We start from the raw sequence: 54545 nt of genomic DNA on the forward strand, positions 1-54545 counted from the left end.
CGAGGCCCGGGTTGCGCATCATTCGGAGCTGGTGGTGGTCACCACGTCGGCGATCGAAGCGATCACCCATCAGGGCCGGCTGTTGACATTGCTCAACCAGCGCGAGATCGGGGCCCGGCGCGGGCTGATCATCTCCGGCGGGGCAGCGACGGGGAAAACTACGGCGATCAAGCAACTGGGTCGGTTTCACGAATTGCGCACCCGTGCACGGTTTCCCGGCGATGAGAGCCGGATTCCGGTGGTGTATGTGACGGCCCCGCCGAAAGGGTCGCCCCGCAAGTTGGCGATGGAGTTCGCACGGTTTCTGGGGCTTCCCACGCTCAATCAGCGGATGAACGTGACCGATATTTCCGATGCCGTGTGCCAGGTGCTCATCGATGCCCGTACCGACATCGTGGTGGTCGATGAAATCCACAACCTCAACCTCGACACCCGCGCCGGCGAAGAACTGTCCGACCACCTCAAATACTTCACCGAGCATCTGCCTGCGACATTCGTTTACGCCGGGATCGAAGTGGAACGCTCGGGGCTGTTCACCGGCACGCGGGGACGGCAGTTGGCCGGCCGTTGCGGGGTGATCCACACCAGCGCATTCCCCGACGCCAAGGAGTGGCGACAACTCGTCGCCGCCATGGAAGGTACCTTGCGTCTGCATCGACACGAACCGGGAAGCCTTGTCGCCCAGGCCCGTTACCTGCACCGCCGCACCGGCGGGATGATCGGCAGCCTGGCCCACTTGATCCGGGCTTCAGCAATCCAAGCGATGCTCGACGGCACCGAGCACATCACCCGCGAGGCCATGGACGATATTTTGATCGACTACGCCGCCCACACGGCCGCGGCCCGCACGGCCAGCTGACGTGGCAACTGTCAGGCCGTGGCCGCGCGGACCACGCCAGCGGCTCCCGCGAACGATCGCACCGTTCCGTTGGGAAGCCGTATCGTCCTACATCGACAGGCTGGCCCGCGCCAACCATATCGGCGTCTCCACACTGCGCGGCCATGTCGCCGAATCATGCGCAGCCCGGCCGCGACCGGACTGGTTGGCCGTCGTCAGCGGCCAACCTGAGCAGGTAATCCGGTCCCGTCTCTGCGGGCTTGCTGGCGACCCCACCGCGCTCAAGCAATATCTCCGCCGCCCTTTGTGTCAAAGATGTATGGCACGCAAGGGAATACACGAACCCGTCTACTGCTACCTGCCTGCACATGTCTCCGTATGCCACCGTCACCGACGCTGGATCGGTTCACCAACGCGCGTTCTTGACGACCAGGTGGATCTTCGTGACCGGCCCACGGTGCTCAGTGCCGGGCGCACGCATCGGCGCTTGGCCCGTCAGTATTCAGAGGTCGACCTTCATGACGCCTTGGGCGACGCCCGCCACATCCTGGTCTTCTGGGCTCACGCAGAGCGTCACGTGGCGGCGGGGATTCTGCAGAATGGCCTAGAAGCGCACGTGGTGGCCTACCCCGATGTGATCGCCGTAGCCGCAACATTGCTCACAGCTCGCCCTCGGGTTGAACAGCCCAGGACGCCAACGGAACCCGCCTGGCCGACGCTACTGCTCGACCGCATCAACGAACGCACCGGCGCCCACCATGCCGACGCCACCCCCGTCGAGCAATGGGCGCAGTACCGACGCCTATTCGCCACTGCCGTATTGACGACACGCTCAGACGGCGCAGAACTGGCGTGTCGCGCTTAGGGGTCGGCAGTCTTGAATGTGCCTTATCAGTAAGGCACTTGTGGTGTGCATCTGACTGTGTCCGACGGTTGTATCTATCGGCTTTCTAATCGTTAGGGACAGTGGTATCTGGCTGGGTGTATCGGCCGGTGAATCATCACCGGCGGCGCTGCTTGCCGGTGATTGGCCGGCGGTGGTGGTCCAGTACGCGGCCACCGCGCTGACCACCACAGCGAAGGCGGCAATGACGCTGGCCGGGAGGGCGTGGTCCTGCAGCCATCCGGTCGCGGTGGCCGACCAGCCGGTGAGCAGGTTGCCGCCGCTGGCGGTGTGCCCGGTGGCCGCGGGCAGCCAGTACCACGCGAGGTAGGCGCCGGTGGCGATGAGGACAACGGCGGTGACGCGGGTCCCGTGGCGGGCGAGGATACCCAGATGCCGGGTCAGGGCCGTGCCGGCGATGGCGGTGCCGACGCTGACCAGCATCAAGATGGTGGCGGCACCGGCTGTGTATGCGGTGAACACTGCCAGCAGACCGCCCCATCCGCTGGTGGCCTGGGCCTGGGCGATCACCGCGAGCAGTACCCCGAAGGTGCAGGACAGTGACGCCAGGGCGTAGCCGATTCCGGCCGCGAGCACACCACCGGCTGTTGGGGAGTCCGGCCGATGACGCGTCCGGGCAGGCATACGCAGACCGATGGTGCGGCCGGTGAGCATGAAGCCGCCCAAGATGGCCAGGGTGAGCCCGATCGTGATCCCGAGCCAGGGAGCAGCCGTCACCAGGGTCCGGGCACCGGCACTGATCGCGATACCGGCGAGGGTGAGGGTGCCGGTGAACCCGATGGTCAGGACGGCCCCGGTGCGCAGTGCCCGGGCCAGCCGCACGAGCACCGCATCGGTGCCGCCGGTGGCGATGGTGCCGGTGATCCACGCCGGTAGCAGCGCGAACCCGCAGGGGTTGACCGGGGCGAGCATGCCAGCGGTAAACGCGAGCGCGAGCAGGTTCACCGTGCGGCGCTGCTGCCGAGGGCGGCCAGGATCTGATCCTGGGACGGGGCGTGGCCGCGGTAGCTGATCTGCCCGGACGGGTCGATGACGAGGGCGGTGGTCGGCGCGGTCACCTGGTAGCGGCTGGTCAGGGCCCCGTTAGTATCGACGACCGCGGGCAGGCTGGTGCCGCCGATCTGGTCCAGGAAGTGGCGAACATCGGCGGGTTTCTCGGTGGGGACGATGTCGACGGCTAGGAACTTGGCGCTGCCTCCGGCTTTCTCCACGGCCGCCCGAGCAGCGGCCAGGGATTTACCGCCGCCGACGCATTCGCCGCACCCGTAGGAGAAGAACAGGATCGCGGTCGGGGCGGCAGCGGGCAGTTCGACGGTTTTGCCGTCCACCGTGGTCAGTGTCGCCGCCGTCGCCTGGGTTGTGGCGTTGGCGTGTGGCGGTGAGGTCGGATTGCTGGTTGTGGCCGATTGGCCGCACGCGGTCAGCGCGCCCGCTGCCAGCATCACAGCCGTAACGCCCGCCCACCTGTGGGGTGTAAACGAACGCGTTTCAGACATTGTCGATGCTTCCTTTCGTCAGGTCGTCGAGCGTGTGCGTCGCGGGTGAATGGCTGTCGGCGGGACAGCAGTGATCGCCGCGTTGACCGCGGCGGGCGAAGGCGACCACAGCCGCCAGCAGCAGCGCGACGGCTGCCCCGATGACCCATGGATTCTCGAGCAGTCCACACACGGCGGCGAGCGCGCCGCCGGCGATCAGGACTGGCGCGGCGCAACACAGGGCCGTCACCAGCACCGCTGCCGCACCCAGCAGCACGGGATTTCTTCGTGGACGTTGATTCATTGATTTCTCCTCATCAGGTTGGGTGCGGCTGGTCAGCTGCAGCAGCCGGGGTGGGCAGTTGGCGGGGTATGGAGCTGGGTAAGGATTTGTGTGGTCAGGGCTGCGCCGAGTTGGTGGGCCTCAGCGACGCTGACGATCTGACCTTCGGGGTGCTCGGCGAGCCACGGCGCGGCGTCCTGCGCGCAGGTGAAGTAGTGCACCTGGTTGCAGAATGAGGACCGGATCGAGGTGAGGTCGTCGGGGTTGACCAGCGAGACCACCGCGGTCTCGGGCTGCACGCTGGTGACACCGTTTTCGCCGACCGAGACCCTGATCGGGTGCCCGCTGACGGGTGATTCGGATTCGATGCTGGCGGGCCGGTCCAGGATGGTGGGAAAGATGAGGGTGTCCAGGGCGCACCAGGTGTAGAGCTCTTGGCCGGCCACGGTGAATCGGTGGCGGGTCGGGCGCAGGGTCAGGCCCTGGCCGACGATGCGGCCCTGCTCGTCGTATTCGGTGTCGGGTACCGCGGCCAGACGCCGGGTCACCTCGTCAACCGGGAGGCCGACGGCCGCGGCGAGCGCCTCCACGGTGACCGGCTCGCCGGCGGCGAGCAGCCGCAGCAACGGCACCAGCATCGTCGGGTCGAGCCCGGACTCTTCCGGAATGGTCAGGCGGTCAAGGAAATTGGGCATCAGGAACCTTTCGAGTGAGCCATGCGTCAGGATGCGCAGCAGGACAGTCGGGACATATCGGCGCTGAAGGACTGGGCGGCGATTTTGATGCCTTCGGCCATGGTCAGATACGGGGCCCAGGACCCGGCGACCTGGTCGACGGTCATCGCGGCGTCGAGGATGTAGACCGCGGCGGCGGCGATCTCGCCAGCATCCTTGGCGACGGCGGTGATGCCGTGGATGCGGCCGGTGCCGGCGTCGGCGACGAGTTTGATGAAACCGCGGGTGTCTCGGTTGACCACCGCACGCGGCACATGTTTTAGCGGCAGCACCCGGCAGTCGCACCGTGTCCCGGCGGCGAGGAGCTCGGCCTCGGTCGTCCCGGCCGCACCGACCGCGGGGCTGGTGAACGTCACGCGGGGCAGATGGCGGTAGTCGACCCTGCGGCCGGCGTCGGTGAAGATGTTGTCGGCGACCATCGCGCCGTGATGGGCGGCGACGTAGACGAACTCGCGGTGCCCGGTCACGTCGCCGGCCGCCCAGATCCGTGGGTTCGACGACTGCAGCCCGTCGCTCACCACGACCTCGTTGTTCTCGCCGGTTTTGACCTGCACCGCTTCGAGATTCAGGCCGTCGGTGTTCGGACGGCGGCCGGTGGCGACGAGGACTTTCGCGGCACGGAACTGCTGCGTTCCGCCGGTGATGGTCGCGGTGACCGTGACCTGATCGTCGGCCTGCTCGACCTCGCTCACCGTGGCGCGGCGCACCACCCGGATGCCGTCGTCGGCGAACACCTCCAGCAGCGCCATGCCGACTTCCGGCTCTTCCTTCGATGCCAGCGTGGAGCGGACCAGCACCGTCACCGTTGACCCGAGCCGGGCGAACAGTTGCGCCTGCTCCAACGCGACGTAGCCGCCGCCGATCACCAGCAGCGACTCCGGGACCTCGGTGACTTCCATCGCGGTGGTCGAGGTCAGGTAGGCGACGCCCTCGAATGCGGGCGGGATGACTGGGTTCGCGCCGGTGGCGATCAGGTAGTGCTCGGCCTCGATGGTGGCATCGCCGACCTCGATGACGGGCGCGTCCGGGGTTCCGGCGAACCGCGCTTGGCCCTGAATGCGCTGCCAGCCATACGATTCGGCCACGTTGAGGTACTTCTCTGAGCGCAGCGACTCCACCAGATCGTGCGTGCCGGCGATCAGGGCCGCCATGTCCACCGGGCCGGCCGTGGTGGCGATCCCCGGGAACCGGGCAGTGTCGGCTGCGGTATGCCGGGCCTCGGCCGCTGCGATCAGGGCCTTTGACGGCACGCAGCCGGTGTTGACACACGTGCCACCGAAGATGCCGCGCTCGATCATGACGACGGACTTGCCGAGCGCGGTAGCGCGGATCGCCGCGGCCATCGCCGCGCCGCCGGAACCGATGACCGCGAGGTCCAATCCCTGACTCATGCACCCATCCTTGACCTTCAAGTAGGCTTGAAGGTCAAGTGTTCTGAGGAGACATCGTGAGAATCGGGAAGCTCGCCGAGGCGACCGGGGCCACCACCGCGACGCTGCGCTACTACGAAGACGAAGGCCTGCTCCCGCCCGCCGAACGTTCCCCGGCGGGGTATCGCGACTATGCCGCCGACACGATCGCCCGGGTCGGCTTCATCCGACGGGGACAGGCCGCCGGGTTCAGCCTCGCCCAGATTCGGCAGATCCTCGACATCCGTGACAGCGGCCACGCGCCGTGCACGCACGTGCGCGACCTGCTCGACATCCGACTGACCGACCTCGACGAGCAGATCAGCGCACTGGTGGCACTGCGCGAGACCATCGCCCGGCTGCGGCAGGGCGCCGAAAGCGTCGACCCGGAATCATGCAGCGCCGATGACGTATGTCGATACCTCTAGGAGCCACCTCCGTGGCACCGGAGGCATGTATTTCGTCAAGTCCGTTGACCCCGGCAGTCGTCATGAATTTCCGCCCCACTGGAGGTCGTTGGTGCGCGGGAGCGCGGGGCCTGCTGAGCAGTAGGCTCACCCGATGCGGTGGGATTTCACTCGAAGCTGGTCGCATTGGCCGTGCTGAGCCCAGCCACACTCGTTCAGGCGATCGCCACCTTCGCCATCACCAATATCGACGACATCGTGGTCCTCGCGGTGATGTTCGGCCAGGCGCCCGGTCATCGTGGCGCAGCCATCCGAGTGACCGCCGGTCAGTACCTCGGCTTCACCGCCATCTTGGCAGTTTCGGTCGGCGGCGCACTCCTGGGTGCCACGCTGCTTCCTCCAGCCGCACTGCCGTACTTCGGGCTGCTGCCCATCGTGTTGGGGCTGCGGGCGGCATGGCTGGCCTGGCGGGATCGCCGCACCCAACCGGCGCCGACCGATGATCCCGCAACACTGTTGACGCCTGGCACCTGGCAGGTCGCAGTCATCACCTTCGCCAACGGCGGCGACAACATCGGCGTGTACGTTCCGATCTTCGCCGTCTCAACGATCGCCACCATCGGTGTTTACATCATCGTGTTCCTCATCGGTGTGGCCATCTGGTGCGCGGCCGGCCGATATTTCGCCTCCCACCCGATCATCGCCAAAGCACTCTCACGCTGGGGCCACATCGTTCTGCCCGTTGCACTGATCACAATCGGGGCCCTCATCCTCATCAAAGGCGGAGCGTTCGCCCTCTAGCTCGGAGCAACTTCACCACTCAGGGCCAGGAGGCGCTCCTGCATCGGCATGTGTTGGCGTTCAACCACTTTGGTGATGTCCCGGCCCGTATCCGCTATGACAATCTAAAACGGGCGGTGGCCAAGGTGCTCAAAGGCCGCAGCCGGCACCCGAACTACCAACACGAGCGAGCGCACCACAGAATCATGATCGTGTGTCACGAGAGACACGATCACAGTAGTTATACCGAAGACGTACCCGAGCCAACGGAATCGACAGGAGACCATTCCGGCTACCCTGCTGCGCTCGCAGCCGGGCGCGGAAGCAGGGTTGCCCCAGATTCAATGAGAAACGTCGCGATCGAAATTCTCATCCAATCTGGGGCAATGCAGGTCAGACTAGTAAATGTGCCCCAGATTCAATGAGAACGGACACCCAGCGTGGCCCGATCGCCGCAACCCGGCGACTGCCGCGAGTACCGGCGCGAGCGACCCAGCCGACGATGGACGGACACGGGATCCTTGGCAGGCCGGCCTGCGCCGCGACGCTTATGTGGTTTGCACATCGCGCAGCCGCGCCGTGAGCGCGACGGGTGATGATTGGACACCGGATGCTCCTGGTGGTGACTCCGCCGTACGGGCGAAGATTGCGACGTTACAACGGATGACCAACGACCGCCGGGTCGGATATATTGCCGATAACGGACATTATGTCAACTAAAGTACGCCGTTTTCTGCTGTCAGCCAAAGGGTTTCGCTACCGCTCAACTACCCGCTCGCCAGCTGAGCGTCACAGATCAAGGACGAATCGCAGTGCTTGATCAATGACCCGCATCTGGTCTGGTCCGATCATTCCCTGCCGGGATGACACTCGTTCGACCGAGACAACCCGCAGTTGGTCGCAGCGAGCGTACGAGGTGTGGTCCAGCCCGCTCGCCTCAGACTCCAGTTCGACATGGCTTCGCAGTCCGTAACCGGTGGTCGTGATCGGGACGACGACCACTAGACCGCCAGGTCCGTTGTTGAGAATGTCGACCGACACGACGACCGCCGGGCGACGAAAGGCCGGTTCGTGACCTACCGGCTGGCCGAGATCGACGTAGTAGACCTCTCCTCGCCAGATCAAACCAGGGCATCCCACTCGTTACGCTCTGCCAGGTACCGCTCCCACAGTTCGGGGTCGGTCCGCAGGCGCTGGTAATCCCCGTTGAGACCCCGCAGGAACTCTTGCCGCTCCAAGGCGTCAATCGCTGCGTGCACGACGTCGACGACGGCGGTTTGACGAGCCTTGGCTAGGGATTGCAACCGCTCGGAATCCGGCCGCCGAACCCGGACGGTGGTGGTTTCTGCTGCCATGCACTCAGTGTAGACGAAATGTAGACATAACGCTGTGGACTGCGGGGCCGGACTCCCCGGCCCGCCGCTCCGGACAGGAATACGACGGAATCGAATATGGCGGGTTACCAGTAAAGTACACCGTATCGCCCTGTGCCCAACTACATTGAGAAGAATGATCGACGACACTGTCCGTTCTCGTTTAAGTTGGCCATTTTCGCAATAAACCTGGCCGTCTACGGAGATTTGGGACAGTCGTCGGTTTACGCGTATGGCCGTGCCGGCGTGCTCAGGTCTGACGGGTTCGTAGGCCGTCGCTGACGGTGGCGATGTAGGGGAAGCTACTGCGGCCGGGTTGTCGGACGCAGGACTCGCCACACATCCGCCCGAGTTGCCGCCGACGGGTTGACGGAATACGGCGGAATCGAATACGGCGGGTTTCCGGTAAGATTCGCCGTATTGCACCTCGCCCCAACGGTTTCCATCCGATGCGGCAGCGCAGCGCTCAGAGATCTAGCACGATCCGCAGCGCTGCATCGACGCGACGCATCTCGTCGAAACCGAGGAACCCGACGCTCTTACCGAGGCGGCCCGGATCGACTGCTGCAGCCTGCTCGGCAAGCACACGGGTGCTTGCGCCGCCGATGGCAACCTCGGGACGGAAGCTGGCAGGACGAGCCGATGTGGAGGTCGGCGCAACCACCCATGTGGACAGCGGCAGTTGATCCGACTGGACAACTACCGCGTAGCGAGAGCCAGACTGCTCATGGCCACGACTCCCCCGCGGGGCACGCAGCTGAAAGACCTCACCACGCACGCAGCATCTCCATGTCGCGCAGCACCTGTACCGCCTCAGCACGATCAGCCGCGTCCTCAGCAAGACTTTCCGCTTCGGCGCGGATCGCCGCGCGGGCCTTCCGTCGCGCGGCATCGATAAGGGCAGATCGAACGACTGCCGAGACAGCCGCGCCGTCCCTGGTCAAAATTTCCAACGCCTTCGATGTGTCTTCGTCTGGCCGGAAGGTAATCGTGTCAGCCATTCCACCAGTGTATGACGGTTTGTAAGACGACGCATCCACAAGCGGCTCAGTGCCGTGACCGTCGGTGAAGGGATTCACAACGTCATCGCCGGTCCTCGTCCACGGCGTCATCGCGGTGTGCGGCCTCGATCACCTCAGGCGGTACGGGCCTCTGCAACCACACCCGCATCCGTAGCAACCCGCCGGTGATCGTCCCGACGGCAAGGAGGACAACGATGATCCACAGCGCCATCGACATGCAGCAATTCTCCCCTTGCCCCAGGCGCCATGAGGCGATATTCCCAGCTCTAATTTCTCGTGCTGAGGTGTTTGCGCGCCCACTCCTCGGTGGTCGTGGTTGGGATTCCGCGGGTGGCATTGAACGTACCGGCCTTCGGCCACGCCACGCCCCTACCCTGACCGAACACCGCACGGTACTTCTGTAGGCCATCATCGGAGTTTCGGTCGAGGTCGTGCAGTAGAGACGCGACGGTCCATTCATTACGGATGACCTGGCCGCCCCTGGTCCGTTCGACGATCTCGGCGAGTTCGCGGTAGGTGATCGTGTCGCCGGCGACGTAGACGACCTGGTTCGCAATACGCGGGCGGGTCTGGACGATCTCCGCGGTGAGTACGCCGATGTCCTCCGGAGTGGTGAGCGTGACTTCGGTGTCCCAACTGCCCAGCGCGTTAACGGTATTGGTGGTGAGGTCGACGACGCCGAAGTCGGGTTCGAAGAGGAAGCTGGTGAACATCCCGGTCGACACGATCACCCATTCGGTGACGCTCTGGGCGCGCAGCATGTCGCGCACGTCGAGTTGTTCGTCGAAGAGCTCGTGAGGACTGCCGCGTCCGATGGCGTCGTAGTCGACGCCGAACTGCCACGGGAAGTATCGCGAAACCCGCGCCGCCAACGCCGCCTTGGTGATCTTGCGTTGGGTTCCCGCCCCAGCCGCGAATCCGATGCAGCTCACCACCGTGTGGAACCGCCTGAGCACTGTCGACAGCTCAGCCGCCGACACCGTCGTAACGTCGGCCTCGACGATTCCGACGCCGCGGGCCGCGAACTCGTCGCGTAGCCGGGCATGCCGGGGTGTGTCCGACGGCCGCAGCAGCACCGTCAACGGCGGTGCGTCATCCCGACGAGTCAGCGCGGCGATAACGTTGCCGCCGAGTTCACCGGCGCCGATGACGAGGATCTCTCCCCCATGTGATGACTGCCGTGACGTCATAATCCCTCCGCGGCACTGATCGGTTGGCGAATGCGAACGGTCGCGACAACATCCCGCTGCGGCGCAGCATTCCCAACCCTCGAAGCATCAGACTTTAACTGGCCTTCCGAGGCCCGGGCGGTGATCCTGTCGACCTGACCGGTGGCGAGACCCCCCGTAAGCTCACCGCATGCACAAAGCGACACTGGCCAGCACCGGGGAAGCGGTGATGCTGACAGTGGGACTGTCGGTCTATGCGGCGTTGACCCTCGCCAGCATCGCGGTGGCGATCGACAGCGCCCGCCGACGCCGGCGACGCCGCGCGATCTGTGCCTCGGTGATGGTCGGGGTGCTGACCCTGGGCGGGCTCGTTGCGGCGATTTACAGCAGCGTCGCGTGAACCCTCACAAAGCGGGAGGGTCACCACAGGATGATTGGCGACGTCGGCTCAGCGCCTCTCCCCTGGCGGGATCGAATACGGCGAGTTACCAGTAAAGGTTTGAGGCGGTCCACCCACAGCAACAGTCAGCAACACCGATCAGAAGCGGGCGGTTGCTAGCCTCGCTTTATGACCGACAGCGACACCCAGCAGCAGCGGATCATCGAGGATCTGGAGGTCGTCGCCGACTTCGACGCCGCCCGCGAGACCGAGCGCCGCATCCGGTTCCTCGCGGAGTACATCCACCACACCGGCACCCAGGGCCTGGTGCTCGGCATCTCCGGCGGCGTCGACTCCACGGTGGCCGGGCGCCTGTGCCAGCTGGCGTGCGAGCAGGTGCGGGCCGAGGGCGGCGATGCCACGTTCGTGGCGATCCGGCTGCCGTACGGCGTCCAGAAGGACGAGGCGGACGCCAACCGAGCCGTGGCGGCGAGCGGGGCCGACGAGGTGTACACGGTCAACATCAAGGACGCGGTCGACGGCATGTGGGAGGCCTGCCTGGCGGCCGGCATCTCGATCGCCGACGAGCGGCACGACTTCGTCAAGGGCAACGTCAAGGCGCGTCAGCGGATGATCGCCCAGTACACCGTCGCCGGGGCCCGCAACATGCTCGTCGTCGGCACCGACCAGGCGGCAGAGGCGGTCGTCGGATTCTTCACCAAGTACGGCGACGGCGCCGCCGACCTCACGCCGCTGTACGGCCTCCCGAAGCGCCGCGTCCGCGAGATCGGCCGGCACCTTGGCCTCCCGGAGAACCTCATCGAGAAGGTGCCCACCGCCGACCTGGAGGAGGACAAGCCGCTCATCCCCGACGAGGTGGCCCTCGGCGTTCGCTACGCCGTCGTCGACGACTTCCTCGAGGGCGGCGACGTCGACGCTGCCGACGAGGCGACGATCCTCGGCTGGTACCGGCGCACCGGACACAAGCGCGCACTGCCCGTCACCCCGGCCGGCTGGGATGCCTCGCGAGGCGCCTGATTCGACGTCGCTGCGCCTGAGCGCATAGCACGATTGCCCACTCCAGGTCTCGCTAGCTGCAGAGATATTGCCTATTGAGCATGCAATTCAGCGGCGGCGAGTACGGCCCGGTCAGCACCCCTCGGAAACCACCTCTGACCGAATCGCCGGGAGCAATGATGCGATTCCAATTCACCGGGGCCACAACATAGTGCGTGCCAGATCGCGTAACGGTGCTACTCCACGCATGCGAGATGGATTGGCCCGCCGGCATGTCGAATTCAAGTTTCCAGTCGGTGAGCGGCATCGTGCTGCGATTGCTGACGGTGAAGCGGGCGATGAATCCGGTCTGCCATGTCGAGGTCACCGACAATGTCGCCGTCGCCGCGGCCGCATGGGCGACGGGGGTAGCCGCGAATCCCAGGATGACCACCATCACGACCGACAGGGCGACGCGAACCGTTCGGCGCCCGCGTAGTACGTAACTGCCCAGTCCGGCCATAGCAGCGAACCCTAGAACCAGACAGGCGGTGGCGCCCCTCGCCATGCCTGCACGCTGCAGGACCTTTGCTCAACTGAAACCGTCACGAAATTTCTTACCTCGGCCGTCGCGAGCCACGACCGCTAGACCACCGCTATTGGTAAGTGTAGACTTACGGTTCGTGGTCACCTACGCATCAGTGGATCCGTGGGGCGCCCTCGCGGACGGAACGCGGCGGGCCATTTTCAAACGACTCGCTGCGGGACCGATGGCGGTGGGCGAGCTGGCCCGTGATCTGCCGGTCAGCCGGCCGGCGGTCTCCCAGCACCTGAAAGTCCTGCGCAGCGCCGGGCTGGTGAGCGACCGAGCCGCGGGAACCCGCAGGCTCTACCACGCCGAGCCAGCCGGGATCGCTGCCCTGCGCGCGGAGCTGGACGTCTTCTGGGATCAAGCCCTCGCGGCCTACGAAAACATCGTCGAGCAGGAGGAGCAGGCGAAGTGAAACCGGCAGCGGTAGAACCCATCCGCAAGAGCGTGGTGGTCAACAGCCCGATCGAGCGAGCGTTTGCCTTGTTCGTCGAGCGATTCGACGCGATCAAGCCACGCGAGCACAATCTGCTCCGAGCCCCGATCGCCCAGACCGTCTTCGAGCCGCGCGTCGGCGGCCACATCTATGACGTCGCAACCGACGGTAGCCGCTGTGAGTGGTCGCGGGTGCTCGCCTACGAGCCGCCGACCCGCATCGTCTTCTCCTGGGACATCGGACCGACGTGGCAGCTCGAAACAGATCCGGCCCGCAGCAGTGAAGTCGAAGTTCGGTTCGTCGCCGAGGACACCGACCGGACTCGGGTCGAGCTGGAGCACCGCCACCTCGAACGGCACGGTGACGGCTGGCCCTCCGTCGCAAGCGGGGTGGGCGGCGACGCCGGATGGCCCCGGTATCTGGAGCGCTACCTCGACATCGTCACGCGGGAGGTGACGCGATGAGCGCCCCGGACGCCTCGCTGATGGACCTGGCCTACGAGGAGCGATCCGACCTGGCCGCATTCCTGTCCACGCTGTCGGATCAGGATTGGCACACCGAGTCGCTCTGTGCCGGGTGGACGGTCAAAGACGTTGTCGCACATGTCATCAGCTATGAGGAGCTCACCGTGGGTGGGCTGATCAAACGCTTCGCCAAAGGACGGGTGGTACGCGCAAACGAGGTGGGTGTGGCCGAGTACTCCTCGTTGTCACCACACGAACTGCTCGAGTTCCTCAACCGCCACCTGCGACCGCACGGACTGACAGCGGGTTTCGGCGGCATGATCGGCCTCGTCGACGCCACCCTTCATCACCAAGACATCCGCCGCGCCCTCAACCGGCCACGCATCGTGCCGCCACATCGACTGCTACGGATCCTGCCGCTGGTCCCGAGCAACCCCAGGCTTGGCGCAGGCCGGCGAATCAAGGGTCTGCGACTGCGCGCCGACGACATCGCCTGGGAACACGGCGACGGCCCTGAAGTTGCCGGCACCGGCGAAGCACTCCTGCTGGCGATGACGGGCCGCCGCCAAGCCGCCGAAGAGCTCACCGGTCCGGGCGCCGCCACCCTTCTGAGCCGGCTCTGAGCAGGGGAAAATCCCACTGGTCTGACCACTTGACCTCTGTCCAATCATCCGGCATCGTGAGCGTATGGCTCTGCGACAGGTCACGCGCCGATCGATACCCGAACACGTCTTCGAGCAGATCATGTCCGACGTACTCAGCGGCGAGATGGCACCCGGCGAGCTGCTGCCCAACGAGCGCAAGCTCGCCGAAGTGCTCGGCGTATCCCGGCCGGCGGTGCGAGAAGCACTCACACGTCTGAACGCAGCCGGCCTGATCGAAGTCCGGCACGGTGACGCCACGACGGTGCGCGACTATCGCCGTCACGCCGGCCTGGACCTGCTGCCCCGCCTCGTGCTCCGGGGCGACGAGCTGGACCTGGCGGTGGTGCGCAGCATTTTGGAGGCCCGGCTGCACAATGGGCCCAAGGTCGCCGAACTGGCTGCCGAACGCAGCGGCCCGCAGGCAGCCGCGGTGCTCGACGGCGCCGCGGATGCGCTGGCCGCCGAAGAGGATCCGGTGCAGCGGCAGCGTGCGGCACTGACGTTCTGGGACCACGTCGTCGACGCCGCTGACTCCATCGTCTTCCGGCTGATGTTCAACACGCTGCGCGCAACCTACGAACCTGCCCTCGAAGCTCTTGCCACCGTGATGGCCGCCGAGGTCAGTCGCCCCGAGCTGTACCGGCGGGTGACGCAGGCGATCGCCGCCGGCGACTCGGCGAGCGCCGGACGCGCCGCGACCGAGCTCCTGGAACCGGCCACCCGCGGCCTGCTCAGCGCCCTGTCCGGTTTGGACGAGCAGCGATGACGACACCGACCCGTGGCGGTGTCACCCTGTCCGATGCGGGCCCGGAGTTTTGGCGCCACCCCTCCCCCTGGTGCCTCGCCCTCACGCTGCTTGGGGCACTGACCGCCCGGATCGTCGTCGGCGACTGGCAGCTCACCGACGTCATGCTCCCAGCGTTTATGCTCGTCGCTTTTCCGGTTTTCGAGTGGGTCATCCACGTCGCCATCCTGCATTGGCGACCACGCTCGGCCGGCCGCCTTACCCTGGACCCGTTGCTCGCCCGCAAACACCGTGAGCATCACCGTGAACCGCGACGAATCGAGCTCATCTTCATCCCGCGGCAGACTTTGTTCTGGTTGATCCCGTCCGCGGTCGCTGTGCCGTTGCTGGTCTTCAGCCGACTCGGTCTCGGGCTAACGGCCGTGGTTTTCTTGGCCGGCCTCGGATTGGTCTACGAGTGGACGCATTACCTCATCCACACCGACTACAAGCCGAAATCCAATGTCTACCGGGCCATTTGGCGCAACCACCGGCGACACCACTTCAAGAACGAGAACTACTGGTTCACCGTCACCAGCACCGGAACCGCCGATCGACTACTCGGTACCTACCCGAATCAGTCGACGGTACCGACGTCTCCGACCGCCAAGGACCTGCACGGCGTGACACGCTGACGCCGCGTCGGCGAACTGGCCCTTCGATGGCTCGAAGAAGCTCATGATTATCCGATGTACCGCCACAACCGGATGCCCGGATCATGAGCGCACCCGATTCTCCGCGTGCCACCCGGGTCTCGCGGTTTCAGCTGGTCGCTTCGCTCGGGGTAATCGCGATCCCGGCACTGGGCTGGTTCACCCAGCGGTGGTCCGGCGCGACGACCCTGGTGGTGTACTGGTTCGAGAACGTCGCCATGTGCCTGCTGGTGATGGCTCGCGTCGCCGTGCACCGGCGCTGGAACCCGAGATACGGCCACTTCCACTATCGCGCACCGCAATCCGGCGGCCCGGCGAACCAATCGTTCCTGGCCGGCTTCGCCCTTGTGAGCCTGGCCTTCTGCGCTGCTCACGGGATCTTCCTCGGGGCCATTCTCGCTCTGCTGGCTCACAACCGGGCGCCTGCACTTGAGCTGATCGATCTCGACTGGCGCGCTGCCGGGTGGGGCTGCCTAAGCGTACTGCTGTTCCTGACGCTGAATTTCCTGCTCGATCTGGTCGATTTGCGCCGATGGTCCTTCCGAGATGTCGAGCGCACCGCCGACGTCGGACTGGGCCGAGTCATGGTCGTGCATCTGACGTTGTTGCTCGGATTCGCCGGGATCGCCGCCACGGATGCTCCCAGCACGTTGTTCGGGGTGTTCGTCGTGCTCAAGTCGCTGGCCGCACTCAGCGCCGTGGTCCCCCAATGGCAGCCGGATCGCCCTCCGCGCTGGCTCAGCAACCTGATGAACCGGATGCCGAACGTGCACCCGGGCGAACGCTTCGAGGATTTCTGGGTCCAGGATCAAGCGCGCGAGCGAGAGCGGCGGCGGCGCAACGAGCAGCCCTGGGAGACGACGCCGTAGGACTACCGGCTGGAAATGCCGCGCGCGACCTCGCCATAGCGCTCGAAGCGCTCGCGGTCACCGAGGGCGTTGTACAAGACCAGCCGAGTCGCCACTCCCCCGTACTTGCCGACCAAGCTGTCGGCCAACGCATCCCACGTCGACTCGGTGGCAAACACGGCCAGGTGTTCGTCGGTGATCTGCGCCGCCATCCCCGCGAAGTCACCGGCCTTCTGCTTCTCCCGGATCCGGGCGGTGGTGCCCTCGAATCCGGCCTCATCCCAGATGAAGGCATAGTTCGGCGTGCTTCCGTAAAAACTCATGCTGGCGCGCACCAGTTCGCGTTCCTTGTGACGCTCTTCGTCGCTGTCGCCGACGATCGTCATCGCGGGCACGATAACGGCGATGTCCGACGGTGAGCGGCCCGCCCTGGCCGCCCCTTCGGCGACCTTCGGCACGACGTGGCGGGCCAGATAGCCGGGCTCGCCGAGCGGATGCACGTGCACCCCGTCAGCCACTTCGCCTGCCATGCGCAGCATCCACGGATTCACCGCCGCGACATCGACTTTCGGGTCGGGCGCCTCGATCACCCCGGGGCTCCATTGCGGAGTGATGAAGTCGAGGTCGTAGAAGGGTCCGTGATGATCCAGTGTCCCCGTGCGGAACGCGGCAAAGCATGCCTTCACGGCGAGCACGTAGTCGCGCAGGCGCGGACCGGGATGGTCGAACGCCGCACCGTAGCGCCGCACGACATGGGTACGGACCTGCGTGCCGAGACCGAGCCGGAATTTCCCGGCCGTCGCCTCCTGCAGCTCCCATGCCGTCGCGGCCGTGACGAACGGGCTACGCGGAAAGGCAACCGCGACGCCGGTCGAAAGCTCCAGATCGGGAGCGGCCTGAGATGCCATGGCAGCGTTGAGATACGCGGTACGACCGGCTTCGGTGAACAGCAGACCGGAGAAACCCGCAGCCTGGGTGTGCCGGGCCAATTCGCCGACCTTTCCCAGGTGCTGCGGAAGGGTCATGACGTCGACTCGCACGGCCAAAGCCTACGCGCTTGGTTCCCTTGCGCTGGGTGGCCGCAAGCCGGGCGCGTCGGAATCAGCTGCCGATGGCGACCACCACGGCGGCGGCCAGGTACACGATCTCCTCGGCGGCGCGCAGCGGCAGTCGCGTCGTCATCGACCTGGGCGGATCGGGCATCCGTGCGGCATAGACGTTGGCGGGGAACATCGCCAGCATCAACAGCAGCAGGCAGACGGCGGCGACGGTTCGGGTTCCCGGGATCAGCAGGGCCGCCGCGCCGACGAGTTCGAGCAGCCCGGTGATGCTGACCAGCAGTCCCGGCGCGGGCAGCGCCGGTGGAACGATCGCGATCAGATCGGCCCGCAGCGGCGGCGCGAAGTGCGCCACCCCGGTCACCAAGAACATCGCCGCCAGGCCGACGGCGATCGCGCCGGCCCAACTATTCACGTAGTCGGCGCCGGCCCAGCCGATAACCCGGGCGATGATGCTGCCCGCCACCAGCGTGATCAATGGGGCCATCAGCACTCCCCCGCTATCTAGACGGTGACAAGTTGATAGCGGCGACGGTAGCCCCCTAATCCAGACACTGTCAAGATTGCCCGCTATGCTGGCGGTCATGGCCCGCCCGACGTATCACCACGGCGATCTCCGCGCCGCGATCCTGGCCGAGGCCGCGCGCATGGTGGCCGACCACGGCGCCGACCGGGTGTCACTGCGGGAGCTGGCGCGAGCGGCCGGCGTGTCCCATGCGGCGCCCGCGCATCACTTCACCGACCGGCGCGGACTGTTCACCGCCCTGGCCACCGAGGGGTTTGAGCTGCTGTGCGCCGCGCTGACCGCGGCCCGGCCCCGCTTCGCCGACGCCGCCCTGGCCTACGTGCGGTTCGCCCTCGAGCATTCGGGCCACTACGAGGTGATGTTCGACAAGTCGCTGCTGGACACCTCTGATCCCGAGCTGATCGCGGCCGAAGCCGCAGCCGCGGCCGAATTGTCCCGAGGGGTAGCCACTTTGACGGACCCACACGCTCGCGACGACCCGGCCGGCGCCGAGTTGGCGGCATGGTCACTGGTGCACGGCTTTTCGACGTTGTGGCTCAACGGCGCAGTCAGCCCAGCGGTGAAAGCCGGCGACCCCATGAAGACGGCCGAGCGGATCGCCCGCATGCTGTTCGACGGCTGAGGCCTGTAGCGTGACGCAGGTGAACTCCACTCGGATGCATTCCCTGGTCGGGCTCGTCGCCTGTGTCGCAGCCATCGCCGTCCCCCTGGCCGGAGCCGGCACGGCAACGGCGGCCTCCTCCTGCCCCACCGCCGCGCCGGCGACCGGCGGCACACCGGAGTGGACGCTGAACGGGGCCACCGGCAGCGTCGCGGTCACCGGGTCGACCGAGACGGCCGCGCCGCGGGTGGAGGTGTCGGCACCGTTCAGCGTCGCCCAGACCCAGGTGCACACGTTGCGGGCCGGCGATGGCCCGGTGGTTCCGGCAACGGCCACGGTGAGCGTCTGCTACATGGGTGTCAACGGACGCGACGGCACCGTATTCGACAGCAGCTATCAGCGGGGCGCCCCAGTCGACTTCCCGCTCAACGGAGTCGTGCCGGGATTCCAGAAAGCGATCGCGGGACAACACGTGGGGTCCACGGTCGCGGTCGCCATGACGTCGGCGGACGGCTACCCCGACGGCCAGCCCCGCGCGGGAATCCGGCCGGGCGACACCCTCGTCTTCGCGATCAAGATCCTCAGCGCCTGAACCTGCCGCGCCATCGCGGCGCATTCGGCCACCCCGTGAGCAGCCGGGTTGGAGACTGTTGGTCATGACGATCACCGCCGACGTCGTGGCCGAACGAGCGGCACCGTCGGCACCGCCGACGACCGCCTTCGCACCTCTGTCGGCCCCAGCACGGCTCCCGAAGTCGTCGTCCGTGGCACCCCGGCGAACCTGGTGCGCTGGCTCGCGGGGCGCCGGGCGTCAGCCGCGGTCACCATGGCCGGTCCGGCTGCCCCGGTGCAGGTACTTCGGGCATTTCAAGGTCACGTGTGAAACCGCAGCTCATCGGCGTTTCGGTCGCGGCGCACGGCGGTCGGCCCTGAGCCGGAAAGAAAACCCTCGCAACAGCGTTTGAGCGGGCATTCACCGGGGAAAACAGCGCGGCAGTTGACGCGTTTGGGGGACGGCGAGTGCGTTCGGGAGACCAACACAGCAGCGGGACGCTCGGGTGCACTCCCGCGTCATCGGCTCGGCCCGCGCCGCACCGCAGCTCGGTTGTCGGCGATTCCGCCGAGCTAGCCTCGTCGGCCCTTGTACAGCGGTCATCCGCGGCGGATTCCCGGTGGCCCACACGCTCGGAGGCCGGCTAAAGAAGCTACGGCGAACTACCAATCGGGAGAATCTCATGACTGACACCGAACTCAAGCCGGACATCGCGCACATCCAGTCGCATTATGACCGGTCCAACGAATTCTTCCGGCTGTGGTTGGACCCGACGATGACCTACAGCTGCGCGTATTTCGAGCGCGACGACATGACACTCGAAGAGGCGCAGATGGCGAAAGTGGATCTGGCGCTGGGCAAACTGGGACTGAAACCCGGGATGACGCTGCTCGACATCGGCTCCGGTTGGGGTTCGACCATGCGGCGCGCGGTGGAAAAGTACGATGTCAACGTCATCGGCCTGACGTTGAGCGAAAACCAAGTGGCCCATTGCGAGCGCAAGTTCGCCGAGATGGACAGCCCGCGAACCAAACAGGTGCGGTTGCAGGGCTGGGAGCAGTTCGACGAACCGGTGGACCGCATCGTCTCATTGGGCGCCTTCGAGCACTTCGCCGACGGCGTGGGCACCTACGAGCGCTACGACGACTTCTTCAAAATGTGCTATCACGTGCTGCCCGACGACGGGGTGATGCTGCTGCACTCGATCGTGGTGCCCTCCCTCGAGGAGTCCCAGCAAATGGGGCTCAAGCGCACGATGTCGCTGCTGCGGTTCATCAACTTCATCCGCAAGGAGATCTACCCCGGCGGCCGACTGCCGCTGGCATCGATCGTCGACGAGCACGCGACCCGGTGCGGTTTCGAGATCACCCGCCATCACCGGATCGGTTCGAACTATGTGCGCACGCTTGACACCTGGGCCAAAGCTCTGGAGGCGCACAAGGCCGAGGCGATCGAGCTCAAGGGCGAAGAGATGTACGAGACGTTCCTGAAGTACCTGACCGGCTGCCGCGAATTGTTCCGCGACGGCTATACCGACGTCTGCCAATTCACGATGGAAAAGCCGGCGGTGTAACGAGAGGACAAAGGTGGCATGTCATGACAACGCAGCTGAGACCGTACTACGAAGAGTCGCAAGCGGCCTATGACATCTCGGATGAGTTCTTCTCGTTGTTCCTCGACCCGAGCATGGCCTACACCTGTGCGTACTTCGAACGTGACGATATGAGCCTGCAGGAAGCGCAGAACGCCAAATATGATCTCGCGCTGCGCAAACTGCACCTGGAGCCGGGCATGACGGTGCTCGATGTCGGCTGCGGCTGGGGCGCGGGTCTGGTGCGGGCGGTGACTCAGTTCGATGTGAACGTCATCGGTATCACGCTGAGCCGCAACCATTGTGCCTACAGCGCGGCTTCCCTGGCGGCGGTCGACACCCGCCGTCACGCCGAGGCGCGCCTGCAGGGCTGGGAGGAGTTCGACGAGAAGGTCGATCGTATCTTCAGCGTGGAGGCGTTCGACGCGTTCAAGAAGACGCGGTACGCGGCGTTTTTCGATCGTGCCTACGAACTGATGCCCGACGACGGCCGAATGTTGTTGCACAGCATCTTCACCTACCCGCAGACCTATTGGCGCGAGCACGGCATCCCGATCACCATCAACGACCTGAAGTTCGTCAGGTTTCTGGGCAAGGAGATCTTCCCCGGCGGACAGATGGCCGGCCGTGACGACATCTACGACTACTCCCAGAGCGCCGGATTCACCATCGAGGAGGTCGAGGTCTTCCCGGAGCACTACGTGCGCACCTTGGACACGTGGGCGGAAAACCTTCGGGCCAACCGCGACCGCGCCATCGCCATCCAGTCCGAAGAGGTCTACGAGCGCTATATGCGTTATCTGACCGGCTGCGCGGGCCTGTTCCGCAAGGGCATCAGCAACGTCGGCCAATTCACCCTCACCAAGTAGCGGTCCGGGAAACGAGGCGAGGAAATGGCGAAGTTCTCGACGGGACACGGCTTTTCCGACGTGGTCGTCACCGGAGTCGCGATGACGACGGCGCTGGCCGCCAATGCGGACGACACCTGGAAGAAGTTGCTGGACGGGCAGAGCGGAATCCGCAGGCTCGATGACGAATGGGTCGAGGAGTACGACATGCCGGTACGCATCGGCGGTCATCTGCGTGAAGACTTCGACCACGGGTTGACCCGCATCGAGCAGCGCCGACTGTCATACCTCGGCAGTATGGCGACGATTATCGGCCGGCGAGTCTGGGAGAGCACCGGATCGCCTGAAGTCGACACCCGGCGGCTGATGGTGTCCATCGGCACCGGCCTGGGCTCACCCGAGCAGCTGGTCTGGGGCTATCAGGGCATGGTCGAACGCGGGATGAAGGGGGTGTCGCCGCTCGGGGTGCAGATGTACATGCCCAACGCATCCGCGGCCGCTGTCGGACTCGAGCGCGGCGCCAAGGCCGGCGTCATCACCCCGGTGTCGGCGTGCGCCTCTGGGGCCGAAGCCATTGCGCAGGCGTGGCGCGACATTGTCTACGACGAAGCCGACATCGCGATCTGCGGCGGGGTGGAGAACAAGATCGAGGCGGTTCCGATCGCCGGCTTCGCCGCCATGCGCGTCGTGTTGTCGACCAGCAACGACGACCCGGAAGGCGCGTGTCGCCCCTTCGACAAGGACCGCAACGGGTTCGTCTTCGGTGAGGCCGGCGCGCTGATGGTCATCGAGACCGAGGAGCACGCCAAAGCCCGCGGTGCGCCCATCCTCGCCCGCCTGATGGGCGCCGGCCTCACCTCCGACGGCTACCACATCGTGGCGCCCGACCCCAACGGTGAACGGGCCGGCTACGCGATGACCCGTGCGATCGAGCTCGCCGGGCTGGCTCCCGGCGACATCGACCACGTCAATGCGCACGCCACCGGAACCAAGATCGGCGATGTCGCCGAAGCCCACGCCATCCGCAATGCGTTGGGCGCCCATCAACCGGCGGTGTACGCACCGAAAGCGGCGCTCGGCCATTCGGTCGGTGCGGTCGGTGCGGTGGAGGCGATCCTGACCGTGTTGGCGCTGCGAGACCGGGTCGTGCCGCCGACGCTGAATCTGCACAACCTCGACCCGGAGATCGACCTGGATGTCGTCGCCGGGGATCCGCGGCCGGGCGACTACCGCTACGCCATCAGCAACTCGTTCGGCTTCGGCGGCCACAACGTGGCGCTGGCCTTCGGCGCCTATTAGGAAGCAGCGGAACATATGCCCAAAGATCTCCAACCTCATTTCGATGACGTACAGGCCCATTACGACCTGTCCGACGAGTTCTTCCGGCTGTTTCTCGATCCGTCCCAGACCTACAGCTGCGCCTACTTCGAACGCGACGACATGACCCTGGAGCAGGCTCAGCTCGCGAAAATCGATCTGTCCCTGGGCAAGTTGGGATTGCAGCCGGGGATGACGCTGCTTGACATCGGTTGCGGCTGGGGCGCCACGATGCGCCGAGCCATCGAGAAATACGACGTCAATGTCATCGGCCTTACCCTGAGCAAGAACCAGGCGGTCCACGCCCAGGCGACCTTCGACGCGATGGACACCTCCCGCCGCAGGCAGGTGCTGATGGAGGGCTGGGAGTGCTTCGACGAGCCCGTCGACCGGATCGTATCCATCGGCGCCTTCGAGCATTTCGGCCACGAGCGCTACGACGACTTCTTCGCCATGGCCTATCACGTCCTGCCCCCGTCCGGCGTGATGCTGCTACACACGATCTCCGGCTTGACGTTTCCCCAGATGGCGGAGCGCGGTCTGCCGTTGACGTTCGCGGTGGCCCGCTTCGTCAAGTTCATCGTCACCGAGATCTTCCCCGGCGGGCGGTTGCCCACCATCGAAATGGTGCACGACCACTCCGCGGGCGCGGGATTCACGCTGACCCGCCGCCAGTCCCTGCAACCGCACTACATACGAACACTCGACTGCTGGGCGAGCGCATTGGAAGCCCACCGCCAAGAGGCCATCGCGATTCAGTCCCAAGAGGTCTACGACCGCTACATGCATTACCTGACCGGCTGTGCCGACGGGTTCCGAAAGGGCTACATCGACGTCAACCAGTTCACGCTGGAGAAACGAGGCTCGCCGTGACCGAGGCACCCAACGTCTCCGACGGGATGCGACCGCATTTCGAAGACATCCAGGCGCACTACGACTTATCCGACGACTTCTTCGGCTTGTTCCAAGACCCGACCCGCACCTACAGTTGCGCCTACTTCGCAGAACCGGGTCTGTCGCTGGAAGATGCCCAGATAGCCAAAATCGACCTCAATCTCGACAAGCTGAACCTGCTTCCCGGCATGACGCTGCTCGACATCGGCTGCGGCTGGGGGGCCACCATGAAACGCGCTCTCGAGAAATACGACGTCAATGTCATCGGCCTGACCCTGTCGAAAAACCAGCGCGCCTACGCGCAGCAACTGATCGACTCCGTGGATTCCGATCGCAACCGCGAGGTCTTGTTGCACGGCTGGGAAGAATTCAGTCTTCCGGTCGACCGGATCGTGTCCATCGAGGCATTCGAACACTTCGGGCACGAGCGGTATAACGAGTTCTTCGCCCGGTGTTTCGACATCCTGCCCGACGACGGCCGGATGTCGATTCAGAGCAGCGTCAGCTTCCACCCCTACGACCTGAACGCCCGCGGCAAGAAGCTCACCTTCGAAACCGCGCGGTTCATCAAATTCATGGTCACCGAGATCTTCCCGGGCGGCCGGCTGCCCACCACCGACATGATGGTCGAACACGGCGAAAGAGCCGGATTCCTTGTTCCGGAAGCTCTTTCCTTGCGCCCGCATTACATCAAGACCCTGCAAATCTGGGGTGACGCGCTGGAAGCCCGCAAGGATGTCGCCATCGCGCTCCAGTCCGAAGAGGTCTACGAGCGCTACATGAAGTACCTGCGCGGCTGCCAGCACTACTTCGCCGACGAGATGCTCGACGTCAGCCTGGTCAGCTACCTCAAACCCAGGCCGGTTACCGGCTAAGAACGCCGGGTATGACCCGCGGCACGGCCACCACCAGGGCGACCGCATACGCACCGGCGAAGAGGTGTCGCGACGGCTTTCGGACTGTCACCGCCAGAGATCAGGAATCACCGGACGGCCGCGTCGGAGCCGATCAGCTCAGCGCTGCCACGGCCGCGTCGTAGTTCGGCTCACTGGCGATCTCCGGTACCAGCTCGGTGTAGGCGACCTTGCCGCCTGCATCGATGACCACCACGGCGCGCGCGAGCAGCCCGGCCATCGGACCATCCGTGATGGTCACCCCGTAGTCCCCGCCGAAGCTCGAGCGGAAGGCCGAGGCCGTGGTCACGTTCTCGATGCCCTCGGCACCGCAGAAGCGGTTCTGGGCGAACGGCAGATCGTTGGACACGCACACCACGGTCAGGCCGCTGGCGGCCGCGCGTTCGTTGAACGTCCGCACACTGGTGGCGCACACCGGGGTGTCGATGGACGGAAAAATGTTCAACAGCAAAGGCTTGCCGCCGAACTGAGCACTCTCGACCGCACCGAGGTCGGTGCCGGTCAGAGAGAACGCGGGCGCCGCATCCCCCACCGCGGGCAGTTCGCCGGCCGTCGTCACTGGGTTTCCGCGCAAGGTTATCTGTGCCATGCCGACAGTCTGCCAGGTGAACTCCGCATTACGCTCGACCCCCATCCGGTAGCGTGCGCTCATGGCCGACCGAAACCGCCGCTTCCTGCTCCGCGAACGCCCGACCGGCCGTATCGGCCCGAACACCTTCGAACTCAGCGAGCAGGCGGTGCCGTCCATCGGGGATGGCGAGGCGCTGGTGCGCGTCGACTGGATCTCGCTGGACCCGACCAACCGCATGTGGATCAACGACACTCCGTCGTACCTGCCGCCGGTCGGGATCGGAGAGGTCATGCGCGCGGGCGGACTCGGTGAGGTCGTCGCGTCGAATAATCCGAACTATCCGGTCGGCCAAATCGTGCAGGGCCTGACCGGCTGGCAGGAGTACGCCGTCGTCTCGGACGCGATGCCGTTGTTCCCGGTCGACGTGGCCGAAGGGGTCTCGCCGAGCGCGTATTTGGGCGCCCTGGGCATGACCGGACTCACCGCGTGGATCGGGATCCGCGACATCGGCAAACCCAAGCCCGGCGAGACCGTCGTTGTCTCGGCCGCAGCCGGCGCGGTCGGTTCGGTTGCGGGTCAGCTCGCCAAGGCCGATGGCGCGCGCGTCGTCGGGATCGCCGGCGGCCCGGAGAAGTGCGCGCTGTTGACCGACCAGCTCGGCTTCGACGCCGCCGTGGATTACCGGGCCGACGACTGGGCGGGCCAGCTCGCCGCCGCGACCCCCGACGGCATCGACGTCGATTTCGAAAACGTCGGCGGCGACATCATGGATGCGGTCTTCGCCCGCGTCAACGTCGGTGCCCGGATCGCGCTCTGCGGGCTGATCTCGGGCTACAACGCGACCAACCCGCCACCCGGACCGCGCGCGTTCGGAAACCTGCTCATCCAGCGCGCGACCCTGCAGGGCTTCATCGTGCTCGATCACTTCGATCGCGCGCAGGAGGCGAACAGCGAGATCACCGAGCTGATCTCCGCGGGAAGGCTCACGCCGCTCGAGACCGTCGTCGAGGGCTTCGAGCAGCTGCCGACCGCCATCAACATGCTGTTCGACGGCAAGAACGTTGGCAAGCTGGTGGTGAAGACGCACCACTAGGTGCGGCGCCGCCAGCGGTTGACAAGCGCCTCGGGCGCCCAGGCCGGCCAAGCCAGCTCCCCGATTTCGGCACCGCCCGCGAACTGCGCCACCACCCGCGGACCGACAGCACGCGAATTGTCGTAAACCGTTGCGACGTCGGCTATTCCGATCGCCTCGGCAACCAACGGCCACAGTCGGTGGTAGCGGTCTCGGATCTTCTCCTCGGGAACCGCATGCCCGCCGGCGGCCACCCGATACCGCACCCGCTGCACGGCCAGCGCCTCGGGGATCAGGACCGCATGCAGCACCACCGTGTAGTCATGGGCAAGGGCCGTAGCGATCAGGTCGAGCTTCGACTCGTGCGAGAACACCGTCTCGGCGATGAACGAACGTCCTTGTTCGATGAGCGCCATCCGGGTCTGTGCGGCCACCCGCGCGGCGTCGTACGCGCGCGCGGCGACCTCATCGGGCCAGCGACTCTTGGCGATCTCGTCGGCGTTGACAAACGGTGCCCCCGGCAGCAGTGGCGCCAGCGTGAGAGCAACGAAGGTCGACTTCCCCGCCCCGTTCGGGCCGACGATGAGGTCAAGGCGCCTCAGTGGGACGTCTCCACGATCACCGAGGTGCCGTCGGGCCGGTACTCGACGATGCGGCCGTCGTCATCGAGGGCAACCGTGGTGATGCCGCGGTCGGCAAGGATGTCGCCATAGTTGGTGTGGGCCAGGTTCTCCTCGATCGCCGCGGAGATCTCGGCGTTGAACACCACGCCTTCTTCCCGATTCAAGGCACCGGTGTCCAGATGGCCGGCCAGGGCCGACTCGACCCGCCGCCGCGCCGCGGTCTGCTGCGCCGACACCGCTCGGCCGACCCTTGCCCAGTGGTCGAGTTGCTGTTTGGCTGACCTGCTTTGCCGAGCACCCTCGGCGGCGGCACTGTCCACCAAATCCGCGGCAAACCTGGTGACCCGATCGGCGACCTCAGGCATGACCCACCTCCCGACTCCGTAGCATCCTGTAACGGATTATAGCAAAATGCTACACGCCGAGGCGCGCTGTAGCGTGGCGCAGGTGACTTCCTTTCGCGCCCCCTCTTTCGTCGCGTTCGCTGCCGGTGCCCTCTGCCTGGGAATGACGCTGACCGCGTGCGGCAGCTCTGAGGACAACACCTCCTCGGAGCGCACCTCCTCGGTCACGGATCTGTTCGTACCCCCCACCAACCAGACGCCGTCGGCCTGTCCGTCGACACCGCCCGCCGACGGCGGCGCAGCCGATTGGACACTGCCCGGCTCCAGCGGCAGCGTCGCGGTGACCGGCTCGACCGAGACCGCGGCCCCGCGCGTCGCCGTGGAGGCGCCGTTCACGGTGACTCAGACGCAGGTGCAGACGCTCAAGGCCGGCGACGGACCGATCGTCGCCGATAACGCGCGCGTGTCGGTCTGCTACATGGGCGTCAACGGCCGCGACGGGTCGGTGTTCGAGAGCAGCTACGAGCGGGGCGAGCCGGTGGAGTTCGGACTCGACCGCGTCGTGCCGGGCTTCCAGAAGGCCATCGCCGGCCAGAAAGTCGGCTCGACCGTGGCGGTCGCGATGATTCCCGCCGACGGTTACCCCGAGGGTCAACCGGCCGCCGGCATCCTGCCGGGCGACACCCTGGTCTTCGCGATCAAGATCCTCAAGGCCCGCTGAGCCGCAGTGCCATGGAATCGGCCCGGGTGGATCGCTGGCTGTGGGCGGTGCGAGTGACCAAGACCCGGCCGGACGCCGCTGCGGCCTGCCGCGGCGGGCATGTTCGGGTCAATAACCGGCCGGCCAAGCCCGCGACGCCGGTTTCTCCAGGTGACGTGGTGAGCGCCCGGGTGGGTGACCGCACCAGGACCGTCGAGGTCGTGCGGGTGATTCAGAAGCGGGTCGGTGCGGCCGATGCGGTGACCTGCTACCTGGATCGCACTCCGCCGCCCCCACCGGCTGCTCCTGCCCCGGTGGCCGCACGGGATCGCGGCGCCGGGCGGCCCACCAAACGCGACCGCCGGGCGCTGGACAAGTGGCGGGCCCAGCAGGGTTGACGCGTTACTGCGGGTGCGCGGCCAGGTACTGCTCGACCGGGATCCGCGTCGTCGAGACGTACCCGATCGGCAGTAACAGATCCCCGGCCGTCGTGCGGTAGTAGGTATCCCAGCGGTAGTAACTCGCGAATCCGGCCGGATCGCCACCGATGACCTCGGCATAGTCGTTGACCGCGCGCACATAGTGATCGGAATGGTTGTAGTTCCAGATGGCTTTGTCGCGGTTGGTGGCAAAACCGTTGGCGGCCAATAGTCTTCCGGCCGCCATGATGGCATCGCGCGGTGAGTGGATGTCGCCGCCGTTGCCGTACGCGGCAAACGTCGAGGGCAGGAACTGCATCGGGCCCTGCGCGGCGTCGTCGCTGACTCCGTTGATGCGGCCGAAGCCGGTCTCGACGAAGTTGATCGCCGCCAGGTAGTTCCACGGCACACCGGAGGCTGCCTCGGACGCGCGGTAGGCGGCCATCAGCTCGTTGGCCGGTACCGGTGGCACCACGCGCCACGGCGGCAGGGTGGATTTGGGCTCGGTGAGCGCCATGAGCTGGCGGCGGGCGTCGATGTTGCGGTCGTAGACCTCCAGCAGTGCGGCTGGGATCTGTGGGCGGGCGATCGCGTCCCACTCGGGATGCGCGCCCAGGGTGCGGTAGGCGACCTGCTGGCGACGGGCCGCGGCCGCAAGTACCTGCTCGGGCGCGGACGGGTTACGCAGCGCCTGGTCGGCGGCGGCCAGATCGGCGGCCACCGCGGCGGGATCCGATCCCGGCGCCGCACCGGCGGGCGCCGGCGCGGCGGCGAGAACGAAGACCAGAGCGGCGAGGGTGCGCAGTAACCGGACAGCCATGGGGTTCATCTTCGCCTGTCATCCGTGGCAAACCCGGCAAGACCGGGGCTCGGAGCGTTCCAAGCCAACTAGAACGTGTTCTGCTTACGACCCGACTGCGGATCATCATCGCTGGTCACTTCTGCTGATGGCCGACTACCGACTGTTACATTGGGGACCGACCAGCTCATGTCGTGGAGGAGATTGCGCGTGATCACCAGCCTGACAACCGACGTCGTCGTGGTCGGCTTCGGTGCGGCCGGCACCTGCGCGGCGATCACCGCCGCCGAACTCGGCGCTGAGGTCATAGCGCTCGATCGCGCCAACGGCGGCGGTGCCACCGCGATCTCCGGCGGCATCATCTACGCCGGGGCCGGCACGGCGGTCCAGCGCGAAGCCGGGGTGCACGACACCGCCGAGCAGATGCTGGACTACCTGCGCCTGGAGGTCGGCGACGCGGTCAGCCCGCAAACCTTGCAACGCTTCGTGGACACCAGCCCGGAGATGATCGACTGGTTGAGCAAACACGGGGTGCCGTTCAACGCCGCCTTGTGCCCCTACAAGACGTCGTTTCCGAACAACCGCTACTACCTGTACCACTCCGGCAGCGAGAACGCCGGCGTCTCCCGCGCGCAGACCCCGCCGGTGCAGCGCGGTCACCGCGCCTACGGCAAGGGCACCTCGGGCAAGAAGATCTATGCGCCACTGGCCGACTCGGCGCGCAAGCTCGGGGTGGATTTCCGGGCGCACACCAGGGTCACCGCACTGCTGCAGGACCCGTCGGGCCGGGTGACCGGGGTGCGCGCCCTGACCATGGGCGAGGCGCCGCGGCGCATCCAACGGCGCTACGCGAGGCTGGCCGCGATCTCCTCCAAGCCGGGCGTCTATTACCCGCCGCTGCGCGCCGCGATGGACCTTCGCCTGGCGAAGCTGGAGGACCGCTACGCCCGGCCGATCGAGATCACCGCGCGCCGCGGGGTGATCATCTGCGCCGGCGGCTTCATCGCCAACACCGAGTGGCGCAAGCGCTACGCCCCGGAATTCAACGGCGGCCTGCCGTTGGGCACCAGCGGGGACGACGGCAGCGGCATCGCGTTGGCGCAGAGAGTCGGTGGGGTGCCCGACCGGATGGACAACGTCTCGGCATGGCGGTTCATCACTCCGCCGAGCGCCTTCATCTCCGCGATCGTCGTCGACGAGAAGGGCACCCGGGTGATCGACGAGACCCGCTACGGTGCGGCGCTGGGCCAAGCGTTGGTGAAAAACCATGGCAGCAAAGGCTGGATCCTGGCCGACGCCGCACTCATGTCGGAGGCCCGCCGGCAGCTGCTCGCCCAGACGCTGTGGTTCCAGCGCGCCCAGGCCGCCGCGCTGCTGTTCACCGGCGCGGCGCGCGGGAGGACGCTGGCCGAGGCCGCCCGGGCCGCCGGCATCGACCCGGAAGGCCTGCAGGCCGCCGTCGCGGCGCACAACGACGCGATCGACTCCGGTACCGAGGACCCGGCCGGAAAGCCGGCCGAGTTCTGCCGTCGGATCGACAAGGCCCCGTTCACCCTGCTGGATATCTCGGTGCGGCCCAACGTCTTGCTGCCCACCCCGATGCTGACGCTGGGCGGGGTTCGGGTCGCCGAGGACACCGGCGCGGTCATCACCGCCGATGGCACACCGATCCCCGGACTCTACAGCGCCGGCCGCACCGCCATCGGCATCGCATCACGGTCCTACGTCAGCGGGCTCTCGATCGCCGACTGCGTGTTCGCCGGCCGCCGGGCCGGGGCGGCCGCGGCCGGGCGCCCGCCGGCCTGAGCCTTACGGCCCCTCGATCAGCTCCCGAAACCCCCTGGCGGGGTAGGTGTTTGCGCCGGCTTCCCGGACCCGCTCCAGCAAGTTGGTATCGGATGTCACCACGGTGACGTCGGGTGGCTCCTCAGCGCTTCGCACCAGCCGGACGATCTCGTCGTCAGCGGAATCTGCGCCGGCCCGCGGCGCCGCGGCGATCTCGATGAGCTGCGAGCTGATCGGCGGGGACGGCGGCTTTTCGAACACCACCGTGACGTGCCGGTCGCCGGCGGCCACCCAGCGTTCCAGCTGCAGCGTCAACCGGACCATGGCCGCGTGGCGGTCCTTCCACCAGCCGTCGGGCCGAGAACCGATCACGTTCATCGCGTCGACGATCCATCGCACGACTCCGACGGTACGGTGGCGCCATGTCTCTGGTCACCTATGCGTTGGACGACCACGTCGCCACCATCACCCTGAACCGTCCCGAAGCCCGCAACGCCATCAACGGGGCCATGCGCCAGGATCTCAACGCCGCCTGGGACCGGTTCCGGGCCGAGGAGGACTCCTGGGTCGGGATTCTCACCGCCGAGGGCGACGCGTTCTGCGCCGGGGCCGATCTCAAGGATTCGGTCGGCGCGGTCGGCACGTTTCCCGGCACGTTCTGGGAGAAGCCCACCATCAACTCGTTCGAAAGTGGCATGGAGCTTTTCAAGCCGACCATCGCCGCGGTGCACGGCCCGTGCATCGGCTACGGGCTGACGGGACTGTTGTTCTGCGACTTCGTGATCGCCAGCACTGAGGCAGTGTTCCGTTTCCCGGAGGTGTCGATCGGGGTGCCCACCATCGTCGGCGCGATCCGACTGCCGCAGCGGGTGGGCTGGGCCAACGCGATGGAGCTGCTGCTGACCGGCGAACCGATCACCGCGCAGCGGGCCAAGGAGATCGGGCTGGTGTGGAAGCTGGTCGAGCCGTCCGAGCTGCAAGAGACCGCCCGAGACTGGGCGCGCACCCTGACCATGGCCGCTCCCCTGGCCCAGCGAGCCACCAAGGAGGTGGCGTGGCGCAGCGCGGACATGAGCTGGATCGACGCGGTCCGCTTCGGTGAGACCATGCGCAAGGTCGCCGGGGCCACCGAGGACGTCGCCGAGGGCTTGCGGGCCTGGCAGGAGAAGCGCCCACCACGCTGGCAAGGCCGCTGAATCACACCGCGACGGGAGCGTGCTCGGCCCGCTCGGCGGTGTCCGGCAGGATCGGCGGGACGGTGGCCGCGGCGGCGACGCTCAGGTAAGCCACCACGAAGCATCCGATGGTGTACCAGAGACTGCCGATCGGGTCACCGTTGGCGGTCACCCCGTCCACCGCGCCGAGGTAGGCCGGCAGGGCGGTCAGCCACAGCACCGTCATGACCGCCAGGTACACCGCCGCGTAGCGGACGATCAGCGGATTGTCGTGGCGGCCCGCGGTGGCCGGGTTCAGCCTCAGCCGCCGCCACTGCACGATGAGCACCGGCAGGGCTACCGCCACGATGACCAGAAGCTCTGCGGCATAAGCGATCCCCAGCAACCTGCCGTCGGTGGCGGCACCGAGAAGGGTCGCCGGCAGCGGCAGGATGCCGGTCCCCAGCGACGCCACGAGGCCGATGACGATGGTGCGCCACACCACTTGCGGCCCGCTGAATCGCCTGCCCTGATCGACCTGGCGGCCGACGAACAGCTGGACGCAGAACGCCAGCGACGCCGGCCATAGTGCCGCGAACACCACCACGCTGCCCATCGGCACCGAGGCGAACATGGGCTGATTCAGCGGGTTGTCCACCGACCACTCCCACCAGCGCAGCTGCGGGCCGAGGTGGTCGAAAATCTCGTAGAAAACGTGGTGGACAAACCCCACGCAGATCGCACCGACGACGACGCCGTAGCGGCGGAACACCCCCAGAATGCGGACGATCTCGAAGGCGACGGTCGCCATCATCGGATAGATCGCGACGATGTACAGCGGCAGCCGGCCCCACAGGAAATCAACGGTGAACACGTTGTGCGCGAACATCGTATCGACATGCTCGCTGATGCCGAACGCCGCCGGAAAGTACAGCGGCGGCTCGATGATCAGCAGGTAGGCGATCGCACCGAACCACAGCGCCAGGTTGGTGGCATCCCCGTGGCGCCGGAACCGGTTGATCGCGTAGACCAGTGCCAGCACCGCCCCGATGATCACGGTGAGCTCCAGAACCGGCAACGTCCAGTTCTCCAGCTGCAACGGGTTGCGGAACTCCACCAGACCGCCGGCCTCCGAGCAGGAGAACCCCAGCGATTGGGCGAGCTGCTCGAAAGTCGGTGCACACAAGTCGGACATCAGGCGCTCTTCTCCTCGGCGGTGTACCACTTCGTCACGTCGTAGCCCTGGTCGTAGCGGGCGAACCACTCCTCGGCCAGCACCGGGATCTTCTCGTGCGCCGGTTGGTGATTGGGCAGCTGACTACGCACGATACCGTTCACGGCGGTGAGCACCTCGCCTTTGGGCAGATGTTTGAAGGCGTCGACGACCGGCCCTTGATCGGCCGGCCAGCCGAACGGCATCCGCCGCCGCCAGGCCTGTTTGCCGCGGTAGGTGCTGAACAGCGACAGCGCATCGACCTTGCGCTCGGCCAGCGGGATGTGCTTGTTGAATCCCAGGCACGCCACCTTGATCACGCTCATCACGTGTTTGAAGATCGACGGCGCCATCCGCATCCGGTACCACGGGTCGCCGACGACGGCGTCGTAGATGATCAGCGCGGAGCTGCGGTGCTCGACCTCTTCGACGAAGTGCCACAAGAACAGTGACGCGACCCGGTCATCGCCCGGCGCGAACAGCGTGTCGTCGTGATCGAGCATCAGCTTGAACACCGGTGTGAAGGTCGCCTCGAGATCGGCGGTGTAGGCCAGCCGGTAGCGCAGCGGTGTCTCCGCGACCAGTCTGTCGAACATCGCGTTGCACTCGTCAAGGGTCTCTTTGAGCCCCGGGTAGGCCTTGATCAGCGCCCGTGCGTGTCCGCGGTGGGCCATCGAGTGCTGGCCTTCCTGACGGACGAAGGCATCGGCCTCCTCGGCGATCTCCGGGTCGGTGATCGTCGGCGTGACGTCGGCCATGGTCGAGACGATCATCTTCTCGAACCCGATAGCCAGTAATGACACCGCGTTGGCCATTGACGAGAACGCCGGGTTGGCTTCGTTCCACACAAACGGCACGGGATGATCGGCGAATGCGAACCGCAACTTGCGCACGATCAGATCGGTCATGGCCACCTCAGCAATCAACATACAAATGAACGTCTTCGCGTATGATTGTTCGATGCGTGACGGTTGTCAAGGGATCCGCTGATGGCACGCCGACGCGGCTGGGGCGGTAACCCGCCCCGCGACGACGAAGAAGCCGGCCGGCGAATCATCGCCGCCGCCGTCGATCTGGTGGCCGAGACGGGCTCGGCGGTGTCGTTGGCCGACGTCGCCGCCGCGCTGGGCGTCATCCGGCAGACGGTGTACCGCTACTTCCCCACCGCCGACGCCTTGATGCGCGCCGTGGCCATCGCCTCGGTCGACGACTTCCTTGATCGGCTGACCGAACACGTCCAGGGCATTCACGATCCGGCCGACGCACTCACCGAAGGAACCCTCTACACCCTGGACGCGGTGACCCGCTCCCCGCAGCTGGGCGCGATGCTGTCCTCCACCTCCCCGCTCAACCGGGAGATGACGTCGCAGGAGTCCCTGGCATTGGGGATGCGGATGATCGATCGGTTCGACGTCGACTGGAAACAGCACGGCTACGACGAGCCCAGCTTGCGCGAACTCGTCGAGTTCACCCTGCGGATCATGTTGTCGTTCATCGTGGCGCCCAACGATTCCGATCGCTCCGCCGACGGGCTTCGCCGCTTCCTGCGGCGCTGGCTCGGCGAAGCGGTCGCCGCGCAGCGAAACCGCCCCGCGCCTTAACACAGATCACAGGTCTCCAGGGGCACCATCAGGCCCACATATATACCCTACGGGGTTTATAGTATCCCCCATCGTTTGGATCAGAGCTGAGTTACGGAGGAGCCACCGTTGTTGACAGTCGCTAAACGGACCTGGGTGCCGGTGGTCGTCGCCCTGGCGGCTATCGCCGGAACCGTTGCGGTGCTCAACCTTCGCGGCGCGTTCGGGTCCGACGAGATCTTCCGCTGGGATGGCAGTGGATCAGCGCCGATCGCGTCCATCAACGAGAAGCGGATCGTCTACGAGATCTTCGGGCCCGGCGGAGCCACCGGCAAAGTCAGCTACCTCGGCGAGCAGACCCAGGTGGTGCAGTCGACGTTCACCACCCTGCCCTGGTCGCACACCATGACCACGACGAGCCCGGCGGTGATCGCCAACCTGGTGGCCCAGGGTGACGGTGACGCAATCGGCTGCCGGATCACGGTCAACGGCGACATCAAAGACGAACAGCACGCCACCGGGCACCACGCCCAGGTCTTCTGTCTGGTCAAAGCCGCATGAGTGCGCTCGACAACCCCCGCCCGGCATACATGCGCCTGATCCGCCGGCTCGCGTGGCCGCTGATCATCTTCTGGCTGCTGCTGACCGTCGGCCTCAACGTGCTGGTGCCGCCGATCGAATCGGTCGCGCGCGAGCACGCCGTGACGATGTCCCCACAGGATGCGCCGTCGCTGATCGCCGCCAAGCACATCGGCGCGAAGTTCGACGAATTCGACTCCGACAGCATGGTCATGCTGGTGCTGGAAGGCCGGACCGAACTCGGAGCCGACGCCCACCGCTACTACGACACCCTGATCGAGAAGCTGTCCGCCGATCACCACCACGTGCAGCACATCTCTGACCTATGGGGTGATCCGATCACCGCCGCCGGCGTGCAGAGCACCGACGGCAAGGCCGCTTACGCGCAGATCAACACCGCCGGCGACCAGGGCAGCACCCTGGGCAACGAGTCGGTCGACGCAGTGCGCAAGATCGTCGCGTCGGTCCCGGCGCCCGATGGGGTGAGCGCGTATGTGACCGGCCAGGCCGCGCTGACCACCGACATGACCGAAGCCGCCGACAAATCCATGCTCAAGATGATGGCCGTCACCGGCCTGGTCATCATCATCATGCTGGCGATCGTCTACCGCTCGGCTGCCACGGTGGCGCTGGCTCTGGTGATGGTCGGCTTCGAGATGGGCACCGCCCGCGGCCTGGTTGCGCTGCTGGGAGACCGCGGCCTGCTGGGGTTCTCGACATTCGTGGTCGCGATGCTGTCGTCGCTGGCGATCGCGGCCGGCACCGACTATGCGATCTTCTTGATCGGCCGCTACCACGAGGCCCGCAACGCCGGCGAGGACCGCGAAACCGCGTGGTACTCAATGTTTCGCGGCACCTGGCATGTCATCTTGGGCTCCGGGCTGACCATCGCCGGGGCCTCGTTGTGTCTGCACTTCGCCCGGCTGTCCTATTTCAAAGCGCTCGGTATCCCGTCGGCGTTGGGCCTGCTGGTGGTGATCGCCGGCGCGCTGACCGTCGCGCCGGCCGTCGTCGCGGTGGCCGCGCCGTTGCTAGACCCCAAACGAGTCGAGGGACGCGGCTGGCGGCGCATCGGCACCGCGAACGTCCGCTGGCCCGGTGCGGTGTTCGTGAGCGCATTGCTGGTCACCCTGGCCGGAATGCTCGTCGTGCCGGGCATGAAGATCAGCTACAACGACCGCTATTACATCCCGTCCGACCTGCCGGCGAATGTCGGCTACGACGCCGCCGAACGGCACTTCAGCGCGGCCCGGATGAACCCCGATGTGTTGATGGTCGAGGCCGACCACGATCTGCGCAATTCGGCCGACATGATCATCTTGGACCGGATCGCCAAGAACATCTTCCGCACCCGCGGAGTGGAGCGGGTGCAGAGCATCACCCGGCCGTTGGGCAGCCCGATCGACCACACCTCCATCCCGTTCCAGGTCAGCATGGGGGCGGTGCCCATCCAGCAGAATCTGCAGTTCATGGACGACCGGCTGGCGGACATGCTCCAGATGAGCGACGACCTGGGTGCCACCGTCGAGTCCATGGAGCGGCTGCGGGATCTGGTCGACCGGATGGACACCACCACCGAGCGGATGACCACCGACATGGTGACGATCAATGCGACCGTTGACGAGATCCGGGACCACATCGCCGATTTCGACGACGTCGCGCGTCCGGTCCGCAACTACTTCTACTGGGAGCAGAACTGTTTCAACATCCCGGTCTGTCATGCCGTCCGGTCGGTGTTCGACGCCTACGACGGGATGGACAAGTTCAGCGAGAACATGGCACCGCTGCTGGCCGACATGGCCGACATGAACGCGGTCATGCCGCAGATGGTCGGGCAGTTCGAGCCGATGATCGCGGTCGCGAAATCCATGCAGGCCAGCCTGCTCTCGATGCACTCGACCTTCTCCGGACTGGTGACCCAGATGTCGCGGATGACCGACACCGCCACCGAGATGGGCCGGGCCTTCGACGCCTCCCGGGCCGACGACTACTTCTATCTGCCGCCCGAGGCCTTCGACAACCCGGACTTCCAGAAGGGCTTGGAGCTGTTCCTGTCCCCGGACGGCAAGGCGGCGCGGTTCATCGTCACCTACGACGCGGATCCGGCCACCCCCAAGGGCATTTCGTTCGTCGAGCCGATGCTGGCCGCCGCCCACGACGCGGTGAAGGGCACCCCGCTGACCGGCGCCAAGTTCTATCTCACCGGAACCGCGGCGGTGTACAACGACATCCAGTCCGGTTCCACTTACGACATCCTGATCGTCGCGGTGGCGGCAGTGACGTTGATCTTCATCGTAATGCTGCTGCTGACCCGGGCGCTGGTGGCAGCCTCGGTGATCGTCGGCACGGTGCTGTTGTCATTGAGCGCGGCGTTCGGGTTGTCGGTCCTGGTGTGGCAGTACCTCTTCGGTCTGCCGCTGAACTGGATCGCGCCGGTGTTCGGCGTCATCATCCTGCTGGCAGTCGGCTCGGATTACAACCTGTTGCTGGTCTCGCGCTTCCAGGAGGAAATCGGCGACGGGAGTAAGACGGGCATCAAGACCGGGATCATCCGCTCGATCGGCGGTACGGGATCGGTGGTCACCGCGGCGGGCCTGGTGTTCGCGTTCACGATGATGTCGATGGCGGTCAGCGACCTGTACTCGATCGGCCAGGCCGGCTCCACAATCGGGATCGGATTGCTGTTCGACACCCTCATCGTGCGATCATTCCTCACACCGTCGATCGCCGCCCTGCTCGGCCGCTGGTTCTGGTGGCCCAGAAGGATTCACAAAGTCCAGCCTGCGGCGACTACCCCGCTGCCGGTGACCGTGGGATCACGGTAGGACGGAAGTCGTACTGGGTGGCGGAGGGACCGAAACCGCCCCGGCCGCCCAGGTTCCCGAACGGAACCAGCGGAGGAATCGCCGACCCGGTCCCCACCCCCGCCGGAGCGACAGCACCGGTGATCGGCAGCGCCGTGGCCGTCGGAGTGGTGGCCACCCCCATGCCGGTCCAGGCCGGCGGCACCGACAGTGCCCCGATCGAGGCGGCCCGGCCCAGGCCGGCCGTGGCAGCCTGCCCTCCGGTGAAGCCGGTCAGTGTCACCGAACCGGCGGTACCGGCCGCCGCTGCCGGGGCAGCGGCCAGACCAGCGGCAGCACCCTTGGCTCCGTTGGTCCCGGTCATCAGCATCCGCATCAGCATGCTCATCGGCATCATCGCCATGCGCAGCGGCATGGTCAGCGAGGTCAGGCTGGACAGTGATGCCGTCGAAGTACCCGACGGCGTCTCGGTCACCGGCGCCGCCAGCGTCTGCAGCGCCGCCGGAGTCGTCGAGATCAGTTGCGGCCCTTGGCTCATCAAGGTCTCGGTGTCGGCTCCGGTGGTGGCCGCAGCAGATTGCGCTACCGACGAGGCCTGGCTGGCTTGTCGGGACGGGTCGGTGGTCTGCGGCGGCGAGGTGAACGGCCGGCGCCGGCGTACATCCGCGCCGAATTGATCTCCGGCGGCAAGGCTCCGAAATCCATTGCCTCCCCTTATGACCTGGCCGGCGATCCGCGCCGACGAGACGATTTAGGAATGTTATCTAGCTATTTTTGGTGCCCGGCATGTCTGCGCTGTGCGTCCGCTGTGCGGCGCCGTCAGCGCGGATCCAGCCCGCCGGCGAGGTACTGCGCACGGCACGCGGTACGACCGAGTTTGCCGCTGGTGGTGCGCGGGATCGCCCCGGCCGGCACGAACCGGATGTCGGCGGCGGTCAGCCCGTGCACCCGCGACACCTCCGCCCGGATCGCGTCGATCGCCGGCGCGGGATCCTTGCGGCCGGTGCCGGTGGCGCGCTCGGCGACGATGACCAGCCCGTCGCTCGCGTCTGCGGTGAACGCGACCACGTAGCCGCTGCGCACCATCGTCGAGGCCTGCGCGACCGTTTTCTCGATATCGTGCGGGTAATGGCTGCGGCCCTCGATGGTCATCAGGTCCACCGTTCGGCCGGTCACATAAAGCTCGCCGTCGCGATAGAACCCCAGATCGCCGGTGCGCAGCCAGGTTCCGTCGCTCGGCACCCGCTGCGCGTGACTGCCCTGCGCCAGCCGACGCCGCAGTCGAGCGCCGAAGACCCGCCGCGTCTCCTCGGGGCGGCCCCAATAGCCGGCGGTCACGTTGTCGCCGTGCAACCAGATCTCGCCGATGTGGCCGTCGGGCAGTTCCTGGCCGGCGTCGGCGTCGACGATCACCGCCCACAGGCTGCGCGCGACCCGGCCGCACGACACCTGTGCCACCGCATCGGGGGCGTCGGCGGCCACCGGCACCGCGCGCCCCGCGCCGAGCTGCTCGCGCCCTAGGTGCAGCACGCTCGCTTCGGCGTCGGGATCGATCGTCGCCACGAACAGCGTGGCCTCGGCGATCCCGTAGGACGGCTTGATCGCGGTGCGCGGCAACCCGTACTGCGCGAAGGCCTCGTTGAACGCCGTGATCGCCGGCATGCTCACCGGCTCGGACCCGATGATCATCACCACATTCGACAAGTCGATGTCGGCGCCCGGGGCGGGCAGCCCACGCTGAGCGGTCAATTCGTAGGCGAAGTTCGGTGCCGCGGTGACGACCCGGCCGCGGCGCGAGGCATCCGAGAGGGCGCGGATCCAGCGCTGCGGCCGGCGGATGAACGCCGTGGGCGAGATGAGCGTGGAGTGTCCGCCGTAGACGGCGGGGAACCCGATCATCGACAGGCCCATATCATGGTAGAGCGGTAACCAGCTGAGCCCGTGGGTGTTTCGGTCCAGCATGTCGATCGACAGGATCATCTGCAGCAGGTTGGTTCCCACCGCGCGGTGGGTCACCCGCACACCGACCGGCGGTCGGGTAGTGCCCGAGGTGTACTGCAGATGCGATACCCCGTCGACGTCGATATCCACCGGCACGAATTCCACGGCGGCCGAGTCGGGGATCTCGTCGATGACGACGACGTGCGGCTGCACCTGCGGCGGCAGCGCGCGCAGGAAGTCTTCGACGATCCGCTGCACCGCCGCGGTGGTCAGGACCACGGCCGGGGTGGCATCGCGCAACGCGGTGTCGAGGCGTTCGGCGTGCCCCGGCAGCTCGGGGGCGAACAAAGGCACCGCGACGGTTGCGCACTTGACCGCCGCATAGAACCCGGCGACGTAGTCGAGGCCTTGGGGCGCCAGGATCGCCACCCGGTCGCCGCGTTCGGTGACCTCTTGCAGCCGGGCGGCGATGGCGCGCAACCGCCGGCCGAATTGCGCCCAGGTCAGTTCGATGGCGCCGCCCTCGACCGGTCCGGCGTAGTCGAGGTAGCGAAACGCCACCGCGTCGCCGACATTGGCGATGTTGCGCTCGATCAGCGAGATCAGGGTGTCCCCCGGCGGTAAGACGATGCCGCCGTGCGCGTCCAGGCACTCCTCGATCTGGATCAGGCCCTTGAGCGCCGCCGGGTGCGTCGGGTGATCCATGCCCCGCAGTCTAGGGTTCTGATCACATCACCGGTTCGTGCAGCGCCATGATGATGAAGACGTAGCCCATACAGATCAGCAGGTTCAGCGCGGCCAGCATCAGCCCGGCCACGATGAGGGCGTGCACGAGGCGGCGGCGGTTGCGCCGTGAGCGGGCCAGGCGCTGCTCGCGTTTCATGGCGGTCGCAGTGAGGGCGAACATGTAGTCGACCGACTCCGCGGCCGCCAGCGGTGCGCCGGCCGTCAACTCGCGCAGGCGGGCGGCCGGGATCTGGACGCCGACACCGGCGAAGCGCCGGCTCATCCGGCGCGCGCCCCAGCGGCCGACCGGGTGATCCACCGAAGCGATCCGCTGCGGCGGCTGGCCCCAAGGGGTGGCCCAACGGTCTGACCCGGCCGTCATAACTCATCAGCCTAGCCACGAAATCACCCGCATCCACCGGCTTCACGCAACTTCCGCGGCGTCGCCGGCGGCGCGCCGAAGATGTACGGCAAAAGTGGGTAATCGTTCAGCGAGCAGCGGCACAATCGTGGGAGTAACACGTGCGAACCCGGCGGTTCAGCGAGGCTCGACGAAGGAGAGCCGAAGCTGGAACCGCCGCACGAACCGGGGCGAACAGGAGCGTAATTCCATGACGACCATCGAGACAAACGCGAGTGCACCAGGCCAACGAGACATCGAGGCTGACATCGATGCGACCCAGCAATATTTCGACAGCCCGCGTTTCGAAGGAATCACCCGCCTGTACTCCGCCCGCCAGGTGGTCGAGCAGCGCGGCACCATCCCGGCCGACTACATCGTGGCGCGCGAAGCGGCGACCGCTTTCTACGCCCGGCTGCGAGAGCTGTTCGCCGCCAAGAAGAGCATCACCACGTTCGGCCCCTACTCGCCGGGCCAGGCAGTGGTGATGAAGCGGGTCGGCATCGAGGGGATCTATCTGGGCGGCTGGGCGACGTCGGCCAAGGGATCCATCTCCGAAGATCCGGGCCCCGACCTGGCCAGCTACCCACTGAGTCAGGTGCCCGACGAGGCAGCCGGGCTGGTGCGGGCGCTGCTCACCGCTGACCGAAACCAGCAGTACCTGCGTTTGCGAATGACCGACGAGCAGCGCGCGGCAAACCCGGCGGTGGACTACCGGCCGTTCATCATCGCCGACGCCGACACCGGTCACGGCGGTGATCCGCACGTGCGCAACCTGATCCGGCGCTTCGTCGAAGCCGGTGTCCCCGGCTATCACATCGAAGATCAGCGACCCGGGACCAAGAAATGTGGGCATCAGGGCGGCAAGGTGCTGGTGCCCTCGGACGAGCAGATCAAGCGGCTGAACACCGCCCGGTTCCAGCTGGACATGATGGGGGTGCCCGGCATCATCGTGGCGCGCACCGACGCCGAGGCGGCCAACCTGGTCGAGAGCCGCTCCGACGAGCGCGATCAGCCATTCATCCTGGGCACCACCAACCTGAAGATCCCGTCCTACAAGGCTTGTTTCCTGGCGATGACCCGACGCTTCCACACGGCGGGGATCACCGAGATCAACGGTCACCTGCTCTACGCGCTGCCCGAAGGCGAGTACGCCGAGGCCGATGCCTGGTTGGAGCGGCAAGGCATCACCGCGCTGGTCACCAAGGCGGCCGAGGGGTGGCGCAGCGACGGGCAGCGGTCCGTGGACACCGTGTTCGACGAGATCGAGTCGAAGTTCGTGGAGGCCTGGCAGAACGACGCCGGGCTGATGACGTTCGGCGACGCCGTCGCCGAGATGCTGGACTTCGCCGAACGTGAAGGCGAGCCGAAGGAGATGAGCGCGGCGCAGTGGCGCGAGTTCGCCGCAAGGGCACCGCTGTACACCGCGCGGGCCAAAGCGGCGGAGTTGAATGCCGACCCGGGCTGGGACTGCGATCGGGCGAAAACCCCCGAGGGCTACTTCCAGGTGCGCGGCGGGATCCCGTATGCGATCGCCAAGTCCCTGGCCGCCGCCCCGTTCGCCGACATCTTGTGGATGGAGACCAAGACCGCCGACCTGGACGACGCCCGGGAGTTCGCCGAGGCGATCCACGCGGTGTACCCCGACCAGATGTTGGCCTACAACCTGTCGCCCTCGTTCAACTGGGACACCACCGGCATGACCGACGACGAGATGCGGGCCTTCCCGGCCGAGATCGGCAAGCTGGGCTTCGTCTTCAACTTCATCACCTACGGCGGACATCAGGTCGACGGTGTGGCCTCCGAGGAGTTCGCGGCCACCCTGCTGCAGGACGGCATGCTGGCGCTGGCCCGGCTGCAGCGCAAGATGCGGTTGGTCGAGTCGCCGTACCGGACCCCGCAGACCCTGGTCGGCGGGCCGCGCAGCGATGCCGCGCTGGCCGCCTCGTCCGGCCGCACCGCCACCACCAAGGCGATGGGCGCCGGCTCCACCCAGCATCAGCACTTGGTGCAGACCGAGGTGCCCAAGAAGCTGCTGGAGGAATGGCTGGCGATGTGGGGCGCGCACTACCAGCTCACCGACAAGCTGCGGGTGCAGCTACGCCCGACCCGCCCCGGATCGGATGTGCTGGAACTGGGGATCTACAACGACGACGACGAGAAGCTCGCCAACGTGATCGTCGACCCGATCAAGGACCGGCACGGCCGCAGCATCCTGACGGTGCGCGACCAGAACACGTTCGCCGAGAAGTTCCGGCAGAAGCGGCTGATGACGCTGATCCACCTGTGGCTGGTCAACCGGTTCAAGGCAGCGGCGGTGCACTACGTGACGCCAACCCAGGACAACCTGTATCAGACCGAGAAGATGAAAGCCCACGGCATCTTTAGCAGCGTCCACCAGGAAGTCGGCGAGATCATCGTCGCCGATGTGAACCAGTCGCGCATCGACGAACTGCTGGCGCCGGACCGGCTTGCGCTGGGCAAGCTGATCGGCAAAGAGGACTGAGCGCGCTGCCGGGGCGGAGCGGCTACTCCGGCCAGCTGTTGCCCAGGATGGTCTCGACGAAATCGCCGCGGACGAACGACGGGTCGTAGTGTGCCAGCACATCGGCGTTGACCGTGCCGAACGTGCTGTCCGGCCGGTGTCGGAAGCCCTCGGTGAAGGCCTGCAGGATGCGGCGCTTGAAGTCGGGTCGTGGATGCGCGGCGGTCACCGCCGCCAGCAGGTCCGGCGCCAGATCGTCGCGGCCGATGCCGAGCACGTCGGTTTCCACGCCGGCGGTGACCAGCGCGATCTCCGGGTCGAGGAACTCCGGGATGTTCGGGGTGGTGTGCAACGCGATGCCCAGCCAGACCGTGCGGGCATCGGCCTCGGAGACGCCGCGCTCCACCAGAAAGTCTCGGGCGGCGTTGGCGCTGTCGACCTCGAAGCGCAGTGCGGACTCGCGGTATCGCTCGGTCAGCCCGAGGTCGTGAAACATCGCCCCCACGTAGAGCAGTTCCAGGTCGGGGGTCAGTCCGCGCCGGTGGCCTTGCAGGGCACCGAAGAAGAACACTCGGCGCGAATGATGAAACAGCAGATCGTTCTCGACGTCGCGGATGTAGTCGGTGGCATCGCGCACCAGCGCGGTGTCGGGGATCGCGATCCCGGCAACGGTTTCCAGTGCTGCGCTCATCGCTCCGGCTCCTTTCGTTTCGGCGACTGTACTCACCCGGGAAGGCTTCCGCCGCCGTCCACCCGGACGATCTGTCCGGTGATATACCCGGCGTCCTCGTCCAGCAGAAAGCAGATCGCATGGGCGATCTCCGCCGGCGTGCCGACCCGATGCATCGGAATGCTCTGCAGGAACAGGCTTTCCCGCTCCGAGCCGACCGGGCTGCGCTCGCGGTACATCTCGGTCTCGGTAGGGCCGGGCGACACCGCGTTCACGGTGATACCCGTCTCGGCGAGTTCCACCGCCCAGATCCGGGTGCAGGTTTCCAGCGCGGCCTTCGCCGACGCGTAGGGGGTGCGCTCCGGAGTGCCCAAGGTGGTCAAGCTGGTGACGTTGACGATGCGCCCCCAGCCGGCGGCGCGCATCCCGGGCAGAACCGCCTGCACGACCTGAACCGCGGCGCGAACATTGAGGTCGTAGGTGTCGAACAGGTGGTCCAGATCGATCGACCCGATCCGGCCGAAGTGCGCAAAGCCCACATTGTTGACCACCGCATCGACGTGGCCGTCGGCGACTATGGCCGCCAATGTGTCCGCGGTTGCCGCGCGGTCGGCCAGGTCCACCGGATAGAACGGCCCCGGGAAGCTCTCGGGTGCGGTGCGGGCGATCCCGATCGGTTGAACTCCACGCGAGGCGAGCCGGTCGGCGACCGCGCGCCCAATTCCCTTGGAGGCGCCGGTGATCAACACTCGCCGGTCCGGCCTCTTCTCGGGCATCAGTTCTCCTCTCGACAACACTTCGATCCGATTCTGGTCGCCCAGCCGGCGATCCAGCCATGGCAGATGTGCCGTAGATCCCACAGAATGCGACCTCGGACGGCACGGAAATGCACACGCCCAGGCGGTGGGCGCCTACCGCCTGGGCCGTGCTGCCTGACTGGACTGCCTAGATATCGAGGCCGAGGAAAGCATCCCCCGGGTCCAGCAGCGAGGAGGCGTCGAAGCCGCCGAACAGTGCGCTGAGGTCCACGTTCCCCAACGGTGTCACCAAGAGGTCGGTGACGGTGCTCGCGGCGCCGTCCAGACCCGGGATTGCGGTGTAGACGTTGGCGAAACCGCCGCCGAAGTTGAACACGTCATACACCGAGCCGATCGCGGGCAGATCCGCAATGTCCACACCGGTGGCGGCGGTGACGCCGTCAACGGTGAACGCGGTGTTGGTCAGGCCCAGCAGCTGCGTCACGGTCTCCGCGGTGTGCACACTGCCGAGCTGTTCGGCATCGGCCCCGGTTCCGTCGTAGACGTGGAAGCTCTGCGGTGCCAGCTGTAGCAGGAGCGAGGTGCCGGGGAAGGTGGCGACACCGCCGCCGATATTGAGCAGCGGCGGCGCACCGATGGTCTGGAAGACCGGGGCGAAACCCTCGGTCGCGTTGTCACCGGACCCGGTGAACGGATCGAAGGTGGTATCGCCGATGCTGAAAGCATCCTTGCCGATTGCCGTTTCGGCCAACCCGGTGAACGCATCGCTCGGGTCCGGCGGCTCCGCCGCATCGATACCGCCGAACAGTGAGCTGAGGTCCATGCTCCCCATCGGTGTGATCAGGGTGTCGGTGACGACACCGTCGACTCCCGGGGTGGCGGTGTAGATGTTCGTGAAACCGCCGCCGAAATTGAAGGCGTCATACACTGTCCCGACAGCCGGGAGGTCGGCGGTGCTGCCGCCCTCGACCGCGGTCGTGCTGGCGACGATCAGCTGGGTGTTGGTCAGCCCCAACAGGCTCGTCACGTGCTCGGAGGTGGCGATGGTGCCGACCTGCGTGGCCGCATCACCGGAACCGCTGTAGACGTCGAAGCTCTGCGGAGCCAAGATGATTCCGCCGTTTGTGGCATCCTCGATCGAAGCGCCCCCGATATTCAGGAACGGCGCGGCTCCGGTCAGTGCTGCGACCGGGGCGAAACCCTCCGTGATGGAGCCGTCGGTTTTGGTGAACGGGTCGAGGGTGAACCCGCCGATCGCGAAGGCGTCCTCGCCCCCGCCGGCCGCACCGGCTTCCAGCTCGACGAAGGCGTCGCCGGGCTGCAGCAGAGACGCAGCGTCGATACCGCCGAACAACGGGGTCAGATCGATGTTCCCGAACGGCGTCACGAAGGTGTCAGTGACGGTGTCCGGGCCATCGTCGGCACTCACGATGGCGGTGTAGACGTTCGCGTAGCCGGCGCCGAGGTTGAACACGTCGTAGACCGATCCCACCGTCGGTAGCGACACATCGGTCGCCGGTGGCGCGCCGACGACGGTGAACTGGGTATTGGTGAAACCCGCCAGGTTCGCCACCACCACACTGGTGTTGATGCTGCCGAGGTCGGTGCCGTCGGCGGGATCGAACACCTCGAATTCCTGGCCGGCCATTGGCCCGCCGAATGCGAATCCCCCACCCAGAGTCAACAGGGGCGGAGCGCTGGTGAGCGGGTGAATGAGGGCGTAACCCTCCTCGTCGCCATTTACCGGATCGAAGGTGAAACCGCCGATCGTGAACGCGTCAGCGCCCGTTGCGCTGGGGCCGACCGGGACCGGGTCGGTGGCCTCGGCCAAGGCTGCAGCCTCGACGTCGAACCGGCCGGCGGTCAGCGCCACGTCCCGACGAATCTGGGCTATGTCGGTCTCGCTCACCGGTAGAGAGCACACGACGACGCTCGCGCTTGCGGCCGCGGCGCCGGCGGCGACGCACAACCGGATCCGGGCCGCGGGCCCCCCGGCGGTTGCGCCTGGGTGACAGAACAACTGCATGACTTCTCCTCTGCTGAGCGTGGTTACGTCGGCACGACACCGAGCGCCGCGACCGCCCCGTGGTCTTACCAAAGTGGTGGTGCCACGGCGTGTCTGCGACGAGCGGCATGTACACCGGACACGCACCGGCGTCGCAGCGGCCGTCGGTGCCGGCCCGCGATGTCGGCTGTTGTGGGAAAGATGTCGCATTGGCCCCAGTACGTGCGTCGCACCGAGGCGGACACTGCTGGGGTGACGGCACCTCCGATATCGATTCCTGATGTGATCGCGCACCGATTGGGCTTTGCCCCGGAACGCCGCCTCGCCACACCGGACGGGTCGCTATCGGCGGCGATCTGGCGGTTCCGCAACAGGCCGTCCTACGAACTGTGCCGCAGCGCAGATCGGAACACCGACGTCATCGCGATGCCGATCAGCGGACGCCACCACCACACCTACTTCGGCAATGGCCGGCTGAAATGGAGCCGCTCGCATCCGGCATTCCACCTGAACATGGTGGTGGCCGGCGAGCAACCGCGCGGGCTGTTCATCTCCGACCAGCCGTTCACCTATCTGCATGTCTACGTGCGGCACGCCCTGGTCGAGCGGCTGGCCGTCGACAGCGGCGTGCTGGCCGTCGGCCGGACGGTAACCCTCGTCGACCCGATGTGTTCCCACGATCCGTTCGTCGAATTCGTCTTCCGGCAGATTCTGCGTGAGATGACCTGTGGCGACAGGATTTCCCGGACGATGCTGAGCGCCCTGGGCCAGCAGCTGATAACGGGCCTGCTGCGACGGCATTCGAGCGTCTCCAGCTCACGACCCCTGGCAGCCAAACTCGGTGCCGGCTACCACGATTGGCGTCTCCGGCGCACCATCGAATATCTCGAGGCGCACCTGGCCGACGACCTCGATCTCGGCGAGATCGCTGCGTCAGTGTGCCTGTCGGTGCCACGCCTTGCCGCGCTCTTTCGAGACGCGACCGGCGACCCACCGCGCCGCTGGCTGATGAACCGCCGCTTCGCCCGAGCGTGTGAGCTGCTTGCGACCTCGTCGCTGAGCGTCACCGAGATCGCTCACCAGTGCGGATTCGCCAGTTCCCAACATCTCGCCACAGTGATGCGACGGCGGCACGCGATCACGCCGAGCGACTTCCGGCGGCAAGTGCTGGGATCACACGCCTACCAGGAACGTTGTTGAAAGGAATCCTGACATGCCCATCTATCAGTGCTACAGCCCGGCCGGGCTGCTCAGTGGGCCGCAAAAAAGCCGAATCGCGAAGGAGATCACCGCGATCCACACCAAACAGACGGGCGCGCCCGAGTTGTTCGTCAACGTGCTGTTTCACCAGATCGCCGACGGGGACTGTTTCGTCGCCGGGAAGACCGCCGCCCACTCGTACCTTTTCGGGCTGATCCGCCACGGGCGCGATCTCGACACCCGCCAGCAGATGCTGCGTCAATTCTCGCGGATGTGGGCCGAGGTGACCGGGCAACCGGAGGCCGAGTTTCTGGTCGTGCTCACCGAGGCCGACCCGGCGAACGCCATGGAAGCCGGGTTGGTCTTGCCCGAACCCGGCCAGGAGACCAGGTGGTTCGCCGAGAACCACTCCCGCCTGACCGCGTTGGGTAGTGCGACCTGACACCTGTCGACGCGTCGCATTCTGTGGGATGCGCGGCGGAAATGCCCCTCTGCGCCGGGAGGCGGTCACCACAGACTGAGGTGGCGTTCAGAAGGAGGAAGCAGATGCGATTAGTGGTTGGCATGACCGGAGCGACCGGCGCCGCTCTGGGAATCCGTTTATTGGAAGCGCTGGCGCAGCTCGGCGTCGAAACCCATCTGGTCCTCAGTGAGTGGGCCCGGGCGACGATCAAGATCGAGACCGACTTCAGTGTCGCCGACGTGCGCGCGATGGCGACGCATGCCTACAGTGCCCGTGATCTGGCCGCGGGCATCTCGAGTGGATCCTTCCGCGCCGATGGCATGGTGGTGTGCCCGTGCAGCATGAAAACCTTGAGCGCCATCCGGATCGGTTTCAGCGACAATCTGATCACCCGAGCCGCCGACGTCACGCTGAAAGAGCGCCGCAAATTGGTGCTGGTCACCCGAGAGGCACCGCTGAGCGAGATCCACTTGGAGAACATGCATTACCTGGCGCGAGCCGGTGCGGTGATCTTTCCGCCGACGGTGGCTTACTACGCCCGCCCCGGCATGGTCGAGGAGGTCACCGACTACGTGGTCGGCCGCATCATCGATCAGCTCGGGATCGAACATTCGCTGATCGACCGCTGGAAAGACGATCACCACCCGATCCCGGCGGGCGGCGACCAACCCGGTGACGCGCGGTTGGCCGTAGTGCGGAGCGCGCAATGAGCACCGCGCCAACCCTTTCCGGTACCGCAGACTGCGCCGGGCAGCCGGATCAGCACACCGGCCCGGATCTGCGCAGCTGGCTGGACACCCTGGAATCGGCCGGACAACTGAGCCGCATCACCGCGGCCGTCGACTGGGATGAGGAGATCGGTGCGATCACCCGGGCCAATCTCTGCCTCGGTGGCCCGGCGCTGCTGTTCGAGAACATCACCGGCCATGAAAACACCCGCTGCACCAAACTATTGACCTCGGCGATCGGCAGCCGACGCCAGGTCCAGTTGCTGCTGGGCCTGCCCGAGGGCACCGGCGATTCGGACATGGTGCGTCATCTTCGGGAGGCGTTCCGCAACCCGGTTCCCCCGCGCATCGTCGAGACCGGACCGGTCAAGCAGAACATCATCGCAGGCGCCGACATCGACCTGCGGGAGTTCCCGGTGCCGAAATGGCACGGCGAGGACGGCGGCCGCTACATCGATACGTTCTGCGGCGTCATCACCCAGGACACCGTGACCGGCCGCGACAACATCGGCCTGTACCGGGGCATGATCGTCGACCGCGACAAGATCGCCAAACTGCTGGTTCCCAGCCAGGGTTGGGGCGGCCACATGGCGCAATACAAACCGGAGCCCATGCCGGTGGCAGTGGTGTATGGATGGCACGATGTGCTGCCCTTCTGCGCCGGCAGCCCGTTTCCGAAGAACATCTGCGAGTGGGACATGATGGGTGCCCTGCTGGGCCGCCCGGTGGATCTGGTGGCCTGCGAGTCGGTTCCGCTGCACGTGCCGGCGACCGCCGAGATCGTCGTCGAGGGATACATCGATCCCGACCCGGCGACCTTCGTGATGGAGGGCCCCTTCGCCGAATACCCGGGCTTCATCGGCGATGCGGCACCCGCGCCCGTACTGCGCGTCACCCGGATCACCCACCGCGATGATCCGGTGCTACGCGGCACCCTGGAAGGCATCCGGCCGGGCCTTCTCAACGAGGACAGCATCGTCAATTTCGCCCGCTCGGCCATCAGCTGGAACGTGCTCGACGATCTCGGTATCGGCGGCATCACCGACCTGTGGATGAGCGAGGTCACCAACGGGCAGAACACCGTGGTGCAGATCCAAAAGCGCTACCGGGGCCACGCCCAACAGATCGCCTCGGCGCTGTGGGGCACCGGGGGCTCGATGTGGTTCCACAAGAACGTCATGGTCGTCGAAGAGGACATCGACATCCACGACCCGGCCGCCCTGGACTGGGCGATGTCCTACCGGGTCAACGCCGGACGCGGCGACATCGCCTTCTTCGGGCCGGGCCTGGGCTCCTCACTGGATCCGTCCACCCCGCCGGAACGCAACGACACCAACAAGTACGGCAGCGGCGAATGGACCCGAATGCTCATCGACGCCACCCGCAGCTGGGACATCGACCCCAGACCGGCATGGGGAGGGCGGCGATTCCCACCGACGGACCGACTCGCCCCGGAGTTGGAAGCCCGCATCGCCGCCCGCTGGCAGGAGTACGGAATCGGTATCCCCTACCTCGACGACGCTGGACGCGAACGGCTGACGCTGGCGCAGCTGAGCGCGCGGATGCCGCAGGTATGAGGGCGGTTCGGTGAGCAAGACGGTGATGCTCGTCGTCTTCGACGGCGTGAAACTTCTGGACATCGCGGGACCGGCCGAGGTGTTCGCCGAAGCCAACCGGTTCGGCGCGGACTATCGGCTGACCGTCGCCTCGGTGGACGGTCGCCCGGTGCAGACTTCGGTCGGGGTGCCGTTCACAGCCACCGGCCGGATCTCGGCGCTGGAATCCGCCGACACGGTGATGGTCGCCGGCGGTGATGCGCTGGTCGGCCGGCCGATCGATCCCGAACTGGTCGACGCACTGAAGACGGCGGCCACCCGTACCCGGCGGCTGGCCTCGGTGTGCACCGGTTCGTTCGTCTTGGCTCAGGCCGGGCTGCTCAGCGGCCGCCGCGCCACCACCCATTGGCGCCATGCCGGGCGACTGGCCCGCGCCTTCCCCGACATCACCGTCGAACCGGATGCCATCTTCGTCCGCGACGGCGACGTCTTCACCTCGGCAGGAGTGTCGTCGGGCATCGACTTGGCCCTGGCCCTCGTCGAGCAGGACCACGGTACCGAGGTCGCCCGCGAGGTGGCCCGAACCCTGGTGGTGTACCTCAAGCGCGCGGGCGGTCAATCGCAGTTCTCGGTCCTGGTTGAAAGCTATTCTCCGCCATCGCAATCCACGCTGCGGGGTGTTCTCGACTCGATCGCGGCCGATCCCGGGGCCGGACACACCGTGAAGAGCCTCGCCGCCCAGGCGTCGCTGAGCACCCGCCAACTGACCCGGCTGTTTCGCGCCGAGCTCGGCATTACCCCGGCCCGCTACGTCGAAACGGTCCGGATCGACATCGCCCGCGCCGCGCTCGACGCCGGCCGCAGCGTCACCGACACGGCGCGGCTGGCCGGTTTCGGCAGTACCGAGACGTTGCGGCGAGTCTTCGCCACTCACCTCGGCATCTCGCCGAAGGCCTACCGAGACCGATTCCGCACCAGCGCCCAGCGGTAATCCATAGCCGGCTACCCGCGGATCGCCGCTGCCGTATCGGCCAGGGTTTCTTGCGGATCCCGCAACACGACGCCGAGGTCGCGTTCGGCCGGTGAATCGTCGGAGGCCGGCATCTGGGTGTAGTACTGCATCCCGGCCTCGGTGAACGGCGTGCTGATCGGCAGCACCCGCTCGGCGTGATCCAGCAGGCGCCCGGCCCAGCGCAGCGCGACGTCCGGCACCGGCGCGGCGAGCATGGCCGAACCGGACACCGTGGCGAAAAGCCCGGCCAGCTGCCGCGCGGGCACCCGATGCCCGCCGGCCATGTAACGCCGCGGACCGCGGCCGGGCTCAAGCAGCGCCACGTGCAACGCCGCCAGGTCGCGGACGTCGACGATCAGCCAGGCCGCGCTGCGGCCCGGAATAACCCGCATCTGCAACGCGGCCCGCACCCCCTCGCCCGCCTCACCGAATCGGTCTCCGACCGGTGGACCCAGCACCATGCCCGGGTAGGTGATGTTGACCGGGGCGCCGGCTTCCTGCAGACCGCGCACGTAGCGCTCCTCGCGGGCTTTGGACCGGCCGTAGCCGTCGGAGCCGCCCGCCACCGGCAGGTCAGCGCGCAGCGTGCCCAAGCCGGGGCGGAACAGCGCGGTGAAGCTCGAGACGTGAATGATCGGGTCCAGCCCCAGCTCGACCGCGCCGCCGAGCACGTTGCGGGCGCCGTCGGAATTGGTGGCCATCATCTGGTCGTTCTGCCGCGGGTCGGTGGCGACCAGCGCGGCCGCATGCACCACGGCGTCGCAGCCGTCCAGCGCGCGCCGCACCGAGTCCGCGTCGGTGATGTCACCGATGACGTGATCCGAGACGTCGACGCCGAGCCGCTCCACGCTGGTGTGCAAGCCGGCCGGGTTGCGAACCAGGAACCGCACCTGGTGCCCGGCGTCGCTGATCGCTTTGGCGGTCCAGCCCCCGACGAATCCGGTTCCTCCGGTGATCAACACGCGCATCGCAGTCATGCCCCGATTCTGCTATGGCCCGGGATCTGGCAAGGCAGCCGCGTCAAGTGCGCTTGGGTAACTGGCCGGCGATCAGCGGCACCATCTTGTCGGCCATGTAGGCGTGCCCGGCGTCGGTGGGATGCACGCCGTCGGGACCGATCAGCTCGGGCCGGCCGACGAACCAGCGTTCGGCCAGCGGGTCGACGAACTCCGCCCCGACGACGCGTGCCTCGGCACTCAAGATGTCGCGGATCCGCCACACGTTGGCGGGTACCTCAGCGGTGGGCCACGCCGGCCCGATCACCAGCATCCGGGCCGCCGGGGTGATCCGCCGGGCCAGGCCCAGGGTGTCGGCGACCAGCCGGGTCAGCTCACCCGGCTCGACATCCTGGTCGTTGCGCGAGCCGAAGAACACCACTAGCGCGTCGTCGGGTTGCACTCCCCGAGCCGTCAGATCCCCGAAGAGACCGCCCCGGTTGCCGCGCACGGCGTAACCGGCGCCGCCTTCGGCCACCACGTCGGCGCTGACGTAGATGCCGCGGCCGGCCAGGATCTGCCACGCCCGCTCGGTCCAGTTCGCCGCGCCGCGACCGGTGTCTTCATACCCGGAGGTGTAGGAGTCACCGATGACGGCGACTCGGATCGGGGAGGCGCTCAGCGGCACGGTCTCGTAATGGCGGGCTGAGTCGCGATCGCGGGCCAGGTAACCGGTTCCCGCCACGACGGCGACGACGACCGCCGCCAGCGGGACCGCGAACGTCATCACCCGGCTCACAGCTCACCTCCCCGATCGGCGGCCACGGTCAGCGTTTCAGGAGACACTGACCGGAACCGCCGCGGTGCGCTCGTCAAGGATCTCCTCGACCGGTTCGACGGCCAGCGGGTCCTCGGCGGGGCGCACCTGCGCCGTCTCGGGCCGGGCACCGATCATCCTGCGCATCCAGCGCCGGCCCGGCTCCTCGACACCGTGGAACAGCAGCACCGACAACAACGTCGACGCCGCCAACAGCCCGCACACCATCCACTTGGCCGCGGTCGCCCCCTCGTCCAGCATGATTTCGAATTGTATTGCGGCCCAGTTCCACGCCGTGTGCACCAGCTCGTGAACCATGTACAAGCAGAACGAGATCTGCCCGCCGTAGACCATCAGCCGAGTCGACAGCAGTGCCGGCAAGCTGCCGGTTCCGATCGCCAGCGCCATCACCAACGGCACGAACAGCACGTCGACCAGTCCGCCGCTGTCGTGGAGCCCGGAGATCGGATGCGCATCGAAGTAGTAGAGGACGCCGACGATCGCGGCGATGAGCAGCGCGGAGCAGTATCCGGCGGCGCGGCGGGAGCGGCCGGTGGGCGCCATCTTGCGCACCGCGGCGCAGGCCAGCGCACCCGCGGTGAACTGCATGACGATGCGCGGCAACCAGCTCCACGGGGTGTAGAACTGGCCGGTGGCGAGCATCAACAGCAGCGGCGGCAGCGAGACGATGATCGCCAGTGCGGCCAGGCCACGCGC

The 54545-nt window shown here is 66.7% G+C and carries 63 protein-coding genes and 1 pseudogene (2 of these 64 running past the window's edge); 33 read left to right on the forward strand and 31 right to left on the reverse strand.

What is annotated here, in order from left to right:
* On the forward strand, positions 1–859 hold the 3' portion of the coding sequence (locus AC5Y31_RS15130) for a TniB family NTP-binding protein (RefSeq protein ID WP_005148661.1). 170 nt of this gene lie to the left of the window's left edge; 859 of the gene's 1029 nt are visible here — the last part of the coding sequence; its start codon lies beyond the left edge, outside the window; its stop codon occupies positions 857–859.
* An 811-nt stretch (positions 860–1670) separates the two neighbouring features.
* Here AC5Y31_RS15130 and AC5Y31_RS15135 read toward each other — a convergent pair.
* From AC5Y31_RS15135 to merA, 5 genes are read right to left on the reverse strand one after another with little or no spacing between them, the layout of a single operon-like run.
* The gene (locus AC5Y31_RS15135) at positions 1671–2687 is read right to left on the reverse strand and encodes a cytochrome c biogenesis CcdA family protein (RefSeq protein WP_499981281.1); all 1017 of its coding nucleotides are present in this window, start codon (positions 2685–2687) and stop codon (positions 1671–1673) included.
* A complete protein-coding gene (locus AC5Y31_RS15140; protein ID WP_225433764.1) occupies positions 2684–3184 on the reverse strand; it encodes a TlpA family protein disulfide reductase in 501 nt (166 codons plus the stop codon). The genes AC5Y31_RS15135 and AC5Y31_RS15140 overlap by 4 nt, the downstream gene beginning before the upstream one ends.
* A gap of 46 nt (positions 3185–3230) precedes the next feature.
* Positions 3231–3521: a mercuric ion transporter MerT gene (gene merT, locus AC5Y31_RS15145; protein WP_005148657.1), complete on the reverse strand. Its 291-nt coding sequence runs from the start codon at positions 3519–3521 to the stop codon at positions 3231–3233.
* 32 nt (positions 3522–3553) lie between these two features.
* The gene (gene merB / locus AC5Y31_RS15150) at positions 3554–4195 is read right to left on the reverse strand and encodes an organomercurial lyase MerB (RefSeq protein WP_005148656.1); all 642 of its coding nucleotides are present in this window, start codon (positions 4193–4195) and stop codon (positions 3554–3556) included.
* Between the two features lie 26 nt (positions 4196–4221).
* A complete protein-coding gene (merA, locus tag AC5Y31_RS15155) occupies positions 4222–5625 on the reverse strand; it encodes a mercury(II) reductase (protein WP_005148655.1) in 1404 nt (467 codons plus the stop codon).
* A gap of 56 nt (positions 5626–5681) precedes the next feature.
* Between merA and AC5Y31_RS15160 the strand changes: the two genes are divergently transcribed.
* Both AC5Y31_RS15160 and AC5Y31_RS15165 read left to right on the forward strand, forming a co-directional pair.
* The gene (locus AC5Y31_RS15160; protein ID WP_005148625.1) at positions 5682–6071 is read left to right on the forward strand and encodes a heavy metal-responsive transcriptional regulator; all 390 of its coding nucleotides are present in this window, start codon (positions 5682–5684) and stop codon (positions 6069–6071) included.
* 138 nt (positions 6072–6209) lie between these two features.
* On the forward strand, positions 6210–6851 hold the full coding sequence (locus AC5Y31_RS15165) for a cadmium resistance transporter (protein WP_079481877.1): 642 nt from the start codon (positions 6210–6212) through the stop codon (positions 6849–6851).
* 768 nt (positions 6852–7619) lie between these two features.
* Here AC5Y31_RS15165 and AC5Y31_RS15170 read toward each other — a convergent pair.
* The 6 genes from AC5Y31_RS15170 to AC5Y31_RS15195 form a co-directional block, all read right to left on the reverse strand.
* Positions 7620–7955 (reverse strand): type II toxin-antitoxin system PemK/MazF family toxin, encoded by a 336-nt coding sequence (locus AC5Y31_RS15170; protein WP_065025587.1) that lies wholly within the window; start codon positions 7953–7955, stop codon positions 7620–7622.
* A complete protein-coding gene (locus AC5Y31_RS15175; RefSeq protein ID WP_065025586.1) occupies positions 7952–8185 on the reverse strand; it encodes a hypothetical protein in 234 nt (77 codons plus the stop codon). Before AC5Y31_RS15175 ends, AC5Y31_RS15170 begins: the two co-directional genes overlap by 4 nt.
* Before the next feature lie 484 nt (positions 8186–8669).
* Positions 8670–8981 carry a type II toxin-antitoxin system PemK/MazF family toxin gene (locus AC5Y31_RS15180; protein ID WP_065025585.1) on the reverse strand — a complete coding sequence of 104 codons (312 nt, stop codon included), beginning with the start codon at positions 8979–8981 and terminating at the stop codon, positions 8670–8672.
* The gene (locus AC5Y31_RS15185) at positions 8971–9204 is read right to left on the reverse strand and encodes a hypothetical protein (protein ID WP_065025584.1); all 234 of its coding nucleotides are present in this window, start codon (positions 9202–9204) and stop codon (positions 8971–8973) included. Before AC5Y31_RS15185 ends, AC5Y31_RS15180 begins: the two co-directional genes overlap by 11 nt.
* An 82-nt stretch (positions 9205–9286) precedes the next feature.
* Positions 9287–9442: a hypothetical protein gene (locus AC5Y31_RS15190; protein WP_499981287.1), complete on the reverse strand. Its 156-nt coding sequence runs from the start codon at positions 9440–9442 to the stop codon at positions 9287–9289.
* Between the two features lie 49 nt (positions 9443–9491).
* Positions 9492–10415: an aromatic alcohol reductase gene (locus AC5Y31_RS15195; protein WP_499981288.1), complete on the reverse strand. Its 924-nt coding sequence runs from the start codon at positions 10413–10415 to the stop codon at positions 9492–9494.
* 169 nt (positions 10416–10584) lie between these two features.
* Here AC5Y31_RS15195 and AC5Y31_RS15200 point away from each other — a divergent pair, with 169 nt between their 5' ends.
* On the forward strand, positions 10585–10794 hold the full coding sequence (locus AC5Y31_RS15200; RefSeq protein WP_499981290.1) for a hypothetical protein: 210 nt from the start codon (positions 10585–10587) through the stop codon (positions 10792–10794).
* A gap of 168 nt (positions 10795–10962) precedes the next feature.
* The gene (nadE, locus tag AC5Y31_RS15205) at positions 10963–11811 is read left to right on the forward strand and encodes an NAD(+) synthase (protein WP_499981291.1); all 849 of its coding nucleotides are present in this window, start codon (positions 10963–10965) and stop codon (positions 11809–11811) included.
* A 52-nt stretch (positions 11812–11863) separates the two neighbouring features.
* Here nadE and AC5Y31_RS15210 read toward each other — a convergent pair whose 3' ends face one another.
* A complete protein-coding gene (locus tag AC5Y31_RS15210) occupies positions 11864–12292 on the reverse strand; it encodes a cellulose-binding domain-containing protein (RefSeq protein WP_499981292.1) in 429 nt (142 codons plus the stop codon).
* A 160-nt stretch (positions 12293–12452) separates the two neighbouring features.
* Between AC5Y31_RS15210 and AC5Y31_RS15215 the strand changes: the two genes are divergently transcribed.
* The 6 genes from AC5Y31_RS15215 (at position 12453) to AC5Y31_RS15240 (ending at position 16208) form a co-directional block, all read left to right on the forward strand.
* Complete coding sequence (locus AC5Y31_RS15215) at positions 12453–12773, forward strand: ArsR/SmtB family transcription factor (RefSeq protein ID WP_064855516.1); 321 nt, start codon at positions 12453–12455, stop codon at positions 12771–12773.
* Entirely contained in the window at positions 12770–13258 is a 489-nt protein-coding gene (locus AC5Y31_RS15220) for an SRPBCC family protein (protein ID WP_499981294.1), read from the forward strand. Before AC5Y31_RS15215 ends, AC5Y31_RS15220 begins: the two co-directional genes overlap by 4 nt.
* Positions 13255–13881: a maleylpyruvate isomerase family mycothiol-dependent enzyme gene (locus AC5Y31_RS15225; protein WP_499981296.1), complete on the forward strand. Its 627-nt coding sequence runs from the start codon at positions 13255–13257 to the stop codon at positions 13879–13881. The genes AC5Y31_RS15220 and AC5Y31_RS15225 overlap by 4 nt, the downstream gene beginning before the upstream one ends.
* A gap of 64 nt (positions 13882–13945) precedes the next feature.
* Positions 13946–14668, forward strand: coding sequence for a FadR/GntR family transcriptional regulator (locus tag AC5Y31_RS15230; RefSeq protein ID WP_499981298.1), 723 nt, complete (start codon positions 13946–13948; stop codon positions 14666–14668).
* Positions 14665–15321 (forward strand): sterol desaturase family protein, encoded by a 657-nt coding sequence (locus AC5Y31_RS15235; protein ID WP_065025577.1) that lies wholly within the window; start codon positions 14665–14667, stop codon positions 15319–15321. The genes AC5Y31_RS15230 and AC5Y31_RS15235 overlap by 4 nt, the downstream gene beginning before the upstream one ends.
* 83 nt (positions 15322–15404) lie before the next feature.
* Positions 15405–16208 carry a DUF6498-containing protein gene (locus AC5Y31_RS15240; protein ID WP_499981300.1) on the forward strand — a complete coding sequence of 268 codons (804 nt, stop codon included), beginning with the start codon at positions 15405–15407 and terminating at the stop codon, positions 16206–16208.
* Positions 16209–16210: 2 nt separating this feature from the next.
* Here the strand turns inward: AC5Y31_RS15240 and AC5Y31_RS15245 are convergent, their stop codons facing one another.
* Both AC5Y31_RS15245 and AC5Y31_RS15250 read right to left on the reverse strand, forming a co-directional pair.
* Positions 16211–17227 (reverse strand): TIGR03617 family F420-dependent LLM class oxidoreductase, encoded by a 1017-nt coding sequence (locus AC5Y31_RS15245; RefSeq protein WP_499981301.1) that lies wholly within the window; start codon positions 17225–17227, stop codon positions 16211–16213.
* Between the two features lie 61 nt (positions 17228–17288).
* Positions 17289–17732 carry a DoxX family protein gene (locus tag AC5Y31_RS15250; protein ID WP_499981302.1) on the reverse strand — a complete coding sequence of 148 codons (444 nt, stop codon included), beginning with the start codon at positions 17730–17732 and terminating at the stop codon, positions 17289–17291.
* Positions 17733–17829: 97 nt separating this feature from the next.
* Here AC5Y31_RS15250 and AC5Y31_RS15255 point away from each other — a divergent pair, with 97 nt between their 5' ends.
* The 8 genes from AC5Y31_RS15255 (at position 17830) to AC5Y31_RS15290 (ending at position 24450) form a co-directional block, all read left to right on the forward strand.
* Complete coding sequence (locus tag AC5Y31_RS15255; protein ID WP_499981304.1) at positions 17830–18393, forward strand: TetR/AcrR family transcriptional regulator; 564 nt, start codon at positions 17830–17832, stop codon at positions 18391–18393.
* 34 nt (positions 18394–18427) lie between these two features.
* Positions 18428–18964: an FKBP-type peptidyl-prolyl cis-trans isomerase gene (locus AC5Y31_RS15260; protein WP_499981408.1), complete on the forward strand. Its 537-nt coding sequence runs from the start codon at positions 18428–18430 to the stop codon at positions 18962–18964.
* Positions 18965–19012: 48 nt separating this feature from the next.
* Positions 19013–19255, forward strand: a complete 243-nt coding sequence (locus AC5Y31_RS15265; RefSeq protein ID WP_499981305.1) for a hypothetical protein — start codon at positions 19013–19015, stop codon at positions 19253–19255.
* 352 nt (positions 19256–19607) lie between these two features.
* Positions 19608–20498, forward strand: coding sequence for a cyclopropane mycolic acid synthase family methyltransferase (locus AC5Y31_RS15270; RefSeq protein ID WP_499981307.1), 891 nt, complete (start codon positions 19608–19610; stop codon positions 20496–20498).
* A gap of 23 nt (positions 20499–20521) precedes the next feature.
* The gene (locus AC5Y31_RS15275) at positions 20522–21385 is read left to right on the forward strand and encodes a cyclopropane mycolic acid synthase family methyltransferase (RefSeq protein ID WP_499981308.1); all 864 of its coding nucleotides are present in this window, start codon (positions 20522–20524) and stop codon (positions 21383–21385) included.
* Between the two features lie 24 nt (positions 21386–21409).
* Complete coding sequence (locus AC5Y31_RS15280; protein WP_499981309.1) at positions 21410–22663, forward strand: KasA/KasB family beta-ketoacyl-ACP synthase; 1254 nt, start codon at positions 21410–21412, stop codon at positions 22661–22663.
* A gap of 15 nt (positions 22664–22678) precedes the next feature.
* A complete protein-coding gene (locus AC5Y31_RS15285) occupies positions 22679–23554 on the forward strand; it encodes a cyclopropane mycolic acid synthase family methyltransferase (RefSeq protein WP_065025571.1) in 876 nt (291 codons plus the stop codon).
* Between the two features lie 26 nt (positions 23555–23580).
* A complete protein-coding gene (locus tag AC5Y31_RS15290; protein ID WP_301636333.1) occupies positions 23581–24450 on the forward strand; it encodes a cyclopropane mycolic acid synthase family methyltransferase in 870 nt (289 codons plus the stop codon).
* Positions 24451–24583: 133 nt separating this feature from the next.
* Here the strand turns inward: AC5Y31_RS15290 and tpx are convergent, their stop codons facing one another.
* Positions 24584–25078 (reverse strand): thiol peroxidase, encoded by a 495-nt coding sequence (gene tpx / locus AC5Y31_RS15295; RefSeq protein ID WP_499981409.1) that lies wholly within the window; start codon positions 25076–25078, stop codon positions 24584–24586.
* A gap of 61 nt (positions 25079–25139) precedes the next feature.
* On the opposite strand from tpx, the gene AC5Y31_RS15300 reads away from it, so the two are divergent.
* Entirely contained in the window at positions 25140–26153 is a 1014-nt protein-coding gene (locus AC5Y31_RS15300) for an NADP-dependent oxidoreductase (protein WP_499981311.1), read from the forward strand.
* Here AC5Y31_RS15300 and AC5Y31_RS15305 read toward each other — a convergent pair.
* The gene (locus AC5Y31_RS15305) at positions 26150–26734 is read right to left on the reverse strand and encodes an ATPase (RefSeq protein ID WP_499981411.1); all 585 of its coding nucleotides are present in this window, start codon (positions 26732–26734) and stop codon (positions 26150–26152) included. The two genes, AC5Y31_RS15300 and AC5Y31_RS15305, sit on opposite strands and share 4 nt — an antisense overlap.
* Complete coding sequence (locus tag AC5Y31_RS15310; protein ID WP_301635726.1) at positions 26731–27120, reverse strand: TA system antitoxin ParD family protein; 390 nt, start codon at positions 27118–27120, stop codon at positions 26731–26733. The genes AC5Y31_RS15305 and AC5Y31_RS15310 overlap by 4 nt, the downstream gene beginning before the upstream one ends.
* A gap of 142 nt (positions 27121–27262) precedes the next feature.
* On the opposite strand from AC5Y31_RS15310, the gene AC5Y31_RS15315 reads away from it, so the two are divergent.
* Both AC5Y31_RS15315 and AC5Y31_RS15320 read left to right on the forward strand, forming a co-directional pair.
* On the forward strand, positions 27263–27820 hold the full coding sequence (locus tag AC5Y31_RS15315) for an FKBP-type peptidyl-prolyl cis-trans isomerase (protein ID WP_499981413.1): 558 nt from the start codon (positions 27263–27265) through the stop codon (positions 27818–27820).
* A gap of 11 nt (positions 27821–27831) precedes the next feature.
* The gene (locus AC5Y31_RS15320; RefSeq protein WP_064855499.1) at positions 27832–28197 is read left to right on the forward strand and encodes an RNA-binding S4 domain-containing protein; all 366 of its coding nucleotides are present in this window, start codon (positions 27832–27834) and stop codon (positions 28195–28197) included.
* Between the two features lie 4 nt (positions 28198–28201).
* Here the strand turns inward: AC5Y31_RS15320 and AC5Y31_RS15325 are convergent, their stop codons facing one another.
* Positions 28202–29038: a lytic transglycosylase domain-containing protein gene (locus tag AC5Y31_RS15325; RefSeq protein ID WP_499981312.1), complete on the reverse strand. Its 837-nt coding sequence runs from the start codon at positions 29036–29038 to the stop codon at positions 28202–28204.
* Between the two features lie 189 nt (positions 29039–29227).
* Here AC5Y31_RS15325 and AC5Y31_RS15330 point away from each other — a divergent pair, with 189 nt between their 5' ends.
* Positions 29228–30823 (forward strand): FAD-binding protein, encoded by a 1596-nt coding sequence (locus AC5Y31_RS15330; RefSeq protein WP_499981314.1) that lies wholly within the window; start codon positions 29228–29230, stop codon positions 30821–30823.
* A 3-nt stretch (positions 30824–30826) separates the two neighbouring features.
* On the opposite strand, the gene AC5Y31_RS15335 is transcribed toward AC5Y31_RS15330, so the two are convergent.
* A complete protein-coding gene (locus tag AC5Y31_RS15335; protein WP_499981316.1) occupies positions 30827–31201 on the reverse strand; it encodes an NYN domain-containing protein in 375 nt (124 codons plus the stop codon).
* Positions 31202–31224: 23 nt separating this feature from the next.
* Between AC5Y31_RS15335 and AC5Y31_RS15340 the strand changes: the two genes are divergently transcribed.
* Positions 31225–31998: an enoyl-CoA hydratase/isomerase family protein gene (locus AC5Y31_RS15340; RefSeq protein ID WP_064855495.1), complete on the forward strand. Its 774-nt coding sequence runs from the start codon at positions 31225–31227 to the stop codon at positions 31996–31998.
* Position 31999: 1 nt separating this feature from the next.
* Here AC5Y31_RS15340 and AC5Y31_RS15345 read toward each other — a convergent pair whose 3' ends face one another.
* Both AC5Y31_RS15345 and AC5Y31_RS15350 read right to left on the reverse strand, forming a co-directional pair.
* Complete coding sequence (locus AC5Y31_RS15345) at positions 32000–33151, reverse strand: hypothetical protein (protein WP_499981318.1); 1152 nt, start codon at positions 33149–33151, stop codon at positions 32000–32002.
* Entirely contained in the window at positions 33151–34077 is a 927-nt protein-coding gene (locus AC5Y31_RS15350) for a metal-dependent hydrolase (RefSeq protein ID WP_064855536.1), read from the reverse strand. The genes AC5Y31_RS15345 and AC5Y31_RS15350 overlap by 1 nt, the downstream gene beginning before the upstream one ends.
* 81 nt (positions 34078–34158) lie before the next feature.
* Here AC5Y31_RS15350 and AC5Y31_RS15355 point away from each other — a divergent pair, with 81 nt between their 5' ends.
* The 3 genes from AC5Y31_RS15355 to AC5Y31_RS15365 all read left to right on the forward strand — a co-directional run bounded on the left by AC5Y31_RS15355 (position 34159) and on the right by AC5Y31_RS15365 (position 38153).
* Positions 34159–34770: a TetR/AcrR family transcriptional regulator gene (locus AC5Y31_RS15355; protein ID WP_064855493.1), complete on the forward strand. Its 612-nt coding sequence runs from the start codon at positions 34159–34161 to the stop codon at positions 34768–34770.
* A 108-nt stretch (positions 34771–34878) separates the two neighbouring features.
* Positions 34879–35310: an MmpS family transport accessory protein gene (locus AC5Y31_RS15360; protein WP_064855492.1), complete on the forward strand. Its 432-nt coding sequence runs from the start codon at positions 34879–34881 to the stop codon at positions 35308–35310.
* Positions 35307–38153 carry an MMPL/RND family transporter gene (locus AC5Y31_RS15365; protein ID WP_064855491.1) on the forward strand — a complete coding sequence of 949 codons (2847 nt, stop codon included), beginning with the start codon at positions 35307–35309 and terminating at the stop codon, positions 38151–38153. The genes AC5Y31_RS15360 and AC5Y31_RS15365 overlap by 4 nt, the downstream gene beginning before the upstream one ends.
* Here the strand turns inward: AC5Y31_RS15365 and AC5Y31_RS15370 are convergent.
* From AC5Y31_RS15370 to AC5Y31_RS15385, 4 genes and pseudogenes are all read right to left on the reverse strand, one after another.
* Positions 38119–38670 carry a PE/PPE C-terminal domain-containing protein gene (locus AC5Y31_RS15370; RefSeq protein ID WP_499981321.1) on the reverse strand — a complete coding sequence of 184 codons (552 nt, stop codon included), beginning with the start codon at positions 38668–38670 and terminating at the stop codon, positions 38119–38121. The two genes, AC5Y31_RS15365 and AC5Y31_RS15370, sit on opposite strands and share 35 nt — an antisense overlap.
* A 98-nt stretch (positions 38671–38768) precedes the next feature.
* A pseudogene (locus AC5Y31_RS15375) lies at positions 38769–38837 on the reverse strand (PPE domain-containing protein); the annotation flags it as partial.
* A gap of 114 nt (positions 38838–38951) precedes the next feature.
* A complete protein-coding gene (locus AC5Y31_RS15380) occupies positions 38952–40778 on the reverse strand; it encodes a fatty acyl-AMP ligase (RefSeq protein WP_064855489.1) in 1827 nt (608 codons plus the stop codon).
* Between the two features lie 22 nt (positions 40779–40800).
* Positions 40801–41181 carry a hypothetical protein gene (locus AC5Y31_RS15385; protein WP_234783035.1) on the reverse strand — a complete coding sequence of 127 codons (381 nt, stop codon included), beginning with the start codon at positions 41179–41181 and terminating at the stop codon, positions 40801–40803.
* A 229-nt stretch (positions 41182–41410) separates the two neighbouring features.
* Between AC5Y31_RS15385 and aceA the strand changes: the two genes are divergently transcribed.
* Positions 41411–43705: an isocitrate lyase ICL2 gene (gene aceA, locus AC5Y31_RS15390; protein WP_499981322.1), complete on the forward strand. Its 2295-nt coding sequence runs from the start codon at positions 41411–41413 to the stop codon at positions 43703–43705.
* 22 nt (positions 43706–43727) lie between these two features.
* Here aceA and AC5Y31_RS15395 read toward each other — a convergent pair whose 3' ends face one another.
* The 3 genes from AC5Y31_RS15395 to AC5Y31_RS15405 form a co-directional block, all read right to left on the reverse strand.
* Positions 43728–44375 carry an HD domain-containing protein gene (locus AC5Y31_RS15395; protein ID WP_064855487.1) on the reverse strand — a complete coding sequence of 216 codons (648 nt, stop codon included), beginning with the start codon at positions 44373–44375 and terminating at the stop codon, positions 43728–43730.
* Positions 44376–44407: 32 nt separating this feature from the next.
* Positions 44408–45130, reverse strand: a complete 723-nt coding sequence (locus AC5Y31_RS15400) for an SDR family oxidoreductase (RefSeq protein ID WP_499981324.1) — start codon at positions 45128–45130, stop codon at positions 44408–44410.
* 169 nt (positions 45131–45299) lie between these two features.
* Entirely contained in the window at positions 45300–47021 is a 1722-nt protein-coding gene (locus AC5Y31_RS15405; RefSeq protein WP_499981325.1) for a hypothetical protein, read from the reverse strand.
* Between the two features lie 348 nt (positions 47022–47369).
* On the opposite strand from AC5Y31_RS15405, the gene AC5Y31_RS15410 reads away from it, so the two are divergent.
* The 5 genes from AC5Y31_RS15410 (at position 47370) to AC5Y31_RS15430 (ending at position 52055) form a co-directional block, all read left to right on the forward strand.
* A complete protein-coding gene (locus tag AC5Y31_RS15410) occupies positions 47370–48317 on the forward strand; it encodes a helix-turn-helix domain-containing protein (RefSeq protein WP_499981326.1) in 948 nt (315 codons plus the stop codon).
* A gap of 13 nt (positions 48318–48330) precedes the next feature.
* A complete protein-coding gene (locus tag AC5Y31_RS15415) occupies positions 48331–48759 on the forward strand; it encodes a tautomerase family protein (protein WP_499981328.1) in 429 nt (142 codons plus the stop codon).
* 104 nt (positions 48760–48863) lie between these two features.
* A complete protein-coding gene (locus AC5Y31_RS15420) occupies positions 48864–49490 on the forward strand; it encodes a UbiX family flavin prenyltransferase (RefSeq protein ID WP_499981330.1) in 627 nt (208 codons plus the stop codon).
* Complete coding sequence (locus AC5Y31_RS15425; protein ID WP_499981332.1) at positions 49487–51085, forward strand: UbiD family decarboxylase; 1599 nt, start codon at positions 49487–49489, stop codon at positions 51083–51085. Before AC5Y31_RS15420 ends, AC5Y31_RS15425 begins: the two co-directional genes overlap by 4 nt.
* Positions 51086–51110: 25 nt before the next feature.
* Positions 51111–52055: a GlxA family transcriptional regulator gene (locus tag AC5Y31_RS15430; RefSeq protein ID WP_499981414.1), complete on the forward strand. Its 945-nt coding sequence runs from the start codon at positions 51111–51113 to the stop codon at positions 52053–52055.
* A gap of 11 nt (positions 52056–52066) precedes the next feature.
* Here the strand turns inward: AC5Y31_RS15430 and AC5Y31_RS15435 are convergent, their stop codons facing one another.
* The 3 genes in view from AC5Y31_RS15435 to AC5Y31_RS15445 are tightly spaced (at most 52 nt apart) and all read right to left on the reverse strand, a layout consistent with a single transcriptional unit that may run on beyond the window.
* Positions 52067–53044 (reverse strand): NAD-dependent epimerase/dehydratase family protein, encoded by a 978-nt coding sequence (locus AC5Y31_RS15435; RefSeq protein WP_499981415.1) that lies wholly within the window; start codon positions 53042–53044, stop codon positions 52067–52069.
* Between the two features lie 52 nt (positions 53045–53096).
* On the reverse strand, positions 53097–53810 hold the full coding sequence (locus tag AC5Y31_RS15440) for an Rv0518 family GDSL lipase (protein ID WP_499981334.1): 714 nt from the start codon (positions 53808–53810) through the stop codon (positions 53097–53099).
* 36 nt (positions 53811–53846) lie between these two features.
* Positions 53847–54545, reverse strand: the 3' portion of a protein-coding gene (locus AC5Y31_RS15445) for an acyltransferase family protein (protein ID WP_499981336.1). 537 nt of this gene lie beyond the right edge of the window; 699 of the gene's 1236 nt are visible here — the last part of the coding sequence; its start codon lies off the right edge, out of view; the stop codon is at positions 53847–53849.

Source organism: Mycobacterium sp. NGS18 (genome assembly GCF_059813185.1).

What these genes read in the sequence shown, in the direction of transcription:
- AC5Y31_RS15250 (WP_499981302.1), bottom strand. Translation starts at nt 17,732, where the DNA reads ATGGCCCCATTGATCACGCTGGTGGCGGGCAGCATCATCGCCCGGGTT.
- AC5Y31_RS15415 (WP_499981328.1), top strand. Translation starts at nt 48,331, where the DNA reads ATGCCCATCTATCAGTGCTACAGCCCGGCCGGGCTGCTCAGTGGGCCG.
- AC5Y31_RS15280 (WP_499981309.1), top strand. Translation starts at nt 21,410, where the DNA reads ATGGCGAAGTTCTCGACGGGACACGGCTTTTCCGACGTGGTCGTCACC.
- AC5Y31_RS15200 (WP_499981290.1), top strand. Translation starts at nt 10,585, where the DNA reads ATGCACAAAGCGACACTGGCCAGCACCGGGGAAGCGGTGATGCTGACA.
- AC5Y31_RS15425 (WP_499981332.1), top strand. Translation starts at nt 49,487, where the DNA reads ATGAGCACCGCGCCAACCCTTTCCGGTACCGCAGACTGCGCCGGGCAG.
- AC5Y31_RS15400 (WP_499981324.1), bottom strand. Translation starts at nt 45,130, where the DNA reads ATGCCCGAGAAGAGGCCGGACCGGCGAGTGTTGATCACCGGCGCCTCC.
- AC5Y31_RS15240 (WP_499981300.1), top strand. Translation starts at nt 15,405, where the DNA reads ATGAGCGCACCCGATTCTCCGCGTGCCACCCGGGTCTCGCGGTTTCAG.
- AC5Y31_RS15395 (WP_064855487.1), bottom strand. Translation starts at nt 44,375, where the DNA reads ATGAGCGCAGCACTGGAAACCGTTGCCGGGATCGCGATCCCCGACACC.
- AC5Y31_RS15325 (WP_499981312.1), bottom strand. Translation starts at nt 29,038, where the DNA reads ATGGCTGTCCGGTTACTGCGCACCCTCGCCGCTCTGGTCTTCGTTCTC.
- merB (WP_005148656.1), bottom strand. Translation starts at nt 4,195, where the DNA reads ATGCCCAATTTCCTTGACCGCCTGACCATTCCGGAAGAGTCCGGGCTC.
- merA (WP_005148655.1), bottom strand. Translation starts at nt 5,625, where the DNA reads ATGAGTCAGGGATTGGACCTCGCGGTCATCGGTTCCGGCGGCGCGGCG.
- AC5Y31_RS15345 (WP_499981318.1), bottom strand. Translation starts at nt 33,151, where the DNA reads ATGTCCGACTTGTGTGCACCGACTTTCGAGCAGCTCGCCCAATCGCTG.
- AC5Y31_RS15380 (WP_064855489.1), bottom strand. Translation starts at nt 40,778, where the DNA reads ATGGATCACCCGACGCACCCGGCGGCGCTCAAGGGCCTGATCCAGATC.
- tpx (WP_499981409.1), bottom strand. Translation starts at nt 25,078, where the DNA reads ATGGCACAGATAACCTTGCGCGGAAACCCAGTGACGACGGCCGGCGAA.
- AC5Y31_RS15350 (WP_064855536.1), bottom strand. Translation starts at nt 34,077, where the DNA reads ATGACCGATCTGATCGTGCGCAAGTTGCGGTTCGCATTCGCCGATCAT.
- AC5Y31_RS15235 (WP_065025577.1), top strand. Translation starts at nt 14,665, where the DNA reads ATGACGACACCGACCCGTGGCGGTGTCACCCTGTCCGATGCGGGCCCG.
- AC5Y31_RS15230 (WP_499981298.1), top strand. Translation starts at nt 13,946, where the DNA reads ATGGCTCTGCGACAGGTCACGCGCCGATCGATACCCGAACACGTCTTC.
- nadE (WP_499981291.1), top strand. Translation starts at nt 10,963, where the DNA reads ATGACCGACAGCGACACCCAGCAGCAGCGGATCATCGAGGATCTGGAG.
- AC5Y31_RS15270 (WP_499981307.1), top strand. Translation starts at nt 19,608, where the DNA reads ATGACTGACACCGAACTCAAGCCGGACATCGCGCACATCCAGTCGCAT.
- AC5Y31_RS15315 (WP_499981413.1), top strand. Translation starts at nt 27,263, where the DNA reads ATGACGCTGACCGCGTGCGGCAGCTCTGAGGACAACACCTCCTCGGAG.
- AC5Y31_RS15255 (WP_499981304.1), top strand. Translation starts at nt 17,830, where the DNA reads ATGGCCCGCCCGACGTATCACCACGGCGATCTCCGCGCCGCGATCCTG.
- AC5Y31_RS15370 (WP_499981321.1), bottom strand. Translation starts at nt 38,670, where the DNA reads ATGAGCCAAGGGCCGCAACTGATCTCGACGACTCCGGCGGCGCTGCAG.
- AC5Y31_RS15320 (WP_064855499.1), top strand. Translation starts at nt 27,832, where the DNA reads ATGGAATCGGCCCGGGTGGATCGCTGGCTGTGGGCGGTGCGAGTGACC.
- AC5Y31_RS15290 (WP_301636333.1), top strand. Translation starts at nt 23,581, where the DNA reads ATGCGACCGCATTTCGAAGACATCCAGGCGCACTACGACTTATCCGAC.
- AC5Y31_RS15225 (WP_499981296.1), top strand. Translation starts at nt 13,255, where the DNA reads ATGAGCGCCCCGGACGCCTCGCTGATGGACCTGGCCTACGAGGAGCGA.
- AC5Y31_RS15175 (WP_065025586.1), bottom strand. Translation starts at nt 8,185, where the DNA reads ATGGCAGCAGAAACCACCACCGTCCGGGTTCGGCGGCCGGATTCCGAG.
- aceA (WP_499981322.1), top strand. Translation starts at nt 41,411, where the DNA reads ATGACGACCATCGAGACAAACGCGAGTGCACCAGGCCAACGAGACATC.
- AC5Y31_RS15355 (WP_064855493.1), top strand. Translation starts at nt 34,159, where the DNA reads ATGGCACGCCGACGCGGCTGGGGCGGTAACCCGCCCCGCGACGACGAA.
- AC5Y31_RS15385 (WP_234783035.1), bottom strand. Translation starts at nt 41,181, where the DNA reads ATGACGGCCGGGTCAGACCGTTGGGCCACCCCTTGGGGCCAGCCGCCG.
- AC5Y31_RS15310 (WP_301635726.1), bottom strand. Translation starts at nt 27,120, where the DNA reads ATGCCTGAGGTCGCCGATCGGGTCACCAGGTTTGCCGCGGATTTGGTG.
- AC5Y31_RS15140 (WP_225433764.1), bottom strand. Translation starts at nt 3,184, where the DNA reads ATGCTGGCAGCGGGCGCGCTGACCGCGTGCGGCCAATCGGCCACAACC.
- AC5Y31_RS15260 (WP_499981408.1), top strand. Translation starts at nt 18,428, where the DNA reads ATGCATTCCCTGGTCGGGCTCGTCGCCTGTGTCGCAGCCATCGCCGTC.
- AC5Y31_RS15210 (WP_499981292.1), bottom strand. Translation starts at nt 12,292, where the DNA reads ATGGCCGGACTGGGCAGTTACGTACTACGCGGGCGCCGAACGGTTCGC.
- AC5Y31_RS15435 (WP_499981415.1), bottom strand. Translation starts at nt 53,044, where the DNA reads ATGCGCGTGTTGATCACCGGAGGAACCGGATTCGTCGGGGGCTGGACC.
- AC5Y31_RS15190 (WP_499981287.1), bottom strand. Translation starts at nt 9,442, where the DNA reads ATGTCGATGGCGCTGTGGATCATCGTTGTCCTCCTTGCCGTCGGGACG.
- AC5Y31_RS15195 (WP_499981288.1), bottom strand. Translation starts at nt 10,415, where the DNA reads ATGACGTCACGGCAGTCATCACATGGGGGAGAGATCCTCGTCATCGGC.
- AC5Y31_RS15420 (WP_499981330.1), top strand. Translation starts at nt 48,864, where the DNA reads ATGCGATTAGTGGTTGGCATGACCGGAGCGACCGGCGCCGCTCTGGGA.
- AC5Y31_RS15185 (WP_065025584.1), bottom strand. Translation starts at nt 9,204, where the DNA reads ATGGCTGACACGATTACCTTCCGGCCAGACGAAGACACATCGAAGGCG.
- AC5Y31_RS15340 (WP_064855495.1), top strand. Translation starts at nt 31,225, where the DNA reads ATGTCTCTGGTCACCTATGCGTTGGACGACCACGTCGCCACCATCACC.
- AC5Y31_RS15275 (WP_499981308.1), top strand. Translation starts at nt 20,522, where the DNA reads ATGACAACGCAGCTGAGACCGTACTACGAAGAGTCGCAAGCGGCCTAT.
- AC5Y31_RS15365 (WP_064855491.1), top strand. Translation starts at nt 35,307, where the DNA reads ATGAGTGCGCTCGACAACCCCCGCCCGGCATACATGCGCCTGATCCGC.
- AC5Y31_RS15300 (WP_499981311.1), top strand. Translation starts at nt 25,140, where the DNA reads ATGGCCGACCGAAACCGCCGCTTCCTGCTCCGCGAACGCCCGACCGGC.
- AC5Y31_RS15430 (WP_499981414.1), top strand. Translation starts at nt 51,111, where the DNA reads ATGCTCGTCGTCTTCGACGGCGTGAAACTTCTGGACATCGCGGGACCG.
- merT (WP_005148657.1), bottom strand. Translation starts at nt 3,521, where the DNA reads ATGAATCAACGTCCACGAAGAAATCCCGTGCTGCTGGGTGCGGCAGCG.
- AC5Y31_RS15285 (WP_065025571.1), top strand. Translation starts at nt 22,679, where the DNA reads ATGCCCAAAGATCTCCAACCTCATTTCGATGACGTACAGGCCCATTAC.